Source organism: Streptomyces sp. NPDC058464, from assembly GCF_042721035.1.
Lineage (GTDB): Bacteria > Actinomycetota > Actinomycetes > Streptomycetales > Streptomycetaceae > Streptomyces.
This window is the reverse complement of sequence record NZ_JBHXMA010000060.1, coordinates 1-52810: the sequence shown is the minus strand read 5'-3', so window position 1 is coordinate 52810 and position 52810 is coordinate 1. Positions and strand designations below refer to the sequence as shown.

Annotated in this window: 43 protein-coding genes and 2 pseudogenes; 23 read left to right on the top strand and 22 right to left on the bottom strand. The window is 71.0% G+C overall.

Annotation, left to right across the window (positions count from 1 at the left end; translation table 11 throughout):
• The 3 genes and pseudogenes from ACFWPQ_RS46675 to ACFWPQ_RS46665 all read right to left on the bottom strand — a co-directional run.
• Positions 1-318, bottom strand: a pseudogene (locus ACFWPQ_RS46675) (Toxic cation resistance protein); the annotation flags it as partial.
• A gap of 266 nt (positions 319-584) precedes the next feature.
• Positions 585-2540, bottom strand: coding sequence for an FUSC family protein (locus ACFWPQ_RS46670; protein ID WP_384049772.1), 1956 nt, complete (start codon positions 2538-2540; stop codon positions 585-587).
• Between the two features lie 442 nt (positions 2541-2982).
• Positions 2983-3789 carry an alpha/beta fold hydrolase gene (locus tag ACFWPQ_RS46665; protein WP_384049770.1) on the bottom strand — a complete coding sequence of 269 codons (807 nt, stop codon included), beginning with the start codon at positions 3787-3789 and terminating at the stop codon, positions 2983-2985.
• A gap of 78 nt (positions 3790-3867) precedes the next feature.
• Here ACFWPQ_RS46665 and ACFWPQ_RS46660 point away from each other — a divergent pair, with 78 nt between their 5' ends.
• Entirely contained in the window at positions 3868-5232 is a 1365-nt protein-coding gene (locus ACFWPQ_RS46660) for a PLP-dependent aminotransferase family protein (protein WP_384049767.1), read from the top strand.
• On the opposite strand, the gene ACFWPQ_RS46655 is transcribed toward ACFWPQ_RS46660, so the two are convergent.
• The 3 genes from ACFWPQ_RS46655 to ACFWPQ_RS46645 form a co-directional block, all read right to left on the bottom strand.
• A complete protein-coding gene (locus ACFWPQ_RS46655) occupies positions 5211-5804 on the bottom strand; it encodes an HAD family acid phosphatase (protein WP_384049764.1) in 594 nt (197 codons plus the stop codon). The two genes, ACFWPQ_RS46660 and ACFWPQ_RS46655, sit on opposite strands and share 22 nt — an antisense overlap.
• 114 nt (positions 5805-5918) lie before the next feature.
• Positions 5919-6872: a hypothetical protein gene (locus tag ACFWPQ_RS46650; RefSeq protein WP_384049761.1), complete on the bottom strand. Its 954-nt coding sequence runs from the start codon at positions 6870-6872 to the stop codon at positions 5919-5921.
• Between the two features lie 195 nt (positions 6873-7067).
• A complete protein-coding gene (locus ACFWPQ_RS46645; RefSeq protein ID WP_384049758.1) occupies positions 7068-7508 on the bottom strand; it encodes a hypothetical protein in 441 nt (146 codons plus the stop codon).
• A gap of 142 nt (positions 7509-7650) precedes the next feature.
• On the opposite strand from ACFWPQ_RS46645, the gene ACFWPQ_RS46640 reads away from it, so the two are divergent.
• Both ACFWPQ_RS46640 and ACFWPQ_RS46635 read left to right on the top strand, forming a co-directional pair.
• On the top strand, positions 7651-8790 hold the full coding sequence (locus tag ACFWPQ_RS46640) for a PP2C family protein-serine/threonine phosphatase (RefSeq protein WP_384049755.1): 1140 nt from the start codon (positions 7651-7653) through the stop codon (positions 8788-8790).
• Between the two features lie 391 nt (positions 8791-9181).
• Positions 9182-10237: a hypothetical protein gene (locus tag ACFWPQ_RS46635; protein ID WP_384049753.1), complete on the top strand. Its 1056-nt coding sequence runs from the start codon at positions 9182-9184 to the stop codon at positions 10235-10237.
• Between the two features lie 15 nt (positions 10238-10252).
• Here the strand turns inward: ACFWPQ_RS46635 and ACFWPQ_RS46630 are convergent, their stop codons facing one another.
• The 3 genes from ACFWPQ_RS46630 to ACFWPQ_RS46620 all read right to left on the bottom strand — a co-directional run bounded on the left by ACFWPQ_RS46630 (position 10253) and on the right by ACFWPQ_RS46620 (position 13674).
• Entirely contained in the window at positions 10253-12223 is a 1971-nt protein-coding gene (locus ACFWPQ_RS46630) for an Ig-like domain repeat protein (RefSeq protein ID WP_384049751.1), read from the bottom strand.
• 174 nt (positions 12224-12397) lie between these two features.
• Positions 12398-13162 (bottom strand): NPP1 family protein, encoded by a 765-nt coding sequence (locus ACFWPQ_RS46625; protein ID WP_384049748.1) that lies wholly within the window; start codon positions 13160-13162, stop codon positions 12398-12400.
• 326 nt (positions 13163-13488) lie between these two features.
• The gene (locus ACFWPQ_RS46620; RefSeq protein WP_361285656.1) at positions 13489-13674 is read right to left on the bottom strand and encodes a hypothetical protein; all 186 of its coding nucleotides are present in this window, start codon (positions 13672-13674) and stop codon (positions 13489-13491) included.
• Positions 13675-13786: 112 nt separating this feature from the next.
• Here ACFWPQ_RS46620 and ACFWPQ_RS46615 point away from each other — a divergent pair, with 112 nt between their 5' ends.
• The 4 genes from ACFWPQ_RS46615 (at position 13787) to ACFWPQ_RS46600 (ending at position 18840) form a co-directional block, all read left to right on the top strand.
• On the top strand, positions 13787-15130 hold the full coding sequence (locus ACFWPQ_RS46615) for a tetratricopeptide repeat protein (RefSeq protein WP_384049745.1): 1344 nt from the start codon (positions 13787-13789) through the stop codon (positions 15128-15130).
• A gap of 184 nt (positions 15131-15314) precedes the next feature.
• Positions 15315-16922: an amidohydrolase gene (locus tag ACFWPQ_RS46610; RefSeq protein WP_384049742.1), complete on the top strand. Its 1608-nt coding sequence runs from the start codon at positions 15315-15317 to the stop codon at positions 16920-16922.
• Between the two features lie 140 nt (positions 16923-17062).
• On the top strand, positions 17063-18067 hold the full coding sequence (locus tag ACFWPQ_RS46605; RefSeq protein WP_384049740.1) for a permease: 1005 nt from the start codon (positions 17063-17065) through the stop codon (positions 18065-18067).
• Entirely contained in the window at positions 18064-18840 is a 777-nt protein-coding gene (locus ACFWPQ_RS46600; protein ID WP_384049779.1) for a TIGR03943 family putative permease subunit, read from the top strand. Before ACFWPQ_RS46605 ends, ACFWPQ_RS46600 begins: the two co-directional genes overlap by 4 nt.
• Here the strand turns inward: ACFWPQ_RS46600 and ACFWPQ_RS46595 are convergent.
• From ACFWPQ_RS46595 to ACFWPQ_RS46580, 4 genes are all read right to left on the bottom strand, one after another.
• Entirely contained in the window at positions 18837-19634 is a 798-nt protein-coding gene (locus ACFWPQ_RS46595; RefSeq protein ID WP_384049737.1) for a hypothetical protein, read from the bottom strand. The two genes, ACFWPQ_RS46600 and ACFWPQ_RS46595, sit on opposite strands and share 4 nt — an antisense overlap.
• Positions 19635-19764: 130 nt before the next feature.
• On the bottom strand, positions 19765-20304 hold the full coding sequence (locus tag ACFWPQ_RS46590) for a MarR family winged helix-turn-helix transcriptional regulator (RefSeq protein ID WP_384049734.1): 540 nt from the start codon (positions 20302-20304) through the stop codon (positions 19765-19767).
• A 148-nt stretch (positions 20305-20452) separates the two neighbouring features.
• The gene (locus ACFWPQ_RS46585) at positions 20453-21367 is read right to left on the bottom strand and encodes an SDR family oxidoreductase (RefSeq protein ID WP_384049731.1); all 915 of its coding nucleotides are present in this window, start codon (positions 21365-21367) and stop codon (positions 20453-20455) included.
• Complete coding sequence (locus ACFWPQ_RS46580; RefSeq protein WP_384049728.1) at positions 21364-22008, bottom strand: TetR/AcrR family transcriptional regulator; 645 nt, start codon at positions 22006-22008, stop codon at positions 21364-21366. Before ACFWPQ_RS46580 ends, ACFWPQ_RS46585 begins: the two co-directional genes overlap by 4 nt.
• Positions 22009-22313: 305 nt before the next feature.
• Between ACFWPQ_RS46580 and ACFWPQ_RS46575 the strand changes: the two genes are divergently transcribed.
• Positions 22314-23144, top strand: coding sequence for an alpha/beta fold hydrolase (locus ACFWPQ_RS46575; RefSeq protein ID WP_384049725.1), 831 nt, complete (start codon positions 22314-22316; stop codon positions 23142-23144).
• Between the two features lie 216 nt (positions 23145-23360).
• On the opposite strand, the gene ACFWPQ_RS46570 is transcribed toward ACFWPQ_RS46575, so the two are convergent.
• From ACFWPQ_RS46570 to ACFWPQ_RS46560, 3 genes are all read right to left on the bottom strand, one after another.
• A complete protein-coding gene (locus ACFWPQ_RS46570) occupies positions 23361-24062 on the bottom strand; it encodes a hypothetical protein (protein ID WP_384049723.1) in 702 nt (233 codons plus the stop codon).
• Between the two features lie 118 nt (positions 24063-24180).
• A complete protein-coding gene (locus ACFWPQ_RS46565) occupies positions 24181-25101 on the bottom strand; it encodes a radical SAM protein (RefSeq protein WP_384049720.1) in 921 nt (306 codons plus the stop codon).
• 356 nt (positions 25102-25457) lie between these two features.
• Entirely contained in the window at positions 25458-25700 is a 243-nt protein-coding gene (locus tag ACFWPQ_RS46560; RefSeq protein WP_384049776.1) for a hypothetical protein, read from the bottom strand.
• A 107-nt stretch (positions 25701-25807) separates the two neighbouring features.
• Here ACFWPQ_RS46560 and ACFWPQ_RS46555 point away from each other — a divergent pair, with 107 nt between their 5' ends.
• The 7 genes and pseudogenes from ACFWPQ_RS46555 (at position 25808) to thrS (ending at position 36500) form a co-directional block, all read left to right on the top strand.
• Positions 25808-26551 (top strand): XRE family transcriptional regulator, encoded by a 744-nt coding sequence (locus tag ACFWPQ_RS46555; RefSeq protein WP_384049717.1) that lies wholly within the window; start codon positions 25808-25810, stop codon positions 26549-26551.
• 2 nt (positions 26552-26553) lie between these two features.
• Positions 26554-27024, top strand: a complete 471-nt coding sequence (locus ACFWPQ_RS46550; protein WP_384049715.1) for an NUDIX domain-containing protein — start codon at positions 26554-26556, stop codon at positions 27022-27024.
• Positions 27025-27413: 389 nt separating this feature from the next.
• The gene (locus ACFWPQ_RS46545; protein ID WP_384049712.1) at positions 27414-30977 is read left to right on the top strand and encodes a DEAD/DEAH box helicase family protein; all 3564 of its coding nucleotides are present in this window, start codon (positions 27414-27416) and stop codon (positions 30975-30977) included.
• A 14-nt stretch (positions 30978-30991) separates the two neighbouring features.
• Positions 30992-32554, top strand: coding sequence for a restriction endonuclease subunit S (locus ACFWPQ_RS46540; RefSeq protein WP_384049710.1), 1563 nt, complete (start codon positions 30992-30994; stop codon positions 32552-32554).
• Positions 32551-34110: an N-6 DNA methylase gene (locus ACFWPQ_RS46535; RefSeq protein ID WP_384049707.1), complete on the top strand. Its 1560-nt coding sequence runs from the start codon at positions 32551-32553 to the stop codon at positions 34108-34110. Before ACFWPQ_RS46540 ends, ACFWPQ_RS46535 begins: the two co-directional genes overlap by 4 nt.
• Before the next feature lie 73 nt (positions 34111-34183).
• Positions 34184-34834, top strand: a complete 651-nt coding sequence (locus tag ACFWPQ_RS46530; protein WP_384049704.1) for a hypothetical protein — start codon at positions 34184-34186, stop codon at positions 34832-34834.
• A gap of 451 nt (positions 34835-35285) precedes the next feature.
• Positions 35286-36500, top strand: a pseudogene (gene thrS / locus ACFWPQ_RS46525) (threonine--tRNA ligase).
• Between the two features lie 9 nt (positions 36501-36509).
• Here the strand turns inward: thrS and ACFWPQ_RS46520 are convergent.
• Positions 36510-37082 carry a TetR/AcrR family transcriptional regulator gene (locus tag ACFWPQ_RS46520; RefSeq protein WP_384049702.1) on the bottom strand — a complete coding sequence of 191 codons (573 nt, stop codon included), beginning with the start codon at positions 37080-37082 and terminating at the stop codon, positions 36510-36512.
• Positions 37083-37180: 98 nt separating this feature from the next.
• Between ACFWPQ_RS46520 and ACFWPQ_RS46515 the strand changes: the two genes are divergently transcribed.
• The 3 genes from ACFWPQ_RS46515 (at position 37181) to ACFWPQ_RS46505 (ending at position 42819) form a co-directional block, all read left to right on the top strand.
• Positions 37181-38071 (top strand): SDR family oxidoreductase, encoded by an 891-nt coding sequence (locus ACFWPQ_RS46515; RefSeq protein WP_384049700.1) that lies wholly within the window; start codon positions 37181-37183, stop codon positions 38069-38071.
• A 194-nt stretch (positions 38072-38265) separates the two neighbouring features.
• Positions 38266-39243 carry a nucleoside hydrolase gene (locus tag ACFWPQ_RS46510; protein WP_384049698.1) on the top strand — a complete coding sequence of 326 codons (978 nt, stop codon included), beginning with the start codon at positions 38266-38268 and terminating at the stop codon, positions 39241-39243.
• Positions 39244-39459: 216 nt separating this feature from the next.
• Entirely contained in the window at positions 39460-42819 is a 3360-nt protein-coding gene (locus ACFWPQ_RS46505) for a S8 family serine peptidase (RefSeq protein WP_384049695.1), read from the top strand.
• A gap of 97 nt (positions 42820-42916) precedes the next feature.
• Here ACFWPQ_RS46505 and ACFWPQ_RS46500 read toward each other — a convergent pair whose 3' ends face one another.
• The gene (locus ACFWPQ_RS46500) at positions 42917-43858 is read right to left on the bottom strand and encodes an LAETG motif-containing sortase-dependent surface protein (protein WP_384049692.1); all 942 of its coding nucleotides are present in this window, start codon (positions 43856-43858) and stop codon (positions 42917-42919) included.
• A gap of 340 nt (positions 43859-44198) precedes the next feature.
• Between ACFWPQ_RS46500 and ACFWPQ_RS46495 the strand changes: the two genes are divergently transcribed.
• Positions 44199-45845, top strand: a complete 1647-nt coding sequence (locus ACFWPQ_RS46495) for an alpha-amylase family glycosyl hydrolase (protein WP_384049689.1) — start codon at positions 44199-44201, stop codon at positions 45843-45845.
• Between the two features lie 4 nt (positions 45846-45849).
• Here ACFWPQ_RS46495 and ACFWPQ_RS46490 read toward each other — a convergent pair whose 3' ends face one another.
• Positions 45850-46629, bottom strand: a complete 780-nt coding sequence (locus ACFWPQ_RS46490) for a DUF4142 domain-containing protein (protein ID WP_384049686.1) — start codon at positions 46627-46629, stop codon at positions 45850-45852.
• Between the two features lie 391 nt (positions 46630-47020).
• On the opposite strand from ACFWPQ_RS46490, the gene ACFWPQ_RS46485 reads away from it, so the two are divergent.
• Positions 47021-47665, top strand: a complete 645-nt coding sequence (locus tag ACFWPQ_RS46485) for a DUF6445 family protein (RefSeq protein WP_361285804.1) — start codon at positions 47021-47023, stop codon at positions 47663-47665.
• A gap of 153 nt (positions 47666-47818) precedes the next feature.
• Positions 47819-48547, top strand: a complete 729-nt coding sequence (locus tag ACFWPQ_RS46480; protein WP_384049683.1) for a DUF4232 domain-containing protein — start codon at positions 47819-47821, stop codon at positions 48545-48547.
• A 16-nt stretch (positions 48548-48563) separates the two neighbouring features.
• On the opposite strand, the gene ACFWPQ_RS46475 is transcribed toward ACFWPQ_RS46480, so the two are convergent.
• Positions 48564-49496 carry a formylglycine-generating enzyme family protein gene (locus tag ACFWPQ_RS46475; protein ID WP_384049680.1) on the bottom strand — a complete coding sequence of 311 codons (933 nt, stop codon included), beginning with the start codon at positions 49494-49496 and terminating at the stop codon, positions 48564-48566.
• Positions 49497-49563: 67 nt separating this feature from the next.
• The gene (locus tag ACFWPQ_RS46470) at positions 49564-49920 is read right to left on the bottom strand and encodes a hypothetical protein (RefSeq protein WP_384049676.1); all 357 of its coding nucleotides are present in this window, start codon (positions 49918-49920) and stop codon (positions 49564-49566) included.
• Between the two features lie 154 nt (positions 49921-50074).
• Here ACFWPQ_RS46470 and ACFWPQ_RS46465 point away from each other — a divergent pair, with 154 nt between their 5' ends.
• Positions 50075-50743 (top strand): hypothetical protein, encoded by a 669-nt coding sequence (locus tag ACFWPQ_RS46465; protein WP_384049673.1) that lies wholly within the window; start codon positions 50075-50077, stop codon positions 50741-50743.
• A gap of 12 nt (positions 50744-50755) precedes the next feature.
• Here the strand turns inward: ACFWPQ_RS46465 and ACFWPQ_RS46460 are convergent, their stop codons facing one another.
• Entirely contained in the window at positions 50756-51025 is a 270-nt protein-coding gene (locus ACFWPQ_RS46460) for a hypothetical protein (RefSeq protein ID WP_384049670.1), read from the bottom strand.
• Between the two features lie 118 nt (positions 51026-51143).
• Here ACFWPQ_RS46460 and ACFWPQ_RS46455 point away from each other — a divergent pair, with 118 nt between their 5' ends.
• Positions 51144-52676: a hypothetical protein gene (locus ACFWPQ_RS46455; protein WP_384049667.1), complete on the top strand. Its 1533-nt coding sequence runs from the start codon at positions 51144-51146 to the stop codon at positions 52674-52676.
• Positions 52677-52810: the final 134 nt, after the last annotated feature.

The following is a 52810-nucleotide window of genomic DNA, read 5'->3' as shown; positions in this document are numbered from 1 at the left end:
GGTCGCCTCGGCCGTCGGCTCCGGCTCCGGCTCCGGCGCGGTCTCCGTCGTGTCGACCGCCACCTCCGGCTCGATCAGGCGGGTCGCCTGCTTCGGAACCGTTACGTTGTCGAAAGCCGCTGAGACCAGATCGTGTTCGTCGGTCGTTGCCGGGCGGGGCTCCGGGACCGCGGCCGGGGTTTCCGGTTCCGGGGTCTTCTGCGGAGCCGCCGGGGCCGGCGTGGACTGCGAGGGGAGCTGGTCCGCACCCTCTGCCTCGGCAGGGCGCGGCTTTCGCGACCTGCCGAATGCGTTCCGCAGGAGAGTGAGAATGCCCATGTGCGCAACCCTTCGCGTGAGTTGATACCCGTCAATCGCTGGCCAGGACGGACACGTAAGGTTAGCGGCCCCAGGTTGCGATCTTGGGGAGGGTCGATGACTCCTGTCGGGCGTACGGCGGTCGAGTCCCAGACTGTCGTCAAGTAGCCCTCGGTTTGGTTCAGTTCACCTCTCGTTCATTCGGCGGCCGTTCGGGTGGGCCGTCCCGTCCCCGTCGTCACGCTTGCGTCAAGGGTTGGTAATGGGAGAGTAAAGTGCGGATGCGCTCAGTGCGGGGAGGCGATCGCTCTGGCCGCCGCCACCTCCTGGCGCAGGGGTTCCAGGACGCTGTCCGGGGGGCCCGTGAGGTCCGTGCGGACCGCGACGAGGGTCTCCGAGCGGCGGACGCCCTCCGCCAGCTCGCGCAGTTGCAGGGCCACCTGGTCGACCTCGGCCCGGTCCGGGGGAGGTGCTCCGTGCCGGACCCGGACCCGGGCCGCCGTCGTCGCGTCGACGATGCGTTCCACCGCGACGACCAGGGGCCACCAGGCGGCCGCCCGGCGGCCGGTGGGCGGCGGCTCGGTCAGGGCGCGCTGGAACTCGGTGCGGATGACGGACAGGTCGCGGTAGAGGCGGCGGCGCAGCCGGGCGCGGGCGGCGGGGTTGGCGCTCGGATTGAAAGCCAGCTCCACATAGGCCGCCGTGTCCGCCACCGCGTCGGCCAGGCGGTCGCCGACCCGGGTGCGCCAGCTCTCCGGCCAGAGCAGGTACCCGGCGATCAGGGCGATCGCGCAGCCCATCAGGGAGTCGAGGAGGCGGGGCAGGAGCAGCGCCGTGCCCTGGTGGTTCAGTACGTCGGAGAGGAGCAGGATGACCGGGGTGACGGCCGCCGTCTGGAAGCCGTAGCCGCGCGGGGTCAGGGCCGGGACCAGCGGGGCCAGGACCATCATCACCGGTACGTCCCACCAGCCGCGCGGCACCACGGTGAGGACCGTCGCCGCCACCACCAGGCCGGCCACCGTGCCGACCGCGCGCAGCAGCGCCCGGGAGAACACCGAGCCGAAGTCGGGCTTGAGGACGAAGGTGATGGTGAGGGCGACCCAGTAGGAGCGCGGGACCGGGACCAGGGAGACCAGGGCCTGCGCGATCCCGATGCACAGGGCGAGCCGGATGCCGTAGCGCCAGGAGTTGGCGGAGAGGACCACGTTGCGGGCGGCCCGGGCGGTGCGGATGCCGAGGGCGGCGGGGCGGCCCAGGCGGTCGTCGATGCCGCGCGGGTCGACGTCGGGGGTGGTGGCGACCTCGGCCACGTGCCGCAGGGCGTGGTCGACGGCGCGGCCGGTCTCGTTGACCGGCGTGGGCAGGTCGAGCCCTATCGGTCCGGTGTAGCCGGTCTCGATGGCGTCGGCGATGTGCAGGACCGCGGCCGGGACCTGGGGCGGCAGCGGCTTTCCGGCCTGCCGGGCGAGCCGGACGGCCGGGGCGGCCTCCACCACCGGGGTGATCGCGTTCAACTGGGCGAGCATGCGGGTGAGTTCGCTGCTGCGGCCGCGGTACCGGGCGCGCCGGGCCAGGATCAGGTCGTACGACTGGTTCAGCGACTGGGTGACGGTGTGCCGGGCGCGGTCGTACGCCTCGGCGTCGTCGGAGTCGCTGACGGACAGCAGGTCGGCGACCGTGCGGTAGGTGGCGGCGACCGCGGAGCGTTCCGGTACGCCCGAGCGCAGTGGCCAGGCCAGCAGGGCGAGGAGGAGGACCAGCAGGCCGCCGCCGGTCATCAGTACCGGGGTGAGCCACCAGGCGCCGGGCAGCGGGAGGCCCGCGCCGATCACGGAGTTGAGCAGGAGGAGCAGGCCGGATACGGAGGACACCGCGCCGATCGTCGAGATCATCCCGGAGAGCAGGGCGATGCCGGTGATGACGGCGACCGTCAGCCAGCCCTGGCCGTAGACCAGGGAGCCGGCGGTGACTCCGACGGCGCCGAAGAGCTGTGGGACCGCGATGTTGAGGATCCGCATCCGGTAGGCGTCGGCGGTGTCGCCGATGACGCCGGACAGGGCGCCCATCGAGGCGAGTGCGCCGTAGGCGGGCTGTCCTACCGCGAGCCCGACGGCGAGCGGGAGCGCCATGCCGAGGGCGGCGCGGGCGAGGGCGGCCCAGTTGAGGGGGGCTGCCTGCTGCGGCCGGAGGTTCCTTACCAGCCAGTCGGGAGGGGTGAGGCCGATGGGGAACTCGCGGGACATGCGCCCATTATCAGGGGCGGTGCCCGGTGGAGGGTGATGTCCACGAGGAGGGCGCGGGCCGCTTCGGGGGCTGCCGCCCCCGGACCCCCGCATCGGCCTGAACGGCCTCGTCCTCAAACGCCGGACGGGCTGGAAAGTGAGGGTGCGGGCCGGTTGTCGTCTTCAGGCATCGGGCGGGCTGGAGGGTGGTATCGGAGGGTCTTCGTCCTTCGCGCGGCGGACGGGCTGGAGGGTGGGGGTGCGGGCCGGTTGTCGTCTTCAGGCATCGGGCGGGCTGGAGGGTGGTGCCGGAGGGTCTTCGTCCTTCGCGCGGCGGATGGGCTGGAGGGTGGGGGTGCGGGCCGGTTGTCGTCCTTGGGCGCTGGGCTCGTTGGGAGGGGCTGATCGGCTTTCGTATGCGGGTGTGGATCGGTGTGTCCGGCGGTGTGTCCGTCGCGAGGGGTCACGATTCTTCGTCCACCCGGGTCAGGAACTCCTCCAGTGCCCGGTTGAACTCCTCCGGGCGTTCCAGGTTCGGCAGGTGGGATGCGCGGTCGATGATGCGGAGGGTGGCGTCGGGGAGGAGGGCGTGCATGGTCTCGGCGTCGGAGACGGGGGTGTATTCGTCGTGCGCGCCCACCACCACCAGGGCCGGGACCGTGACCTTCGTCAGCAGCGGGCGGTAGTCGGGGCGTTCGGCGCGGCCGCGCAGGGCCGCTGCCGCGCCCTCGGGGTCCGTGGCCGTCATCATGCGGTGGACGTGGGCCTTCACGTCGGGGTGGGCGTGCGGCGCGACCATCTTCTCCAGGACCTCGTCGGCGTAGCCGCGCATGCCCTCGCGGAGCAGCCGGTCGGCCATGGCGTTGCGGGTCCGTCTGCCCTCCAGGGTCTCCGGGTCCGGGAAGGTGTCCGCCAGGACCAGGCCCCGGACGCGCTCGGGGCCGAGGCGGTCGTAGCACTCCATCGCGATCTGGCCGCCCATGGAGAGGCCGACGAGGACGCAGGTGGGCACGTCCAGTGCGTCGAGGAGTTCTTCCAGGTCCGCCGCGAAGCGGGAGAGGGGGGTGACGCCGGGGGTGACCGGGGAGGCGCCGTAGCCGCGCAGGTCGGGGGCGACGACCCGGCGGGTGGGGGCGAAGGCCCTCTGCTGGGGGCGCCACATCGTGCGGTCGAACGGGTGGCCGTGGATGAGGAGGAGGGGGGTTCGTGTGGTGTGTGGATGATTGTCGTAGTGGTCGCCGGCGTCGTCGTGTGCGAGGAAGGGGGGCATGCGGCCGACCCTATGGATCTCCCATTCCTCGGTGCAATAAAATCTTTGCTCTCGGTGCAATAGGACATGGGGGGGACCGTGGACGACTTCCGGGGGATCGCGGACCGGATCGCGTTGGACATCGCGCGGGGGCGGTTGCGGACCGGGCAACGGCTGCCGCCGCAGCGGGCGTTCGCGCGGCGGCACGGGATCGCCGCCTCGACCGCCGGGCGGGTGTACGCCGAACTCGTGCGACGCGGGCTCGTGGTGGGCGAGGTCGGTCGGGGGACGTTCGTGCGGGCCGCGCAGGCGGCGCCGGAGGGGCAGGCGCTGGTCGAGGACGGCGCCGCCCGGGTGAACCTGGAGCTCAACTACCCCTCCGTGCCGGGGCAGTCGGAGCTGCTGGCGCCGGCCCTCGCTCCCCTGCTGCGGCCCGACGCACTCACCGACGCCCTCCGGCCGGGCGCCGCCGACGGCACCCCGCACGCCAGGGAGGCCGCCGCCGAACTGCTCGCCACCGGCGACTGGCGGCCCGACCCCGGCCGCGTCCTCTTCACCGGCAACGCCCGGCAGGCCATCGCCGCCACCCTGGGGTCCCTGGTGCGGCCGGGCGGCCGGATCGGGGTGGAACCGTTGACGTATCCGCTGGTCAAGGAGATCGCCGGGCGGCTCGGCGGCACGCTCGTCCCGGTACGGACGGACGAGGCGGGGCCCGTCGTCGAATCCGTGCTCGCCGCGCACCGGGCCGCGCCGCTCTCCGTGCTCTACCTCCAGCCGACCCTGCACAACCCGACCTCGGTGACCGTTCCGGCCGAGCGCCGCCTCCAGCTGGCGCGTGCGGTGAGCGACCTGGGAGTGCCCGTGGTGGAGGACCGGATCTGGTCGTTCCTGCACCGCGGCCCCGAGCCGCCGCTCGCCGCCCTCGCGCCCCGGCTCGTGCATCTCGTCGACGGGCTCTCCAAGCGGGTCGCGCCCGGTCTCACCGTGGGGTTCGCCGTCGTACCGGAGGACCGGGTGGCGGCGGTGGCGGCCGCCGTGCGGTCCGGGGGGTGGAGCGCGGGGGCGTTCGCGCTGGAGGCGGCCGTGCGGTGGATCGGGGACGGGACCGTGGCGCGGCTGGTGGCGGCCAAGCGGGAGCAGGCCGCGCGGCGCCAGGGGCTGGTGCGCGAGGTGCTCGACGGGTTCGCCGTACGGGGCGATCCGCACGGGTATTTCGCCTGGTGGGAGCTGCCCGAGCCGTGGCGGGCGGACGCCTTCACGGCGGCCGCGGCCGCCCACGGGATCGCGGTCACGCCCGGTACCGCCTTCCGCGTCGACCCGAAGCGGACACCGGACGCGGTACGGCTCGGGCTCGCGTCGGCGGCGGAGCCGGAGCTGGTGGGGGCGCTGCGGACGCTGGCCGCCCTCGCGGCGCGCGGTCCGCGGCAGCCCCCGTCGGACGGTCAGTCCAGCAGGCCGTCGTAGTCCGGCAGCTTGTAGGTGGTGTCGGCGTAACCGCCGGACAGGTCCGTCGTGTTGTTGCCGATGTTCGCGACGATGTCGTAGCCGTTCGCCTCGATCGCCTTGCGCTGCGAGGTCTTGAAGTCCGCGACGGACTCGGTCAGCAGCTGGGCGACCGTGCGCGCGTAGAGGCCGTCGACGGTGTAGCCGACCGACTTCAGGTTGGCCTTGGTCACCACGTTGTACAGGTCGCTGCGGGCGCTGACGAAGAAGACGCTGACACCCTTGGCGTGCGCGTCCTGGGCGAGGGCGAGCACCGGCGGGGTGGCGGGGATGGTGATGCCGCCCTCGAAGTACGTCTCCAGCGAGGTGTTGTCGATGTCGAGGACGATCGCCAGCTTGGCGCCGGAGGTGTTGGCGGCGGCGCGGTTGTCGATGTAGGTCTGCGCGGGGCCGGTGACGGCGGCGACGTCGGACAGCCACTGGGCCTCGGTGACGGTCGAGTCGGCGGCCTGCGCGGGCAGCGCGGCGGCGAACGACAGGGCGAGGCCGGCCGTGAGGACGACGGCGGCACGGCGCGCGGTGGGACGGTTCATCGGGTGCGAGCTCCTCAGGTCACGTCGGCCGCCGGCGTTCCGTACCGGTGGCCGTCGTTCCGCCACGGTGGTCGGCCGGGGCGCCCGCCGGGTGTCCCCTGGAGAAGCAGCCGGTTACGTGACTGGCATGTTCTGGTCAGAAGTCTGTGAATCGGCCCTGAGGGACGCGGAATCGGCTGTGCCGGCGGCCGGTTGCCGCGCCTCCTGGGACCTCGGCCGGCGCAGACGTCCGCCGGCCCAGGTCGCCGCGGCCACCGTCAGGCCGAGGGCCACGAGCAGCCAGGAGACCGTGCGGAGGGTGGACGTCAGGGCGTCGTAGACGGCGGCCGCGGCCGGGTGCGAGACGTCCGGCGGCAGGTCGGCCAGGGTGAGCCGGCGGCCGACCGAGAGGGCGAGGCCGAGCAGGGCACCGCCCAGGGCCGTGCCCAGCGCGGTCGCCGTGACGGCACGGCGCCGGCGGACGGCGACGGCGATGCCGCCGGCCGCGAAGACGACGGCCGCGACGGGAAGCCAGAAGCCGGCGACTTCGAGCACGTGGAACCCCTTCCGGAGCCGGTCCAGTTCGGCGGCCGGGAGTACGGCGACCGCCGTGTGCTGGACCGGGATACGGGCCGCGAGCGGCACATGGTCCTGGGTGAGCTGGTCCTTGACCTGCGCGGTGACCGGGGCGAGGTCGACGGTCACGGGCTCCTCGCGCTCGCCCTGGAGCGCCCGCAGCACGGCGTCGTGGGTGGCCCGGTTGCCGGCGTCCCAGGCCAGCCGGAACGCCCGGGTCTGGGTGAAGGATCGGACCGCCTCGCGCACGAACGGCGCCACCGTGCCCCGCATCGGCAGGCCGACGTCCACCTCGCGCATGATGCCGTCGCCGACGGTGTCCGCCACGGCGTCCCGGACGTCCGGGTCGTCGGCCAGCGGTGCCATCGTGCTGACGTACTGTCCGGTGTCCGCCAGCCCGTAGGCCGCCCACGCCGCGAGCGCGCCGAACGGCAGCAGCAGGCAGGCCAGCGCGATCAGCAGGGCCGACAGGGCGCCCCGAAGACGTGAGCGCGGCGCGGGCCGGGGAGGCACGGGGGGCACGCTTCCAGGCAAGCCCCTGGGGGCCGGTCAGGCGAGCGGTGTGACTGCATTCGGGGGCATCGCGGGGCGCAGGTCAAGCCGAACGGGCGCTACGACGGCCCCGGCCGTGAGGGCAGGGGCCCAGGGCCGGGGCCACGCGTACGCCGCGCCCACCGGGCGGCGGCGCCGCTACCGGATGCGGTTCCGCTACCGGATACGGTTCCCGGCCGCGTCCTCGTGCGTGTAGAACCGGTAGAACATCAGGATGAACGTCACCGCCGCGACCGCCAGCGACATGCCGACGGACCTGAGGACCGACTCCCCGGTCTGGCTGTACAGGAAGCCGAAGGCGATGCCCGCGAACGCCGTCCACACCACCGCGTGCAGCTCCCGGCTCAGCCGTGGGGCATAGGTCAGCAGGGCGAACAGCACCACCGCGAAGACGAGTGCGGACAGGAAGCCGAACAGCAGGTTCCCGCCGGTGATGGGCCCGCCGCTGCGCCGGTTCGCCGCGGCCCAGTCGCCGTAGATCAGCCCGGTCACCACGGGCACGGCCACCCGGGCCCTGGCGTGCGTCTGCGCGCTGAACACGTCGGGCGTACGGCCGCCCCGGGGCATACCGCCGGACGTGGGTGCCGCTTGAGCCATGAGCGTGCTCCTCTCTCCTCGCCCCCACCCTCCAGAGCACACCTGCGGGTACCCCCTGGCAAGTCGGTCGGCACGAGAACCCGTCCCCCGAGCCGTCCCGTACGACGTGCGGTGCGTCCCCGCCCGTGTTTCCCTGACTGACGTGACCGACCACCAGGCCCTGCGGCGGTGGAAGGAGCTGCTGCGGGCCAGGGGCCGGAGCATCGCCTGGGTGGCGCCGCTCCTGCTGCTCGCCGGGATCACGGCGGTCGACCTCAACACCACGGAGCGGTTCCGGATCATCTCCTGGATCGTCCTGGTCCCCGGTATCGCGGCGGCGGTCTGCGGGGTCTTCGCGACCGCGGTCTTCGCGGTGCTGTCGGTCCTCGACTACGTCGCCGTGGACAGCGCCTGGCCCCACCAGTACCAGGCCGGGCTGCCCGACTTCATCCTGGTCGCCTTCGCGGGGCTGCTGGCCATCCTCGCCTGCGCGGTCCGCAGGAACAGCGAACGGCGGATGCTGCACATGCGGGACATCGCCGAGACGACCCGGCGTACCGTGCTGCGGCCGCTGCCGCCGGGGTGGGCCGGGATGGACCACGCGGCGGTGTATCTCGCCGCCGACACCGAGGCCCGGGTGGGCGGCGACTTCTACGACATCCAGCCCGGGCTGTTCGGCACGCGGGTGCTGGTCGGGGACGTCCAGGGCAAGGGGCTGGGGGCGGTGGAGACGGCGGCGGCGCTGCTGGGGACGTTCCGTGAGGCGGGGTACCACGAACGGGACCTGGCGACGGTGGCCGACCGGCTGGAGACCCGGATGGTCCGGCACCGGCGGCACACGGTGGCGCTGGGCCGCGACGACGGGGACCGCTTCGCGACCGCGGTGCTGCTGGGGTTCCCGCCGGGGGCGCCGGATGTGGTGGAGATCGTCAACTTCGGCCACGAGCCGCCGTTGGCGGTCGGACCGACGGGGGTGCGGGCGCTGCCGCCGGGCGGCGGACTCCCCCTGGGGATGGCCGACCTGACTCCGGCGACCGGTCCGCCACCGACCCTCACGGTCACCCTCGCCGCCGACGAGACGCTTCTCATCACCACGGACGGCGTGACGGAGGCGAGGAACGCGGACGGCGTGTTCTACGTCCTGCCCGAGGCGGCCGCGCAGGCCCCCGCCCCCGACCCGGCCCACCTGGTCGCCCACATCCGCGACAGCGTCCTGCACCACACCCGCGGCCACCTCTCCGACGACACCACGATCTTCGCGGTGCGCCGAGCCGTTTCAGCGACTCCGACAGCAACCCCCTAGGGGCGCTGGGGGTACCCCCGGCCGAAGGCTGGGGGAGGAACTGCGCGACGAGCCACAACGGTGCTGCACTCCGCAACCGGCCGGCGTTCCAACGGCGGGTACCGGCAGCTTCGGCACCGCCGACTTCCACCGTCGTGACCGAGCACCGCCGCGGCGGAAAAAGAGGCAGGTGGGCATGGAAGGCAGGAGAGAAGAAGGAGCGGTGGAGAAGAGGGCGACGGGAAGGGGGAGGCGGGGCTGGGCTCGTGGTGGGGGATGGGAAGGGGGAGGCGGTGTCGGGGGGCGTAGCGGTTGTAACCCGGCCCAAACCTTCCCCGCGCACTCCGCTTTGCAAGCGCAGCGGTTACCGTGCTGACGTAAGTGAAGCCGGGGAACAAAGGGGGAGGGTCCGATGCCCGGAACCGTGCTGCTGATCGCCGCCTCGCCGACAGGCAAAGCGCGTCTGGTGGACGCGGCCTCCGTGCTCCCCGTGCTCGCGGCCGTGCCCCCGGCGATACTCTCCGGCACCGAGACCGCCAACGTCGTCGAACTCGCCGACCCCCTGGAGCCGCAGGCCGTGCTGACCCGGCTGCGGGCCGCGGCGGCCGCCCCCGGTCCGCTGACCGTGTTCGTCACGGGCCAGCTGCACCTGGACCGCAAACAGCGGCTCCCGCATCTCGCGCTCGCCCGGACCACGCCCGCCACCGTCCGCTACACCGGCCTGCCCTGGCACTGGATCCGCGAGGAGCTGCGGCTGCGCCCGCCCGGTGCCACCACCCTGGTCGTCGATCTGCACGCGGACCCCGAGACCTGGCAGTACCTGCTCACCACGCCCCTCGACTCGGGGCGCAACAACGCCGTGCACGGGCGGATCGCACCGCAGGCCGCGCGCCGGGCGGTCGCCGTACCGTCGTACATGAAGGCCGTGGCGACCGTGTTGCGGAGCGGGCACCGGCCGGCGATGGCGGAGCTGCACCGGCAGGTGCTCGCGCGGCTCGGGGCGGACCTCGCCTCCGACCTGCTGCTCAGCACGCACACCCCGGACAGCGGGGATCCCCACGACGCCATCAGCGCGGCCGTGCGGGACGGGCGGTACGCCGAGGCGGACGGGCTCGCCGCCCGCTGGGAGGAGGCGGCCGCCCGGGTGCACGGGCCGGCCTGCGAGGACGCCCTGCACTGGTCCGAGGTACGGGCGGACCTCGCGATGTTCGCCGGCGACGCGGCGCGCAGCTGCCGTACCTGGCTGACCGTGGCGCACTCCCGGCTGGCCGCCGGGCAGCCGGCCGACGCACCGGCCGTCGAGGCGGCCGCGGACCGCGCCCACCACCAGTGGGGCGCCATCAAGGACACGGCGCGGGCCCGTGAACTCGGGCCCGCGCTCGCGGAGTTGAGACTGCGGGTGCCGGGCCGCCGGGAGGGTGCGCTGGAGAACGTCCAGCAGCACCTGCGGCAGCTTCAGACCAGCTGAGGCACCGGCACGCGGTCAGCTCGTGAAGGTGAAGTACTTCCAGGCCCCGTACGTCGTGGAGTTGACCGTGTCGCCGGACGAGCCGTTGATGTAGTCGGAGCGGACCCGGAAACGCCAGCCGACGTCGTCCTTGTGGCTGCCGGTGAACTCGACCTGGGAGATCCCGCTGGTGGCCAGCGCGAAGTACTGCGAGGTGTCCGAGTACCACGTGCCCTGGTAGTAGACCTGGAAGTCGAACCGCTGGGCACGGCCGCTGTAGTACGGCATCTTGGTCGTGAACAGCGGGTTCTTGGTCTTGTGGAAGACGTAGTACTTCTGGCCCCACGCCGACTTCGTCTTGTACTGGCGGCTGACCGTCATGGAGACGCTGACCTTCGCGCCCACCGTGCTGGACACCGACCGCGGCTGCCAGCGGGCGTCGCCGGTGAACTTCGCGGTGACCTTGGTGTCCCGCTTGAGGTCGAGGACCACGGACAGGTTGCCGTGCGAGTCGACCTTGCCGGACTTCGCCAGCTTGTTGGGCTTGTCCGAGCCGAACGGGTCGGCCCAGATCTCCACCGTGCGGTTCTTGTACGTCGTGCCGAGATGGGCCGTGAACTTCACGTCCTTCCCGTACGCGTACACCTTGCCGTTGTTGTTCAGCGTCAGCGTCGGCTTGGCGCGGGAGACGTCGACGGTGTCCTTGCCGGAGGCGGCCGCGTGCTCGGTGTCGCCCGCGTAGGAGACCTTGTACGTCACCTTGCCGCCGGCCGGCGGGGTGTCGGTGAAGGAGTAGGTGCCGTCCGCCTTGAGGGTCGCCGAGGGCAGCGCCTTGCCGTTCGGGGACTCCAGGTCGGTGCGGACGACCGTGAGCTGCGCACCGGCCGGGATCGCGACCGTCGAGGAGACCTTGCCGGTGACCGTGAGCTTCTTGGCGCGCGTCGCCGTCGCCGGGGCGTTCACCGTGACGGTGGTGGCCGCCTTCGTCGGACCGTCGTACTCGCGCAGGGAGTAGACGCCGTTGTTGTTGTACGACACCGCGAACAGCCGGGACGCGTCGGGCGTCCAGGCGAGGGCGGAGGGGGCGAGTTCGTCGCCGCCGCTGCTGCTGCCGGTGGTCGGGAAGTCGTACTCCCGTACCGCGGTGGTACCGCCCGGCTTGTAGACGAAGATGTCCGGGTTGTACAAGCCGTCGACGCCCGCCGCGACCGTGCCGTCAGGGGCGACGGCCACCGCGTTCGGGTAGGTGTCGCTGGCGTAGCTGCCGTCGGCGCTGAGGTCGGCGGTCTTGAACACCGGGTGGGAGTACGGATAGCCGCTGGCCACGATGACGTCCTTGCCGTCCGGTGTGACCGCGATGTCCCGGGTGTACTCGCCGGCGCCGGCGGAGGCCAGCTTGCTCGGCGTGCCGGAGGTGACGTCGTACGAGACGACCTTGCCGGAGCTGTCGCCGATCTCCGCGCCCACCAGGATGTCCGAGCCGGGAGCCGCGTCCAGGATCGGCGCGTTGTACCAGCCGTTGTCCAGGTCGAGGGTGACCTCGTGCTGGTCGCTCGCCAGGTCGACGGAGCCGATGTTGCCGGCTGCCGGGTTGCCGTAGCCGAACCACAGCTTGCCGCCCGCGAGGGCGACGCTGCGCGGCATGTCGCCCACCTGGTAGCGGGTGGTCTCGGTGTCGGTGGCCGTGTCGATCACGGCGATCGCGCTCTCGCCCTGGACGGCCGCGTAGAGCGTGCCGGAGTCGGCGGACAGTTCGAGGCCGTCGACGCCGGACAGGTTGGTGGTGAGCTGCTTGAGCACGGTGCCCGAGTAGTCGGTGACGACGATCTTGCCGTTGCCCGGGTCGCTGATGAAGACCTGCTGGTGGGCGCCGTCGACGACGATGTCACCGAGCGACTTGACCGGCAGGAGCGCGCTGGTGTCGGCGTAGGCCGGAGTGGCGGCCAGGGCGGCGGAGCTGAAGAGGACGGCCAGAGTGGTGGCGGCCGTGACGGTGCGCATACGCACGCTGATTCGAACCCCCCGGATCGAATGTGAGTGGGCGCCACGGAACGCGGCCCATGAGTGTGCGAGTCCTCTTGTGTGAGTTCTCTGTGGGCCGCGTGTGGCGGATGCAACGAAGACTAGGTCATGCCACTGACAATCGGCATCCGGGATTCACCGGCGGGGGGCGGGAGTTGGTCAGGCGTACGGGTCGAACGTGATCGCGCTCGGCTTGGCCTTGTTGAGGTGGTCGTCGAACTTGGCGTCCTGGAGCGGGAAGTTGGCGTCGCCCCAGTCGGAGGCGTTCAGGATGTCGCGCAGGTTGGACGCCATGTTGTCCCAGGTGAGCAGGTTCTCCTGGTGCCAGGCGGCGTCGTCGTTCTCCGGGGTCTCGCCCCACTTGGCGAACCGGAAGTCATGGGTGCTCAGGCCGTCCTTGTGGTAGACGACCTGGACGCGCTGGCTGCTCATCGGGACGTCGGCGACCGCCTCGGTCTCGAAGTCGCCGTGCTGGGAGGCGGACAGGTACGACGGGTAGTCGGCGCCCTGCTTCACCCAGACGACGATGCACTCCCAGTCGTGGCGGTGCCCGATGCCCGGGGAGGCCTCGTCCTTCTCGAAGTAGCTGGCGTAGATGATCCCGCACCAGCCGTTGTTGCACTTGGCCCGCGAGTAGGTGTTGGCGTGGTCGAGATGGCCGGTGCGGCAGCTGCCGGTGACGGAACCGGTCGGCTTCAGGCCGCCGTTGAGGTTGCCGTCGGGGTCGATGGCGGCGGCGGGGTAGCAGCTGTCCGTGTCGTAGTCGTACAGCGGCTCGAAGAACTTCTGGAACGTGGTCGCGTTCTCCGGGAGGTTCTGGAGCACGCCGGCGGAGGCGCTGAAGGGGAGGGCGAGGGTGAGCGCGGCGGCGCTGCCCGCGACGGCGGCGGCTCGGCCGAGGCGGCGGGTCCTGCTTCGGGACATCGGGGGGCTCCAGTCGACGGTCCGGGGTGCGTGTGCGTGTGCGTGTGTGCGTGTGCCTGTGCGTGGGCGCGGTCCGTTGGTACGGTCCTTTTCGTCCCGGACATGACATCCGGGTGCGTGGACCAAGACTGGCAAGTTGAGAGTTCAATGGAAGGGCTTTCTGTCAAACAGGGAGCGGCAATTCGTGGAACTGATCAACGTGCGCGCACAGCAGGAAAGCCCCCGGCGGGACAGGGGGAGGGTCCCGCCGGGGGCGATCGTGGGGTGTGGGGGGATGTGAGGGTGATGGAGTGTGGGGCGGCGGCCTGGTGGCGGCGGGCGGGCTCCTAGTGGCCGGCGGTGTGCCGGGCGGTCGCCGAGGTCGGCGAACCGGGGGAGTTGTCCGTCGCTCTGGCCGGACCGGCGTTGGCGGCGGTGATGAGCGCGGCCACGGCGATCACGGCTGCCACGACGCCGCGGGCGTACCGTGCGGTGGGGCTTGCGGTGGGGCGTGCGGATGTGCGTCCGGGCACGGCGACCTCGCAACGACAGGGGCGGGTTAAGCACGTTTAATTCGCGGTTTAACCTAGGGGTAGGCAGAGTGCAACGGCAAGGGGTCCAGGGGGAGTTGGGGGTAATGACAAGATGCAGGAACGGGACGATCCGGAGACCGTCGGGCGGCGGGTGCAGCAACTGCGCACCGAGCGGGGCCTGACCCAGCGGCAGTTGGCCGAACCGGCCTACACGCCCGCCTACATCTCCACACTGGAGGCCGGGCGGGTGCGGGCCTCCGACGAGGCGCTGCGGCACATCGCGGGCCGGCTCGGCGTCGGCTTCGAGGAGCTGGCCAGCGGGCGCCCCGCGCGCCTCGCCACCGACCTGAGGCTGCGGCTCACCGAAGCGCAGCGCACCCTGGCCACCGGCGAGGCCGAGGCGGCCGCCGCCCAGTACGCCGCCCTCTTCGAGGAGGCGGAGGCGCACGGGCTCGCCGTCGAGCAGGCCACCGCGCTGCTCGGGATGGGCGAATGCGCCCTGGACACCGGTGAGCTGGGCCGGGCCAGGGAGTTCTTCGAGCGGGCCGAGCTGTGGACAGCCGACGAACCGCTGCCGGTGCGCGTCCCGGCGATCCGCGGCCGGGCGGTCAGCCACTACCTCGCGGGTGAACTCCGGTACGCCGTCTACCTGCTTGAGACCACCCTCGACGAACTGAACCGCAGCGGCCTGCACGACCCCGACGCCCTCCTGCTCCTCTACGCCTCTGCCATCGGTCCGTACATGGACATGGGCGCCCACGCCCGCGCCGCCCAGGCCGCCGAACTCGCCCTCGCCCTCGCCCCGCAGGCCGGCGACCCCGCGCTGATCGCCCGGATGCACCGCTCCGTCGCCCGCACCCTGCTCGCCGAGGGCCGGGTCGCCGAGGCCGACGCCTCCCTGGCCAAGGCTGCCGAGCTCTACCGCCAGCTCAAGCTCCGCACCGAACTCGCCAACTGCCACTGGATGCGCGGCTACGTCTACGCCCAGAACGGCGAACTGGAACGCGCGGAGAAGGAGTTGCGGGAGGCCCTCGCGATGCTCTCGGAGACCCGCGCCGCCCTGTACCGCAGCCAGGCGGCCGTCGAACTGGCCGACGTCCTGCACCGCCGGGGCAAGTCCGACGAGGCCGCCGAACTGCTGCACGACGTGCTCGGCGACTTCTCCTCCGAGCGCGGCGCGGTGCACTCCGCCGCCGCGCACCGGCTGCTCGGCATCATCGCCGAGGACGCCCGGGACACGGAGGCGGCGGAGGAGCACTACGTACGGGCGCTGAGCCTGCTGGAGCGGGCGGGCGCGGCGGGCGACCTGGCGGACCTGTGCCGCCTGCTCGGCGACCTGCTGCGCCGCACCGGCCGGGTGGAGGCGGCGCTGGACGCGTACCGCACCGGACTCGGCCACCGTACGGCCCCGGGCACGACGACCCTGGGACCGGCACCGGCCCAGCCGCCGTTGTAGCGGACTCCGAGTGGGCCCGGCATCTGTCTCATGATCTGCATGCCGGGCCGCTCGCATGGCGCACTTCCTGCGCGAGGACCCTGGTTATGGCGGCGAATCACCGATCGGCTTCTACAACAGTCTCGTCAGCGAAACGCGAAACCCTCGCAACCTTCGCAACGCTTTCGAGCTGAGGGAGAAGACGATGACCGACCACGGAGCCGACCTGCTGATCCGCGCCGGCGCGGTGCACACCCTGGTGCCCGGCCAGGCCCCGCAGCGGGCGCTCGCCGTGCGCGGCGACCGGATCACGGCCGTGTCCGCCGACCCGCACGGCCTCGACCACCTGGTGACCGAGCGGACCGAGGTCCGTGACCTGCCCGGCGCCACCGTGCTGCCCGCCTTCGACGACACCCACACCCACCTGATCTTCGCCGCGCTCGGCGCCCAGGACGTCCCCGTCCACCAGGCCCGCACCATCCCCGAGTTCCTGGACCTGATCCGGCAGCGGGCCGCGGTCACCCCCGAGGGCGAGTGGATCCGCACCACCACCAACTGGCAGGAACTGAACCTGGCCGAGCGCCGCATGCCCACCGCGGCCGAGCTCGACACGGCCACCGACCGGCACCCGGTCCTGGTCAAGCGCGGCGGCCACAACGACGTCGTCAACAGCTACGCGCTGCGCCTCGCGGGCATCACCGAGGACACCCCCGTGCCGCCCGGCGGCACCATCGGCCGCGGCGCCGACGGCAAGCTGGACGGCCGGCTGGTCGACAACGCCCTGCACCTGGTCGAGCGCCTGGTCCCGGCCCCGGACCGGGCCCAGCGCATCGAGGGCCTGCGGATCGCCACCCGCGACTACGCCGCCACCGGCATCGGCACCGTGCGCGACTGCGCGGTCGCCCCCGAGGACTACCGGGTGCTCCGGGCCGCCCGCGAGGCGGGCGCGCTGCACACCAGGGTGCGCGCGCTGATCTCGGCACTCGGCATGACCAGCGCCGCCCAGGTCGAGGAGCTGCTCGACGTCATGGAGGAGTGGCGCGACACCTCCGACCCGTGGCTGTCGGTGTGGGGCGTGAAGTTCGGCCTCGACGGCGGCCTGGAGGCCGGCGCCACCGAGGAGCCGTACGCCTGCGACCACTCCTTCTCCGGGATGCTGATCTGGGAGCCGGACGCGCTGGTCGAGGCCGTCGAGGCGGTGGTCAGGCGCGGCTGGCGGGTCGGCACGCACGCCTACGGCGACCGGGCCGTCCGTACCCTCCTCGACGTCTACGAGCGGGTCCTGGAGCGCAACCCCGGCCTGCCCGCCGGCACGCTGGTCATGGAGCACGGCGGCCTCGCCGGCCCGGAGCAGCGCGCCCGCGCCGTCGCCCTCGGCATCCCCGTCACCATCCAGCAGCCGCTGCTGCACGACACCGCCGAGGTCGAGGAGGTCTTCTGGGGCCCGGAACGGGTCGCCCGCCTCTTCCCGGCCCGCGGCTGGATCGACCTGGGCGCCCAGGTCAGCGCGGGCTCCGACTTCCCGGTCGGCCAGTTCGGCGCGATGCGCTCGGTGTGGGGCATGACGACCCGGCAGACGGTCATCGGCGTCAAGGGCCCCGAGCACGCGATCTCGTACGAGGAGGCGCTGACCCTGCACACCACCCAGGCCGCCCACCTCACGGGCGAGGACCGGGAACGCGGCACCCTGACCCCGGGCCGCTGGGCGGACTTCACGGTGTGGGACCGGGACCCGGCGAACGCCTCCGGCGAGGAACTGCGGGACCTGAGGCCGACGCACACGGTTGTGGGCGGTGCCCTGGTCGCTCCGTGAGCGGACGCGCCCCTTCAGGGGCGCGGGGCCGTATCGATATGCGGCTCCGCCGCGTGGGCGCGACCAGCCCCCACCGGCCCGCACTCGACACACAGCAATCTCTGTGCCGAGCAACAGCCCCATTCACTAGCGTCCCCCACGTGCAAGACCAACGGACAGTCGCCGACGGCCTGCGTCTCCTGACACGGGCCGTCGTCCACGTGGTCCTCGGCGGCACCGCCCTCCTCGCCATCGCGACCGTCGCCTCGGTCCTGGGCCCGACCCTCGCCCTCGACCTCTACACCCCACCGGTCGCCGCCTGGTGGACCGTGTTCACCGCGGTCGCCGTCCAGGGCGTCCCCTTCCTCCTCCTCGGCACCGTGGTCTCCGCGGCGATCGGCGCCTTCGTCCCGGAACGGGTCCTCACCCGCCTCCTCCCCCGCAACCAGGCCCTCGCCGTTCCCGTGGCGGGGGCCGCCGGCGTCGTCCTGCCGGGCTGCGAGTGCGCCTCCGTCCCCGTGGCCGGCAGCCTGATGCGCCGCGGGGTCGCCCCCGCCGCGGCCCTCGCCTTCCTCCTCTCCGCACCGGCGATCAACCCGGTCGTGCTGGTGGCGACCTCGATCGCGTTCCCCGGCCGGCCGGAGATGGTGCTGGCCCGGCTGCTCGCCTCCCTCGGCACGGCGGTGGTGATGGGCTGGCTGTGGGCCCGGTTCGGCCGCGACGACTGGCTGCGCCCGCCGCGCACCGCCCGGGACTCCCACGCCACCGGCCCCCGCGCCTTCGTCACCGGCCTCCAGCACGACTTCCTGCACGCCGGCGGCTTCCTGGTGCTCGGCGCGGCGGCCGCGGCGACCTTCAACATCGCCGTGCCCCGATCGGTCCTCGACGTCTTCACCGGCTCGGCGTGGACCGCCGTCCCCCTCCTCGCGGTGCTCGCCGTCCTGCTGTGCGTGTGCAGCGAGGCCGACGCCTTCGTGGCCGCCTCGCTCAGCGCCTTCCCGGCCACTGCCCGGCTGGCGTTCATGGTGGTGGGCCCGATGGTCGACCTGAAGCTGATCGCCCTTCAGGCGGGCACCTTCGGCAGGCGCTTCGCACTCCGCTTCTCCTCGGCGACCTGGCTGGTCGCGTTGTCCGCCAGCGTCCTGGTGGGGTGGTGGCTGCTGTGAGGCGGTACGGCGGACCGGTCCTGCTCTGCCTGGTCGGCGCGGCGGTCCTGCGGATCACGCTCCTCAGCGACCTGTACCTGCGGTACGTGCAGCACGCGCTGCGCCCGTACCTGATCGTCTCCGGGATCGCGCTGATCCTGCTGGGCGTGACGACGGCGGTACTGAGAAGCCGCACGGGGGGCGGCGAGGACGACGGCGAGGACGACGGCGAGTGCGACGGCGAGTGCGACGGCAGCGACGGCGAGACCCATGACGACGGTCACGGCCGGCACGGTGCCGCCGGTCCCCGGATCGCCTGGCTGCTCACCCTCCCGGCTCTCGCCCTGCTGCTCTTCCCTCCCCCGGCCCTCGGTTCGTACAGCGCGGGGCGCGAGGCGACGCAGCGGGCGGCACAGGGCGTCGGGGCCTTCCCGGCGCTGCCGGCCGGGAACCCGGTCGCGCTGACGCTCGCCGAGTTCAGCTCGCGGGCGATCTACGACAGCGGGCGCTCGCTGAGCGGTCGTACGGTCCGGATGACGGGCTTCGTGACGCACGGCTCCGGCGGCACCTGGTACCTGACCCGGCTCATGGTCACGTGCTGCGCCGCCGACGCGACCACCAGCAAGGTCGAGATCCGGGGCGAGGACGCGCCGCCCACCGACACCTGGGTCACCGTCACCGGCACCTGGCATCCCAAGGGCAGGCTGGGCTCGGACGCGGCGTGGCCGCCGGTGCTGGACGCGGGGTCGGCGAGGACGGTGAAGCAGCCGTCGGACCCGTACGAGACGCCCTAGGCCTGCGCCCGCCCCTGCTCCCGGACCTGGGCGAGCCGTTGGACGCCGATGTCGAGGGCCTGCCCGGTGGTGTCGTCGGGGAGGGTGCCGAGGGCGCCGGCGGTGAGGACGATCGCGTCGTCGCCCACCCGGACGACGGCGACGTCGAGGGTGAGGGTGGTGGGGGCGTCGGCGGCGGAGGGCTGCGCGGTGAGGGTGATCCGCAGTCCCTGGCGCGCGTCGCCGAAGTCCCGTAGCCCGGCGTCGGCGACCTGGACGGCCTCGGTCCCGGCCGCGGTCGTCTGCGCGGTGAACTGCGCGCAGGTGCTGGGCAGGGTCCGCAGCCAGGCCAGGGTGCGGTCGACGTCGGCGGAGCGGCTCGCGTCGACCTGGTAGCGGAGCTGGGCCGCGTCGTCGCCGTCGTCGAGGGCGGTGACGGCCTGCGGACCGGCCGGGGCGCCGAGCAGTTCGTCGGTGTACAGGGCCTCCAGGAGGCGCTGGCAGCCGGGTTGGCCGGTGGTCGCCTTGAGCAGTCCGTCGTGCCAGGTGGCGGTCCCGTCCGCGGCCGTCCACGGCACGCCCAGGTCGCTTTCGCCGATCAGCGCGGCCTGTGCCTGATCGGGGGTGAGCGCCGGGGTTCCGGTTCCGGTGCCGGTGCCGGTGCCGGGTGAGGCGGCGGGGCTGGCCGGGGCGGGCCGTTCGGCGGCGGTCGGCGCGGGGGCGGGGGCGTCGGCCTTCGGCGGCCCGGCGGCCGTACAGGCGCTGACGGCGGTGAGGAGGCCGGCCACGACCAGGCCGGAGGCGGTGACTCTCATGACGGGGCCTCCCCGGGAACCAGGAGCGGAGCGGAACGCGTGCTCTCACGGCATCACCCCTCGGGCCCGTCCACCACCGCTCCGGTCCGTCCGGGTGAGGCGTGCCCGGTGGGGCAACCGGGTCGGCCGGTCACCGGGGGGCGGCGCGGTCGCGGGGGCCGGGGGGCCGGCGGCCGCCCGAGCGGGGGGCGCGGGCGGCGGGGAGCTGCCGCAGGCGTTCGGTGTGCTCCTGCTGGATGTCGCGGGTCCGGGTCAGGTAGTCGGCGACGAGGGCGAGTTGCTCGGGTGTGTAGCGGGGCAGGAGGCGCTCGGCGGTGTCGGCGAGGAACGGGCCCAGCAGGCCGTAGGCGCGTTCGGTGAAGTCCGGGGTGGCGCGCACGACGGTCTTGCGGCGGTCGGTGGGGTGCGGGCTGCGGGTCAGGTAGCCGAGCTTCTCCAGGCGGTCGAGCATGGCGGTGACGCTGCCGGTGCTCAGGCCCAGCTTGGCGCTGAGCGTGCGGGGGGTCGTCTCCTCGACGTCGAGCAGGATCTCCAGGCAGCGCAGATCGGTCTCGTTGACGCCCAGCAGCCGGGCGACCTCGCGGTCGAAGTCGTCGACGGCCGCCTGGTAGCTCTGGACGACTCTGCCCAGGTCCGGGCCGGACGGACCGGGTTCCCTTTCGCCTGACATTCGAGGGGCCTCTCTGCTCTGCACGGTGATGACGGGATCCAGGTCCAAGGAATCATGGGAGCAGTCATGTCGTCCACGGCAGCCCGGGCCCGCTCGGCGCCTGGCCGAACGGGCCTTCGCGGATCCCACGGGGGCGAGGTCGGGTGGGTCACAACGGGTCGCCGAGCGGTCCGTAGTCCTTCTCCAGGTTCCTGGCCCAGTGGGCGGCGAAGTCCGGCCGGCTGCCGTCGGCGTCGGTGAACCCGTACTCCTGGTACAGGCCCCAGGTCGCCAGCGCCCGGCCGGACTTGGCCATGACGTCCGGGTCCGCGGCCAGCGCGGCCACGGCCCGCCCCAGGTAGCGGGGGCTTTCGGAGTGGGCGAAGTTCGGGTCCTTGGCCACCCCCTCGCGCCAGGTGTCCTCGGTGACGCCGAAGTGTTCCAGCACGGCCTCCGAACGCAGGAAGCCCGGCGTGAGGGCCACCGCCGCGACGCCGTGCGGCCGGAGCTCGGCCGCCTGCGCGACGGCGAGCCGGATGACCGTCGACTTCGCCAGGTCGTAGAAGAACGAGCCCCGGTAGCGTGCGGTGTTGCCGTCGGTGACCTCGACGACCAGTCCGCTGCCGCGGGCGACCAGCAGGGGCAGCGCGAACCGGCTGGTGATCACATGGGTCTCCACCGCCTGCCGCAGCAGCCGCAGGCCGGTGTCGAGGTCCTGCTCCCACAGCGGGTGCTCCCAGTCGGTGAGCGGGTCGCCGCCCCAGACCGAGTTGACCAGGATGTCGAGCCGCCCCTCCTGCTCGGCGGCGATCCGGCCGACCAGGGCCCGGACCTCGTCGGCGCTGCTGTGGTCGGTACGGACCGGGATCCCCAGGCCGCCCTCGGCGGTGACCTGCGCGGCGGTCTCCTCGATGGTCTCCGGCCGGTCCAGTTCGGAGCGGTCGCCGGTGCTGCTGCGGCCGGTGACGTAGACGGTGGCACCGGCGGCGCCGAGTCCGACGGCGATCCCCCGGCCGCCGCCGCGGGTACCACCGGCGACGAGGGCGACCTTCCCGGATAGCGGGCGTGTGTCGGTCGTCGTCATGATTCCTCGTTCCTGTGGTCCGACTGGTTCGTTGCGGGGCGGGAGGGGGTGCGCGAGGCGGGCAGGTGAGGGGAGAGCACGGCGTCGAGTTCCTGGCGCAGTCGCTCTCCGAGGGTGCCGTCGCGGTCGAGGGCCCAGGTCAGGCCCGCGCCCGCGGTGATCGCCTGAACGGTCCTGGCCAGCGCCGCGACATCGGTGCCGGTACGGAGTTCGCCCGCGCCGGCCGCCTCCGTCAGCAGGTCCTCGACCGCCCGGGTGCGGGCCCGGTGGACGGCCAGGGCGCGCTCGTAGAGCTCGGGGTCGGTGAGGTCCAGGCAGAGAAAGGCCAGATGGCGGGCGAAGCTCTCCGGTGTGGCCATCTCCGCCATCGTCTCCACGACCAGGGCCGACAGGGCCGCGAGCGCGGAGTCCCGGGTCCGGCGCACCCGCTCGATCAACTCGCCGGTGTCCGCCGTGGTCTGGTCGGCGAGCGCCAGGAGCAGGCCGTGCTTGGAGCCGAACCGCTGCACCAGGGTGCCGGGCACCAGTCCGACCTCGCGGGCCACGGCGGCCAGGGTGAGCCCGGCGGGACCCTCCCGGCCCATGACCCGGGCCGCGGCCCGCAGGATCACCACGTCGTCGACTCCCCGGGGACGTCCCACCAGCGCCGCCTCTCATGCTCCCGTTAATAAATGAACGTGCATTTATTAAAGCGCCCGGCCCGCCCGGGGGCAACTCGCTCCCTCGGGGAACCCGGTCGCCTACGATCGGACGGCCCGGTTCGGCAGGGGCGGCCCGGTCTCCGGTGGTGGTCCGCGTGTGCGGACCGGCCGCCGGAGAGGTTCAGCCGAGCGCCCACGCCCGTCCAGCCCCCGGCCGGCATCCGCCGCGCCGCGACGATCGCGACTGCCCGCCGGCGACCGACTCCACCCATCCGCAGTCCGGCCCAGAGTGTGCAGGAGAGATGATGGCTCACGAATTCGTGCGTGTGACGGGGCGGGAGATCGCCTACCGCCGCAGTTCCGGGCAGGGGCGCCCGGTCGTGCTGGTGCACGGCAACTCCTCGTCCTCCAGGACCTGGAGTCGTCTCCTGGACGGTGAGTTCGGGCGGCGCCACCGCTGCCTGGCCCTCGACCTGCCCGGACACGGGGCGTCCCCGGCGGCGGAGCCCGGGTCGGGCGTGTACTCGGTGCCCGGCTACGCCGCCGTGCTCTCCGGGTTCGTGGACGCGCTGGACGCGCGGGACGCCCTGATCGTCGGATGGAGCCTCGGCGGCCACATCGCCCTGGAGGCGTCCGGACTGCTCCCGGACGCGGCCGGCTACGCCGTGTTCGGCACCCCGCCCCTCGGCGGACCCGGCGACCTGGCCGAGGCGTTCCTCCCCAACCCGGCCCTGCAGATCGGCTTCACCGCGGACGTGGACGAGGACACCGCCCGCACCTACGCCGAGTCCTTCTACGCCCCCGGCTCCCCCCTCCCGACCGCGGACCTGGTCGCCGACATCCTGGCCACGGACGGCGCGGCGCGCAGCGACCTGGCCGCGAGCCTCGCGGGGGCGACCGCCGACGAGGTCGAGATCGTCGCGACCCTCGACAGGCCACTGGCCGTCCTGCACGGCGCGGGCGAACAGATCGTCAACCTGGCCTACCTCGACAAGCTGCACGCCCCCACCCTGTGGCGCGGCGCCGTCCAGATCATCCCGAACGCCGGCCACGCCCCCCAGGAGGAGACCCCGGCCGAACTCGCCGACCTCCTGGAGGAGTTCATCGCGGAGCTGCCGCAGAGTCCCGGCGCCTAACCCACCACCTACAGCGAAGCCCGTCGTGGCGGTAATGGCACCGTGATTTCACATCCCGCAGCCTCCGTGTAGCCAGAAGCGTTGCAGTTCAGAGGGCGTTCCGCTTGCTGAGGGGTGCTCCTTCTACGTGAAGCTGTCGTACCCCGCTACGCCTTGTCATTTCAGGCCTCCATGACCGGACCACCCGGAATGCTGTTCAGACTGAGGGTGGTCCGGTCATGTGCGCTTCTCCGTGGTGACCCCTCTGTGTTCGGCCCACGCCTGGCACGCGTCGACCATGGCCTTCAACCAGGCCACGTCGGACTTCCGGCCGACGGCGGCCCGGTACATCCGGAGGTTGGCGGCAGCGAAAGCATCGACCGCCTGAGGGGCTGCCTCACGCCATGCGGGCAACCGCTCTGCCCACTTCTCGGCATTGCCCGGGGTGTGCTCGGCTGCAACGAGCTGGAGTACCAGGAGGGCCGGATCGATGAACCCCGCGCCCCGGGTCGGCCATGCCCAGTCCACGGCCCACACTCGCCGCTTCACCACGATGAAGTTGCTCGGGTTGATGTCCGTGTAGAGAAGTGAGTCACCCCGGAACAGCTCGGCTTCAGAGCTGTCCGAGGCGAACCGGTCCCACCGCGTCTCGGTCCAGTCATGGGCGATCTGGGGGAGGGACAGCCGACCGATCTCGCCGATCGCGTCGACCACCAGGGCAAGGTCAGGCGAGTCCGGCGCGAAGTCGGAGGACCGGCCGTCGACTGCTTCGAAGCCCAGGACCAACCAGTCTTCGGCTTCCACATCCCACAGCAGGTGCGGGGAGATGTGCCCGAGGTAGGCGTTGATCCGTCTTTCCCTGATGAGGGACTTCCGTCGGCCGCCCGGCCGGTTGCGCATGGCCTTGACGAAGAAGGGACCCCTGGCGCAGTCGACCACGGCCGTCAGATCCGAGCTGAAGCCTCGCTCGGTCCGGTGGATCCCGGCCACGGGGCCCGTGTGTTCCTCGATCAAAGGGAGGATCGCGGATTCGGGAAGGTCGGTGTCCATGGTCCGTTCAGTTCCTCGGGGTGCACTCACTTCCAGGTGTCCCCGGAGAGCACTCGTCGTCGGTGTCGGGAGTACAGGACCGGGCGTCGTCGTTGTCCGGCCCGCAGGGGCTGTCGGGGCCGCAGCTGCGGGAGCCGCCGACGTTGCGCCCCGCTCGAATGGTCGCGTTGGCCCGCGACATCTCGGGGCCGCCGAGGATAGCGCCCAGCGGCGCATCCTGGACGTTTCCCACGCTCAGCCACGTGGAGAACACGCACGGGGAAACCGAGCCGTTCGGACCGATCGACGCGCGCCCGTCCCCGCATCGCCCACAGAGTCCGTCCGTGCACGGCTCCTGCCCGTTCGCCCCGCGCCCGAAGGGCCGGACGTAATCGACGCGGACGTTCCGCACGCCCAGGGCCGCGAGCTCCCGCTTCGTCTCCTCTCCGGCGTCGGCGGGATCGGAGACGATCACAGACACTCGGATCGGGATGTTCTCCGTCACCGCCTTCACGATGTTCGCTCGGGTGCGGGCGTGGCTGTTCCGTCCGGTGACCGCGTTGTGCGTGTCCTCCTGGCCGTAGTACGACGTGGCCAGGCTGACGTTGTCCCGCCGGAGGAGGCTCCACCAGTTCTCGTTCAGGTGGACCATGTTGCTGTACACCTCGACGGCCAGGCCGAGTTTCAGTGCGTGCGCGATCAGGGTCGGCGCGTCGGGGTGCAGGGTGACCTCACCCCCGGTGAACTGCACTCGGGGGACCCCGGCCGCGGCGGCTTCGTCGAGCACGCGCATCCAGTCCGCGATGGTCATCGAGCCGTGTGTTCCGTCCGGGCCGGACTCGTTGTGGCAGTGGCCGCAGGCGAGCTGACACTTCCGGGTGAGGTCCAGCCACACAAGACCGGGCGTGCCCGTGTCCGCGGTGATCGGCGCCTCTGCGACGACAGTCATGCGCTTCCCTCTCGTTCGTCGTTTCCGATTCGAGGTGTTGCGTATTGCGCCCCGCTCCGGGCGGAGCATGCGCGGTCTGGCCGCCAAGAGCGGGAGTTCAACTGGCGGGCTACTGACCCCAGTTATGAGAAAGGCCTGGTCCTCGTCCGTCCGCCACGGGGAAGCGACGGACGGACAGGGAGTTCTGGAGGCGTTTCGGAAAGCCAGCCCCGAACGGGGACGGGGGAGCCAAGGTATTGGCACCCCGTTCGGGGCGGCCGGTCTACTGGCTGATACCGAGGGCCGTGCCGCTCACCAGGCCACGCGACCCGCTGATAGCGACGATGAACAACCTCTGTGCCGGCCGATAACGCGCATCACAGGCCATCCCTGCTGTTGGCGTTCTTGATGGCAAGGCGGGCGCTCAGTTCCTCTCGCGCAGTTGGCGCCACCACGTTGTCCGGCCGGGCGTCCCACTCGACGCCGCCCCTGATGGGCCTTATCTGCAGCCGGTCGCCGACCTCACCCATGACGACGCCGATACGCCCATTGGCCGTGTCCTTCGCCAGTTCACCGATGCCTGGTCTGGTCTGCTGGTTGCTCGCCATGCGTACGAGCATTCCGCCGCTCACCAGGACGTCGGAACCTCCGACAAACCCCACTTCGGGACGTCCCGCATGGGGTAGAACGTCCCTAGTGTCGTCCCCAAGTGTTGGGAGAGATTGGGATGCCGAACGAGAGGTTACGTGCTGCCATGGCGGCCGGCGGCTGGACGTACAGCGCCCTCGCGGACAAGGTCGAAGTAGACCCAAAGTCCGTCGAACGATGGGTCAATTTGGGGCGTACGCCGCGCCGTGCCACGGCCATGTTGGCAGCGGAAACGCTAGGAGAAGACGTGCACGCACTATGGCCCGCGCTCCGGCAGGCACGCCCTGTCCGCGCTGTCAGTCCGGAACTTGTAGCTCTCTACGACCAGCGGGCGGACATCCCCGTGTCTACTTTCGTGGACATGCTGGCCCAGGCCCACGAGCACATCGACGTGTTGGTGTATGCCGCTGTCTTCCTGCACGAGGCGTACCCGCGGCTCAACGACCTGTTGCGAGAGCGAGCTGCCGATGGGTGTGCGGTCCGTATCGCGATCGGTGATCCGGACAGCGTGAATGTTCAACAGCGCGGCACGGAAGAGAAGTTCGGACACGGGATCGAGTCCCGGTGCCGACTTGCCCTCATGCACTACCGCCCCCTCGCCGGGGTACCTGGCATCGAGGTGCGGACCCACGCCACCACGCTCTACAACTCGATCTATCGTGCCGATGACCAGGTACTGGTCAATGCCCACGTCTGGGGCGTGAACGCCTACGGTGCTCCCGTGTGGCATCTTCGGCGCAGCGGAGAGGGCGGCATGTTCGATACCTACGCCAGCAGCTTCGACGCAGTGTGGGAGACCGCGACGCCGGTAACAGAAGGGTGACCATGGCACGGACCGAGTACTTCGACGACCCAGCAGCACCAGAGCCGAACAGCTTGGTGGTCGCCGCGTCCGCCGTGGTTACCGACGACGAAGGGCGCGTGCTCCTTCAGCGCCGCCGGGACAACGATCTCTGGGCGCTACCTGGTGGCGGCATGGAGATGACCGACTCACTCCCGGGAACGGCCGTCCGTGAGGTGAAAGAGGAAACGGGTCTGGACGTAGAGATCACCGGGCTCGTGGGCACGTACACCGACCCTCGCCACATCATCGCCTACACCGACGGTGAGGTGCGCAGACAGTTCAACGTCTGCTTCACCGCCCGCATGGTCGGCGGCCTACTCGCGATCTCGGACGAGTCTACAGAGCTTCGGTTCGTCCAGCCGGAAGAGATCGATCAACTGCCGATGCACCACACGCAGCGTCTCCGGATCCGTCATTTTTTGGAGCACCGTGAGCGGCCATATCTCGGCTGACCTCGTAGGTGTAGATCTGACGCTCGCCGTGCCTTCCGCTCCATACCCGGGGTCTGCTGGCGCCTGGGCCTCGTCGCGTCAGCCTGACGAGATGGGCCTTCGCGGCTAGGGTCAGTGCACTGCTGTCGGCTGACCGACACCTGCCTTCGAGCCTGTGTACAGCGATGATGAAGAGGTGCAAGATCTTGCAGACATCGAGGGCCGGGACTTCGGCCAGGTCCCTTGAGGCGTGCGTCAGCCGACGATGAGGCAGTTGACCGGCAAGTTTGCCCCCCTCGTCACCAGTACGAGTTTGCCGCTGAGTCGACGATATTCCAGACCTCCCCATGCGCCCCTGCCTAAACTGGACCCCCAATTGGTAAGGCGGAAGTAACCGGGGGAAGGGCAGCATGGACGACCGGCTTCGCGACTTCGCGAAGGGTTCACCCAACTTCGGGGTGCTGTATCAGCACCAGCCGCTGCTCTCCCTGTACGGGGCTTCCGCCGAAGCGACCGTGTTCACGAACCCCAATTCCTCCCTGGTCCAGGCGGGCCAGTTCGGCGAGGTCCTCGCCGAGGAGCTGGTCGCCCGTATCGGGATGCGGATCGAAGGCGACCGGCAGATTGACCGGCTGACCGCTCTGACCAGGGCCGGAGTCCTCGTTCCGGAGATCCGCGACGACTTTGACCGGCTGCGCCGCGACCGGAACAGGGCCGCCCACAGCCACCTGTTCGACACGGCGCGGGCCCTGGCCGCCGTGCGGATCTGCTATCGGCTCGGCCTATGGTTCCACGACGCTATCGACGGTCGGCGGACTGTCGCCGAGTTTGTGCCGCCCACGGACCCCGGTGACAGCGCTCAGATCACGGACCCGGCAGAGCTGGCAGAGCTGCGCGAGGCACTCGACGGCCACCGCCAGGCGCTCACGCAGGCCCGCATGCGGCTCGCCGAGGCCGGCGACGCGCTTGAAGCCGAGCGCAGGGCGCGGGCCGAGGCCGAGAACCTGATCGCCAGCGCCGACGCCAACAAGACCGAACTGCTCGCACAGGTCGAGCAGTTGAGCACCCAAATCGAAGAGCTGCGCACCGCCCAGCAGGCGAAGTACGAGGCCGCTCGCAGGCAGCCGCGCACGGTCGACGCCAAGCGGCGCGAAGCGATCATCCACCGTGCCCAACGGCCCGCCGCACTCAACGAGGTGCAGGCCCGCGAAGCCATCGACGAGATGCTGCACGCGGCGGGATGGGTCGTCCAGGACCGCGACCAGGTCAACCCGGGAGAGAACCAGGGCGTGGCCGTACGTGAGTTCACGCTGGCCACCGGCCGCGCGGACTACGTCCTGTATGTCGACGGCAGGATCGTCGGTGTGATCGAGGCTAAGCGGGAGGGCGACCACCTCTCCAGCGCCGTGGAGCAGAACGACCGGTACGCGGCCGGTGTTCTCAAGGAGCACCGGCTCGCCGTCTGGCGGGAGACGGAGCCGTTCGCGATCCGCTATGCGACGACCGGCACCGAGACCTATTTCATCAACCGCCTTGACCCCGACGCCCGCTCCCGCGAGGTGTTCCACTTCCACCGCCCCGAGACGGTGGCCGCCTGGATGCGTCGCGCCGACGAGACACCGGCCGCCCCTACGTTCCGGGCCGCCCTGCGCCGACTGCCCGCGCTGGAGCCGAACGGGCTGCGTCTCGCCCAGATCGATGCCATCAGCGGCCTGGAGAAGTCCCTGGGAGAGGATCGGTCGCGGGCACTGATCCAGATGGCGACGGGCGCGGGTAAGACCTTTACCGCCGTGGCACAGACCTACCGACTGCTCAAGCACGCTAAGGCGCACCGGGTCCTGTTCCTCGTCGACCGCAACAACCTGGGCAGGCAGGCGTACGACGAGTTCCGCAAGTTCACGACACCGGACGACGGCCGCAAGCTGTCCGACATCTACAACGTCGACCGGCTCGGGGCGGCGGGCCTCCAGGACACCTCGTCGGTGGTCATCTGCACGATCCAGAAGATGTACTCGCTGCTGCGCGGGGAGACCCTCGTCGATGACGAGCAGGCGGACGAGGCATCGGACAGCACGGCGTACGAGGACACGTACGCGACGGACCTGCCTATCGAGGTCTCCTACAACCCGAAGGTGCCGATCGAGTCCTTCGATCTGATCATCGTGGACGAGTGTCACCGCTCGATCTACGGCCTGTGGCGGGGCGTGCTGGAGTACTTCGACGCACACCTGGTCGGTCTGACCGCCACCCCCACACTCCAGACCCTCGGCTTCTTCGGCCGCAACCTGGTCTCCGAGTACACCTATCCGCAGGCCGTCGCGGACGGCGTGAACGTCGACTTCGACGTCGTGCGGATGCGGACCGACCTGCGCGAGAAGGGCGCCGCGACCATCGAGTCGGGCACGACGGTGCGGGTCAAGGACCGAAAGACGCGACGACAGCGCTACCAGGAGTTGGACGACGACTTCACCTATACGACCGGGCAGATCGGCCGCTCGGTGGTGACGGTGGACGAGATCCGGGCGGTGCTCACCGCGTACCGGGACAACTGGCGGCGCTGGTTCCCCGGCCGGACTGAGCTTCCGAAGACTCTGATCTTCGCGGTCGGCGAGGACCATGCGGAAGACGTCCTCGCCCAGGTCAAGGAGGTCTTCGGGCGCGGCGACGACTTCGCGAAGAAGATCACGTACAAGAGCCGCCAGGCCGGCGAGGATCCGGACGAGCTGATCCGCGCTCTGCGGACCTCACCCCGGATGCGGGTCGCCGTCACCGTCGACATGATCGCGACCGGTACGGACGTGAAGGCCCTGGAGTGTGTGATCTTCCTGCGCGAGGTGCGCAGCGCCGTCCTCTTCGAACAGATGAAGGGCCGCGGCGCCCGTACCATCGACGCGACCGAGCTCCAGGAGGTCACTCCGGACGCGGACGCCTCGGTCCGCAAGGACCGGTTCGTACTCGTTGACGCGGTCGGAGTTACCGACTCCCCACTGGTGGACGCCAAGCCGCTGGTACCCGCGGGCGAGCGGCAGGTCTCGCTGGCGAAGCTGCTGGACAAGGCCGGTACGAAGTCGATCAGCGCGAGTGAGGCCGAGATCCTGGCGGGGCGGTTGGCGCGGCTCAATCAGCAGTTGACGGAGGAGGAGCGCGAGCAGCTGACGCGCGCCTCGGGCGGCCGAACCCTGTCGGAGATCGCGGGCGCCATCGTGAAGGCGGTGGACCCGGACCGGCAGGAGCGGGCGCTGGAGCAGGGCGGCCAGGCGGCGGCCAGGCGGCTCGTGGAGGACGCGATCGCTCCGTTGACGGAGTATCCCGATCTTCGGCGGCACATCATCGAGATCCGGCGGGACAAGGACTACCTCTTCGACGAGTTCACGGCCGTCAAGGTGACGGACCTCGACGAGATCGCGCGGGAGGAGCGGGCCCGGGAGCAGGTCGGTCGCTGGAGCCGGCTACTGAAGGACGAGCGCGACCGCATCGCGGCCGTCAGCATCGCCCTGACAAGCCCGCGATCCGTTTCCCCTGCGGAGACGTACGCCGCGCTGAAGGAACTGGCCCTGGAGATCCGCCGCCCGCAGTACGCGTGGACGCCGCAGGCCCTGTGGACGTACTACGAGGACCTGGGCGCGGCGGTCCACTCCGACGGCGGCCGGGAGGCAGGAGTCCCTGATCTGATCTCGCTCATACGGTACGAGCTCGGGGTGGACGAGGAGCTGCGGCCCTACCGTGAGACGGTGGAGGAGCGCTTCGAGGGGTGGCTGCTCAAGCAGCAGCAGGCCGGGGCGGACTTCTCGGAGGAGCAGCTGTGGTGGCTGCGGTCCATACGGGACGTGGTGGCGAGCGACGTCGGGATCAGCACGGCGGAGTTCAACGCCGAGCCCTTCAAGGGAAAGGGTGGCGGGCGGGGGTTCGCGCACGCGTTTCCGGGGCGGGATGTTCGAACGTTGTTGAGTGAGCTGAATCGAGAGTTGGCTTGAGCGGGTTGAATGACGTGGAGCTTCCGGCGGGGTGGGTAGTAGCCCCGCTGTCGGACTTGGTGCCCCCGGATGGCATCTTTACCGACGGCGACTGGGTCGAGAGCAAGGACCAGGATCCAAATGGAGATGTCCGCCTGACTCAGCTTGCGGACGTCGGCGATGGATTCTTTCGGAATCGCAGCAAGCGATTCATGACCCAGGAGAAGGCCGCTGAACTTCGCTGCACGTTTCTTCAAGAGGGCGATATCCTCGTAGCCCGAATGCCTGATCCGCTAGGGCGCGCCTGCTTGTACCCTGGGTCAAATCAGCCAGCTGTCACTGTTGTTGACGTTTGCGTAATTCGCGCTGGTCAACATGGAGTTAATAATCGATGGCTAATGTGGGCTATCAACTCCCCTCAAGTGCGGCAGCAGATTAATGCCTATCAGACTGGGACCACCCGGAAGCGTATCTCTAGAAAGAACCTGGAGAAGGTGAAGCTGGCGGTTCCCCCGCTCGCGGAGCAGCAGCGCATCGTCGAGGCGATCGAAGGCCACGTCTCCCGCCTCGATGCAGCTGAACGGGATCTCAAAACTGCACACGTCCGCTCTAATTCCCTTCAGAAGTCCGCTCTGGAGAGAGCAATGAACGGGGAATTTTCCGTTCAGAGCGATACTGATGAACCAGTTACCGTCCTCCTCGCGCGGGTCGAGAGTGAACTCTCTCAGGCAGCAAAGGGAAAGCGTCGAAATTCTCCGGAACTTGCTAAACTCAGCCCGCATGCGAGCCTACCCTCACACTGGGCCGTCCAGCCGCTCGGATCTCTGACCCGAAAGATCGAGTATGGGACCTCTGCCAAGGCCCATACTCATCCCGCCGACACGGATGTACCCGTTTTGCGCATGGGGAATATTCAGGATGGTCGCCTGGATATGCAGAATCTGAAATACCTGTCTGTCGAGCACCCCGACACGTCGAAACTAGCGCTTAGCGACGGCGACCTTCTTTTTAACCGCACTAATAGTGCGGAGTTGGTCGGCAAGGCGGCTGTCTATCGTTCCACGATGGGTCCTGCAACTTTCGCCTCATACCTGATTCGCTGCCAGCTCGCCCAAGGCATTGAGCCGGAATGGGTGAGTCTATGCATCAACAGTCCTGAGGGGCGACGATACATCAATTCTGTCGCCGCTCAACAGGTAGGGCAAGCAAACGTTAATGGGACCAAACTGGCGGCTTTCCCAATCCCTGTGCCACCACACGGCGAACAGCTCAGGTTGCTCGCAGAAATGCGTGAATGGCACGAAACCGTCGGACGGACAGCAAACATCGCCCAGCGCGCGCTGAGGCGTTCCGCACACCTCCGACGGTCCTTGCTGCGCCATGCATACTCCGGGCGGCTCGTCCTTCAGGACCCAGCCGACGAGCCAGCCAACGTCTTCCTCAACCGCATTCGCGCCGAGCGTGAGGCCCATCGTGGCAAGCCCAAGAGGGCTGCACGGCGCCCCCGTAAGTCGGCCACCGCAGACACACCGCCTCCGCCGTCCGCCTCCTCAGCCCTCACCTCCACCACCGCCGTTCAGCAGGAGCTTCCGCTGTGACCCCCGTATCCCCAGCCCTGGCGCACGCGCAGACCAGCAGCCTTGTCGCCAAGCTCTGGAACTACTGCAATGTCCTCCGGGACAACGGCCTGTCGACTATCGAGTACGTCGAGCAGCTCTCGTACCTGCTCTTCCTCAAGATGGCCGACGAGATCGCCTCTGATCCCTTCACCGAGCAGGAGGCCAAGGCCGTCGTACCCGCCGAGTACGATTGGCAGTCTCTCGCCCGCCTCAAGGGCATCGATCTCGAAGTCCATTACCGCAAGACGCTCGAAGAGCTTGCAAAGAACCCTGGGACCACCCTCGGCACGATCTTCGCCAAGTCCCAGAACCGGATCACCGAGCCTGCCCTTCTCGAAAAGCTGGTCATCGACCTGATCGGCAAGGAGGACTGGACGATCCAGGGGACAGACCTCAAGGGCGATGCGTACGAGGGTCTGCTCGCCAAGGGCGCCGAGGACACCAAGACGGGTGCCGGCCAGTACTTCACGCCTCGCGCGCTCATCGACGCCATGGTCGACGTGATGCAGCCGAGGCCCGAGGACACGATCACCGACCCGGCGTGCGGTACTGGTGGCTTCCTGATCGCCGCGCACAGCTACATCCGCCAGCACCACATGCAGCATCTGTCACGGGAACAGCGTCTCGAACTCGGGTCCGGCAAGATCTGGGGGAATGAGCTGGTCACCGGCACCGCCCGTCTGGCCGCCATGAACATGCTGTTGCACGGTATCGGTGACGCCGACGGCAAGTCCCTCATCACCGTGGGCGACGCTCTCGCCGACAAGCCCGACCGCCATGCGTCACTCGTACTTGCCAACCCGCCCTTCGGCAAGAAGTCCGCGATCACGATCGTCGGCACGGACGGCAAGGCTGAGAAGGAAGACATCTCGTACGAGCGGGACGACTTTCGGGCCACCACCACCAACAAGCAGCTCAACTTCCTCCAGCACATCATGTCGCAGTTGGAGATGAACGGCCGAGCGGCCGTGGTCCTCCCGGACAACGTGCTTTTCGAAGGCGGCGCGGGCGAGAAGGTACGCCGACGCCTGCTCGACGAGTTCGACCTGCACACGATTCTGCGTCTGCCCACCGGCATCTTCTACGCTGGCGGCGTCAAGGCCAATGTCCTGTTCTTTGAGAAGAAGCCGCCCCGCAGCGAGGGCGCCCACAACACCTCGAGGCTGTGGGTCTACGACTTCCGTACCGCCAAGCACTTCACCCTCAAGCAACACCCGCTGACCCGCGCGGCTCTGGATGAGTTCGTTGAGGCGTACCTGCCCGGCAAGCCGCGCAGCGAGCGGGCGGAGTCCGAGCGTTTCAAGTCCTTCGACTACGACGAGCTCATCGCCCGCGACAAGGTGAATCTCGACATCACTTGGATGAAAGACCCTGCGCTCGACGACGCCGACAGCCTTCTGCCGCCCGAGGTGATCGCCCAGGAGATCGTCGAGGACTTGCAGGCCGCGCTGAGCGAGTTCGCGGCAGTCGCGGAGGCCCTCGGTGGTGAGGTCTCGGCCGACACCGACGTGATTGAGCCAACTGAGAGTGATTGATCCACAACTGGGTTGTCCCTACCCCGTCCCGCCGGAATCCTGAGTTCCTAGACCAGCGAGACGGGGGAGTTCTATGTCGGCCGCACAACCGCAGACACGCGAGTTCCGGGCGTTCCTGACCAATCTCGAGTACGCCCGGAAGATGATCCTGGCGGGTCAGAGCCTGGCTGCCTTCCAGTCCCCGGTCATCGATATCGGCGACTTTTACCGGGCCGCCTGGGTACAGGCCGTCAGTGCCATCGACCACTGGTTCCACGAGGAGCTGTACCGGCGCGTGGCCGAGCTGGCTGGCGAGGACAGCCCGGAGATGCCCTACCAACTGACGAAGTTCGAGCTTCCTCTGGTAAAGGTGGAGGAAGTCCGGCGCGGTACCACCACGCTCGCCGACGCTGTCTCTGAGCATGTCAAGGCAAAGTGGGGCAATGCGGCACTGCAGAACCCTCGCAAGATCAGCGAGGCGCTGAAGCTGGTGACGGAAGAGGACATCTGGGCCAAGGCCGCCGTCCAGCTCAACGAGTGGAACCACGGCCGTACGTCCATGAACGCGCAGACACTGAAGCAGAAGCACAACTCGATCACCGATCGCCGCAACAGGATCGCCCACGACGCGGACCTGCTGGACGGCGACCTCAAGCGTCGCCGCCCCATCTCCGACGCCGACGTTACCGACGCGATCGACTGGATCGAGCGAATCGCCCTCGCCATCGCTACTGTGCTGGGATAAGTCGACTCCTTTGGAAGCCGTCACTTACGTCCACGGACTGGCGGAGTTGACGGCATCTCTTATGGCAACGACGGCACACCGACGCGCATGATCGCCCTCCTGAGCGATGGCAACGGGAAGCCGCGGACCCTCCTCGTCAGGTGCTGCCCAGTCCTACAGATCAGAAGCTCGCAGGTCTGCCGGTGTTCCATAACCGCTCCGCCCCAGGTGGACACTGCAAGAGGTGGGGTCCGGGCGGCCCAAGGGAACGCCCTTGAAAACCTGTCGTGCGCTGTCCCGGCCGTTGCTACGGTCGTGGGCATGAAGCGTGCCCAGTCGTGTCCGTTGCGTACGACGACGTCGGAGACCGTCCCGGCGCGCTGACAGCTGACCAGTCCTGAGCCCCGGGGTGAATGCCCCGGGGCTTCGTCGTGTCGCGGGTCGTTCGCCTCATCGAGGGAGGAGATCCGCCATGCACGACCATCGCAGGCTCGGCCGTGAACTCGGCCTGTTCGACACCGATCCGCTGATGGGCGCCGGGCTGCCGTACCGGCTGCCCGACGGGGCGGTCGTACGGCACATCCTGGAGGGGTACGTCCGGGACGCGGAACGCCGGGCCGGGTACCGGCACGTGTACTCGCCCGTCCTCGGCAAGCGGGAGCTGTACGAGATCTCCGGACACTGGACGCACTATCGCGAGGACATGTATCCCGTCATGCGGGTGGGGGCGGAGGAGGTCGTGCTGCGGCCCAGTCTCTGTCAGCGTCACGCGCTGATCTACCGGTCGCGTGCGCGCAGCTATCGCGAACTGCCGTTGCGGATCGCCGAGGTGGGGGCCATGTACCGCGCCGAGCTGTCCGGGGTATTGGGTGGGCTCACCCGGGTCGGGGCCATCCAGCTCAACGACGCCCACATCTTCTGCACCCTGGACCAAGCCGTCGAGGAGGCCCGCGCGGCTCTGGCGCTGATCGCCCGCGCCTATGCCGACCTTGGCATCAGCGCCGTACGGCACCGGTTGTCGCTGCCCGGTGAGAGCGGGAAGTACGTGGCCGACCCGGAGTTGTGGCGGCGGGCCCACCGTGCTGTTGCGGGAGGTGCTGGACGGGGCCGGGGTGGCGTACGAGGAGGCCGCGGGGAAGGCCGCGTTCTACGGTCCGAAGATCGACGTACAGATCGCGGGCGCCGCCGGGCGGGAGTCGACTCTCTCCACCGTGCAGATCGACTTCCACCAGCCGGAGCGGTTCGATCTGCGGTACGTCGGGGCGGACGGCGGCCGGCATCGGCCGGTGATGGTGCACCGGAGCGTGATCGGGAGTGTCGAGCGGGGCGTCGCGCATCTCGTCGAGGTGTACGGCGGGGCTTTCCGGCCTGGCTGGCGCCGGTTCAGCTGGTGGTGCTGCCGGTCGGAGAGGAGCAGGTGGGGCGGGCGGAGGCGCTGGTCGCGGCGGCGGTCGAGGGCGGGCTGCGGGCCGGGGCCGCCAGGCCGGAGGAGGGGAGTCTCGGGGCCCGGGTGCGGGCGGCCGGGCTGGTGCCGTACCTGGCGGTGATCGGTGCGCGGGAGGCCGCGGCGGGGGTCGTGGCCGTAAGGCTGCGGGACGGACGGCGGGTGGGGGAGCTGCCGGTGGCGGAGCTGGTGGAGCGGATCCGGGAGCGGGTGGCGGGGCGCGGGACCGTGCTGTGGGAGTGACCGGGGCCGCTACGTCAGGGCCGCCGTCGCCTCGCGCAGTTCGTTCAGGGACTGGTGGGTCAGGTCGGGGAGGGTGCGGTCGTTCGCCGGGGTGATCCAGCGGGCGAAGGCGGCCGAGAAGGCCTGGGCGCCCAGGTGGGCGGCGAGGGACGCGGTGGGGTCGGGCACGCCGCGGTCGCGGAGGGCCGTGGCCAGCGTCGTGGCGAGGTTGAGGCTCTTGAACGCGGCGCGTTCCCGCAGCTCGCTGTGGCTGCCGATGACCTGCATCAGCCGGGGGCCGAACGCGCGCTGCTCCGGGGTGAAGGAGGCGGCCAGGGCGTCCAGGGCGGCGGCCACCGTCTCCAGCGGGGTCGCGGTGCCGGGCGCGGCCGCGGCTCCCTCGGCCAGGAGCCGGCCGTGCTCCTCCTGGCCCGCGAACAGCACCTCGCGCTTGTCCGGGAAGTGTCGGAAGAACGTCGTCTTGGTCAGCCCGGCCCGCTCGGCGATCTGGGCGACGGTGGTGCTGTCGTATCCCTGCTCGCCGAACAGGTCGAGTGCGGCGTGCACGAGGCGCAGTCGCGCGTTCGGTTCCCATCGAGCCATGGGGACAGCCTAAGTGATGTGACTCGGTACCGTCACGGGGGTATGGTGACGGTACCGAGTCACATCACCATTCCTTCCGTCCTGGGGAGAGTGCTGTCATGCGTGTTTTCGTCACCGGTGCGAGCGGTCACATCGGCTCCGCCGTCATTCCCGAACTGCTGCGAGCCGGGCACGAGGTCGTCGGCCTCGCCCGGTCCGAGAGTTCCGCGGCGGCCGTGAAGGCCCTGGGCGCCGAGGTCCGCCGCGGCGACCTGGCGGATCCGGACGGCCTGCGGGCGGCCGCGGTCGACGCCGACGCCGTCGTTCATCTCGCCTTCGACCACGCGGCGATGGCCGCCGGGGACATGGCCGGTGCGGCGGCGGCCGACCGGACCGTGGTGCAGGTGTTCGGCGAGGCGCTCGCCGGGACCGGCAAGGCCTTCCTGGGAGTCGGCATGGGCCACGGCGACGGCAACGAGCACCTCGGCGCGGCGTACAGCGCCAATCCGAGGATCGCCACGGTGCGGCTGTTCGGCGAGTTCACCGGACAGGGGGTGCGTACGGTGCTCGTCGGGATTCCGCCGGTCGTGCACAGTGCTCGGGACCGGGGCGGGTTCCTGCCGACGCTGATCCGGATCGCGCGGGCCACGGGCGTCTCCGGCTACCCCGGGGACGGTTCCAACCGGTGGTCCGCCGTGCACACACTGGACCTCGCCCGGCTCTACCGGCTGGCGCTGGAGAAGGCGCCGGCGGGCGCCGAGCTGCACGCGGCGGCCGACGAAGGGGTCGCGGTGCGGGACATCGCCGACGTCATCGGGCGGCGGCTGGGGATTCCGGTGCAGAGCGTTCCGGAGGACCGGCGCGCCGAGCACTTCGGGTTCTTCGGGGCGTTCGTGTCGCGGGACATGCTGGTGCGCAGTGGGCGGACCCGGGAGTTGCTGGGGTGGGAGCCGAAGGAGGCGGGGCTGATCGCCGACCTTGAGGAGGGGCACTACTTCGCGGGGGAGTGAAGCGGGCGGGGTGAGCGTCGGCGGACCGGTGCGCAGCCGTTGCGGCCGGTCGCTCCCACCCGGCGGAGCCGCACATCGGCACGGCCCGCGCCCCGTGGCCCGTGGGCCGGTGGCCGTGGCTTCGGTCGAAGGACTCCGCCCGCTGAAAAGTTCCCTCGGGCGCCTAGAGTCTGAGCCGACGGAAGGAGCCCCCCGTGACCGGTCAGCCCATCCCCGTGATCATCGACTGTGACACCGGTGTCGACGACGCCCTCGCCCTGCTGTTCGCCGTCCGGCATCCGGGGCTGGAGTTGCGGGCGGTGACCTGTGTCGCCGGGAACACCGACGTGGACGGGGTGGTCCGCAACACCCTGACCGTGCTGGAGCAGGCCGGGGCCGGGGACGTTCCCGTCGCCCGGGGCGCCGAGCGGCCGTTGATCGAGGCGGCGCGGTCGGCACGGCATGTGCACGGGGCGGACGGGATGGGGGATCTCGGGCTGCCCGCACCGAGCCGGCGCCCCGCCGACGTCGACGCCGTCACCCTGCTGCGCCGCGAGATCCTCGGCTCGCCCCGCCCGGTCACCCTCATCCCCACCGCACCCCTCACCAACATCGCCCTGCTGCTGCGCACCCACCCGGAGGTGACCCGGAACATCGAGCGGATCGTGTTCATGGGCGGCGCGGTCGCCACCGGGAACGCCACCCCGGTCGCCGAGTTCAACGTCTGGCACGACCCCGAGGCCGCCGCCGTCCTGCTCACCGCCGGTGTGCCGATCACCATGTACGGGCTGGACGTCTTCCAGCGGGTGGTGGTGCCGGGCGCGGAGGTACGACGGCTGCGCGCGAGCGCGGAACCGGGGGCCCGGCTCGCCGGGGAACTGCTCGCGCACCGGCCCGCCGCCCCGGACCCGGACGGCGACGTACCGGACGGCGACGACCCGGACGGCGGCCTCGGTGACGCGGGCGCGGTCTGTGCCGTGGCCGATCCGGCCGGCCTGACCACCCGGCTCCTCCCGGTCGAGGTCTCCCTCGCTCCGGGGCCCACCCGGGGCCAGACCATCGTCGACCGCCGCCCCCGCCCCGGCGAGGCCGAGATCCACGGCGGCGCCCGCGAACAGGCCCTGGTGGACGTGGCGTTGGACGTGGATGTGGAGCGGTACGTCAGCCTGTACCTGGAGACCGTCGGCCGTTAGAAGCGGCCCGGCAGCACCACCCCCCGGAGCCGGCGTGGCCAGGTCCATGCCGTGAGGCGGGCGAACGGCGAAGCTGTGGGCCGCCTTTGTTCCGGTGTTCCGGGCCGATCCCGATCGTCAACGGTTCGTAACCGAGCAGGAGTTGGGGAACCCGCGCGCCGCGGCACACCTCATGGTGGGCGAGAGACGGACCGGCACGACGCTCCGGGGGGAACCATGTCGAGCAAGCCCAGCAAGCCCAGCAAGCCGAGCAAGCCGAGAAGACCGAGAAAGAGGAATCCGTTACGCGCCTGCCTGGCGCTGACGACCGCGACGGCCATGGCGAGCCTGGCGCTCACCCAGACCGCCACCGCGCAGACCGCGCACCCCGCGCACCCCGCACACCCCGCGTCCTTCACGGCCGGGACCCACACCCACACCCTCACCCTCATCACCGGCGACCGGGTCACCGTCGACGCCGAGGGCGGGGTCCTCGGCGTGCAGCTCGCCGAGGGGCGGGAGCACGTGCCCGTGCGGACCCGTACCGTCGGCGGCCACACCCTGGTCGTGCCCACCGACGCCGCCGCCCTGATCGCCGCCGGGAGACTGGACCGACGGCTGTTCGACGTCACCGAGTTGAACAAGGACAGGGAGCGGGCGGACCAGCGGGACGGTCTCAAGGTCATCGTCGGCTACCGGGGCACGGCCGCGACCGCCCGCGCCGACGTCGGGGACGCGGCCACCGTGCGCCGCACCCTCAGGTCCCTGGACGCGCAGGCGGTCCGGGCCCCGAAGCAGGACCCGGGCAGGCTCTGGGACGCGGTGACGAACGGCGACGAGGCCGCGCCGGGGGTGGCGCACGTCTGGCTGGACGCGGTCCGCGAGGTCAGCGACGACAGGTCGGGGCCGCAGATCGGTGCGCCCACGGCCTGGAAGGCCGGCTACACCGGCAAGGGTGTGAAGATCGCCGTCCTGGACACCGGGGTCGACGCCGACCACCCGGACCTCAAGGGCCAGGTGATCGCGGCGAAGAACTTCTCCGTCTCCGCCGACGCCGACGACCACCAGGGGCACGGCACCCACGTCGCGTCCATCGCGGCCGGCACCGGCGCCGGGTCAGGGGGCAGGTACACCGGGGTCGCGCCGGGCGCGAAGCTGCTCAACGGCAAGGTGATGGACGACGACGGCAGCGGCGACGACTCCGCCATCATCGCCGGCATGGAGTGGGCCGCCGACCAGGGCGCCGACATCGTCAACATGAGCCTGGGCGGCACCGACACCCCCGGCACCGACCCGCTGGAGGCCGAGGTGAACAAGCTCTCCGAGGAGAAGGGCATCCTGTTCGCCGTCGCCGCCGGCAACGAGGGGGAGCTCGGCGCGGGCACCGTCGACTCGCCGTCCAGCGCGGCCGACGCGCTCTCCGTCGGAGCCGTCGACGGCAAGGACAGGCTCGCCGACTTCTCCTCCACCGGCCCGGTCTCCGACGGCTCCGTGAAGCCGGACGTCACCGCGCCCGGCGTGGACATCACCGCCGCCGCGGCCCCGGGCAGCGTCATCGACAAGGAGGAAGGGGAGAACCCGCCCGGTTACCTGACCATCTCGGGTACGTCGATGGCGACCCCGCACGTCGCGGGCGCCGCCGCCATCCTCAAGCAGGAGCACCCGGACTGGGGGTACGCGCAGCTCAAGGCGGTGCTGATGGGTTCGGCGAAGGCGGGCGCCCACACGCCGTACCAGCAGGGCACCGGGCGGATCCAGGTCGACCGGGCCATCACGCAGACCGTGTTCGCCGAGCAGCCGTCGCTGTCGTACGGCATCCAGCGGTGGCCGCACACCGACGACACCCCGGTCACCAGGCAGCTGACCTACCGCAACACCGGTACCGCCGCGGTCACTCTGAAGCTGACCTCGACGGCCCTGGACCCCGACGGCGGCAAGGCCCCGGCCGGATTCCTGACCCTCGGCGCCACCTCGGTGACCGTCCCGGCGGGCGGTACGGCCTCGGTCGGCGTGACCGTGAACACCAAGGTGGGCACGGTCGACGGCGCCTGCTCCGGGTACGTGGTCGCGACCGGCGGCGGCCGGACCGTCCGGACCACCGTGGGCGTGCAGCGCGAGGTGCAGTCGTACGACGTGACGCTGAAGTTCGTGAACCGGGCCGGACCGTCCCCGGTGCACCTCACCACCCTGACCGGCTACTCCGGCGTCGGCGAGGGGCTGGACTACACCTCGCAGAGCACGGACGACACGGTGACCATGCGGGTGCCCAAGGGCAAGTACGTCCTCGACTCCGTCAGCATGAAGAGCCTCACCTCGGACGAGGGCGGCATCGACTGGCTCTCGCAGCCCGTCCTGAACGTCACCAAGGACGTCGGCGTCACCGTGGACCTGAACCGGACCAGGGCTTCGGACATCACGGTTCCGGACGGCGCCGCCAAGCCGTCGTACGCCGGTGTCGGCTACCAGTACGCCGACGCGGTCGCCGACTTCTCCGTCCACACCACCTCCTTCGCCGGCCTGCGCGTCGCCCACCTCGGCCCGGCCGTCCAGGGCCTCACCGAGCGCTGGACCGGGCAGTGGACGCGGGGTGCGGGCAGTGAGTACGACATCTTCACCACCGCCGGACCGACCACGTTCAAGGCGCTCACCAAGCACTACCCGGCGAGCGCGCTGGCCACGGTCAGGGCCCGCCTCGGCAGCTCGGTGCCGGGCCGCACCGGCGCGGTCACCCTGCTCGCGGAGACCCCGGCCGGCACCAGCGTCACCCAGCCGGTCGCGCAACGGCTGCCGGGCACCCGCACCCTGCACCTGTCCGCCGGGAGCGGCATCGCGTGGTCGGCGAGCTTCGACCAGTACGCGGCCGAGCCCGACGCGTACGGCTACCCGGTCAGCGCGGCCCACTACGTCTCCGGCACCGGCCGGACCTACCAGGGCGGCCGGACCTACACCTCCACCTTCAACACCGCCGTCATCGCCCCGCTGCTCACCGCCGACTACGGCCTGGACCGCGACGGCAACGAGATCTCCGGCGACATCCCGCTGTTCTCCGACGGCGCCGGGCACGCCGGCTCCTCCGACTTCTCCTCGGTGCGCACCACCCTCTTCCGGGGCGGCACCAAGGTCGGCAGCAACAGCGACCCGCTGTTCGGGTTCGAGGTGTTCAAGGTGCCGGCCGGGAAGGCGGCCTACCGGCTCTCCACCTCCGTGAAGCGCTCGGCGGGCGTGGCGAGGACCTCCTCGCGCATCGACGCCACCTGGACCTTCACCTCGAAGAAGACCTCCGGGCCGACCGCCCTGCCGGCCTCCGCCCTGCGGATCGCCGCGCGGACCGACCTGAGCGGCCACGCCCCGGCCGGCCGCAGGGTCACCGTCCCGGTGACCGTCCAGGGCTCGGCGGCGGGCAGGAACCTCCGGTCCCTCGCCGTGTGGGCCTCCTACGACGGCGGCGGGCACTGGACGAAGCTCACCGTCACCCACGGCCACATCACCTACACGAACCCCGCCCAGGGCAGGGCGGTGTCCTTCAAGTACCGGATCACCGACCGGAAGGGCAACGCGTCGGCGGTCACGGTGTACGACGCGTACGCCGGCAAGTGAGCCGGGTGCTCCGCCCGGAACGCTGCGCACACGTACGCCCCGGCCGTCAGCGACGGCCGGGGCGTACGGACGTACCCGGATGGGAACCCGGAAGGGATCAGGCGCGGGTCGCCTTGCGGCGGCGGGTCGCGATGACGAGGGCGCCGCCGCCGGCCAGCAGCACGGCCGCGCCGCCCGCGATGTAACCGGTGCTGGAGCTGGCGCCGGTGTGGGCCAGGTCGCCGCCACCGCCGGAGTTGGTGCTCGGGGCCGACGCCGGGGAGGTCGTCGACTCGGACGGGGAGGGAGACGCGGAGGCCGTGGCGGTCGCCGAGCTCTCCGAGGCCGTCGGGGTCGGGGTCTCCGCGGACGGCGGGGTGGCCGGGGTGGACTCCGACTCGGAGGCCGAGGGCGACGGGGACGGCGAGGACGACTCGCTGGTCGAGCAGTCCTTCGTGCCGCCGTTCCAGGACGCGATCAGCTTGTCCTTGATGACCGGGTGGTCCGGGCCGGCCGGCAGGTCACCGTGCTCGAAGCCGTCGTTCGCGTCCTTGTTGCCGTCGAACTTCGTCGCGCCCCGGTAGAGGTCGATCTGCGCGAAGCAGCCGGCGTCCGGGACCGCGATGTCGAGGGAGTCGGTCTGGCCCTGCTTGACCGTCACCGAGTCGAAGTCGACGAAGATCTGCTGGCCCGAGGTGGCGAAGGAGGAGCCGTGGGCGATGTAGGAGGCGAGCGACGCGGTGCAGGAGGCGGCGTCGGCGGCGGCGCGGACCTTGACGTGGACCTTGCCGTCGTCGGTGACCTTCAGGTTCTGGTCGTCGACCTTGACCGAGTCGAAGAAGTTCGAGCCGTCGATCGAGAACTGGCACTTGTCGGTGCCGGTCTCCGTACCGGCGCCGGTGCCGGGGCTGTAGTGGCCGCCGGACTTCCAGCCGTCACCGCCGGGGGTGCTGTTCGCCCAGGCGCCGGACGCGCCGGCGACGGAGGCGGCACACAGGGCGAACGAAGCGACGCCCGTCCCCAGCAGGCGACGCGCGGTGACATGTCTGGCTATGGACATGGAAATCCCATCCGTGGGGTGCTCATCTCTCGCCGGCCCGTCGACGCTCGTCGCGAGGAGCGGACGAGCAGCGTGCGGGCGGCGGAAGGGCAGCGGAAAGCGAAGAGACACGGGGCCCATTGGTCACATGCGCCACTGTGTGCGGCCCATGGTGGTTGGCCCTGCCGAACCCTGTCAACCTGCCTTGAATCAAGGGCCGTTCGGGCACCATCACAACTCCCTCACACGGGGAACGATCCACTCCGGCCGGTGTGAAGTTTCGCTTTCTCGGCAATATGGACAGACTTCTTCTCGGTGTCTCTCCGCCCGATCGGTGTCTCTCCGCCCGAAAGGAACGCGCGTGGTCGACCTCTCCTCCAGGAATCCCGACTGGTGGCGTCAGGCCGTGATCTACCAGGTGTATCCGCGCAGCTTCGCCGACGCGGACGGCGACGGGCTCGGTGACCTCAAGGGCATCACCGAGCGGCTGTCCCATCTGGGCGCGCTCGGCGTGGACGCCCTCTGGCTCAGCCCGTTCTACCCGTCCGAGCTCGCCGACGGCGGCTACGACGTCGCCGACTACCGGGGCGTCGACCCGCGCCTGGGCACCCTGGACGACTTCGACGCGATGACCGCCGAGGCGCACCGGCTGGGCCTGAAGGTGATCGTCGACATCGTCCCCAACCACACCTCGCACCTGCACCCCTGGTTCCGGGAGGCCCTGCTCTCCGGCCCCGGCTCCGCGGCCCGGGAGCGCTACGTCTTCCGGCCCGGCCGCGGCGCGCACGGCGAACTCCCGCCCTCCGACTGGCAGTCGGTGTTCGGCGGCAGCGCCTGGCGCCGGGTCCCGGACGGCGACTGGTACCTGCACCTCTTCGCCCCCGAGCAGCCCGACCTGAACTGGGAGCACGAGGAGGTCCGCGCCGACTTCCGCACCACCCTGCGCTTCTGGTCCGACCGGGGCGTGGACGGCTTCCGCGTCGACGTGGCCCACGCCCTGGTGAAGGATCTCGCCGAACCCCTGCGGGACGTCGCGGAGTTCGGCCCGACCGGGGAGGAGGCGCTGGAGCGCGTCGCGCCCGGCACCCATCCCTACTGGGACCGCGACGAGGTGCACGAGATCTACCGCGACTGGCGCAAGATCTTCGACACCTACAGCCCGCCCCGCACCGCCGTCGCCGAGGCCTGGGTGCCCGACGCCCGCCGCGCCCTGTACGCCCGCCCGGACGAACTCGGCCAGGCCTTCAACTTCGAGTACCTGCAGACCCCCTGGGACGCCGAGGCGCTCCGCGAGGTCATCACCGGCTCCCTCGCCACCGCCCGCGCGGCCGGCGCCTCCGCCACCTGGGTGCTCTCCAACCACGACGTCGTACGGCACGCCTCCCGGCTGATGCTGCCGCCGGGCACGGACGAGAACGCCTGGCTGCTGTCCGGCGGTCACGCGCCGGGCGTCGATGTCTCCCATGGCCTGAGGCGCGCCCGCGCCGCCACCCTCCTCATGCTCGCGCTGCCCGGGTCGTCGTACGTGTACCAGGGCGAGGAACTCGGTCTGCCCGAGGCCGCCGACCTGCCCGTCAGCGTCCTCCAGGACCCCATCTGGGAACAGACGGGCCACGCCCGCAAGGGCCGCGACGGCTGCCGGGTGCCGCTGCCGTGGACGACGGACGGTCCGTCGTACGGCTTCGGGTCCGGCGGGGCCTGGTTGCCGCAGCCGGAGTGGTTCGCGTCGTACGCCGTCGCGGCGCAGGCCGGCAGTGCGGGCTCCACCCTGGAGCTCTACCGCACCGCCCTGCGGCTGCGCCGCAAGCTCCTCGACGGCGAGACGCTGACCTGGATGGAGGCGCCGACTGGTGTGCTGCACTTCGCCCGGACGGAGGGCTGGCGGTGCGTCACGAACGTGTCGGACGCGCCGGTGGCGCTGCCGCCGGGCGAAGTGCTGTTGGCGAGCGTGCCGTTGCCGCATGACGGCACGCTGCCGCCCGACACCACGGTGTGGCTGGGCGCCTGACGTGTCAGCCGGCGGTGGGGGTGGCGCCCGGCGTCACGTTCACCGCGTTGGTCTGGGTGTTCGTCCCGGTCCCGGTCCCGGTCCCGGTTCCTGTGCCGGTTCCTGTCCCGGTCCCGGTACCCGTCCCGGTGCTCGCCCCGGTGAGGCCGTCGAGGTCCACCGGGGTCGAGGTGGCGTTCGGCGGCGGAGTGAGGACCACCTGCTGCTCACCGGCCACCGGGGGCGGCGGGGTCAGGTCCGAGGCGGGCAGCTTCGGCGGGGTCGTCTCCTGGAAGAGCACCGACGGGAAGTCGACCAGACCGGTCTTCTCCATCACCGTGATGTGGTCGAGGACCGTGTCGTTGGCCTGGTCGGCGAGGGCCCGCACCAGCGTGTTCTCGGTGGTGGACCGGATCTTCGCCACCGTGTTGAAGATCGAACCGTGCGTCACGCGCAGGATGTTGGCGAAGTCGGTGTCGAACTTCTTGCCGGTGTCCGCGGTCAGCGTGCTCACGAACCCCTGCTGCTGCGGGCTCGCCAGGTTCGGGATGGTGATGTTGAGCATCTGGGCGACCTTGCGGTCGGTGGTGTCCAGGGCCGAGTGCCCGTCGATCAGGTGCTGGCTGGCCGTGATCACGGCCTGGGACTGGCCCTTTTTCACGCCGAGCTGGCCCACCGGGTACTCCCAGAGGCCGGCCGCCCGCACCTTCACCACGAAGTCCCGGTCGCCCTCGGTGAGGGGCCCCCACTGGGTGTTGGCGATCACGCGTGTCGGGTCGCTGGACACGGTGTTCAGACCCAGCATGCTCGGGTAGGCGAGTGCCGCGAGGGTGAAGCTCAGGGCTCCGCCAACAAACAGCGTTCCCGTCGCATTCCGCGAAAAGCGCACCGGTGCCTCCTGCCCGGTCGAGGGTCCCGCGCAGGGCGGGGTCGGTTCGCAGAGGAGTACGGACGCGAAAGCGCCGGGAACCTTTTGATTTGGCAAAGAACTTGTGAGGCCTGGCCCTGCCCGGAGCGCCGACTTCCCATGTCTTGGCCAGGAGAAGGTGATGGTTTTCCCTGCTAGGAGTGGTCATGACAAAGCCGGGGGCAGGCTTCGCCGCATGCCCCCACACTCATCCCCCCGAGTCCCCCGCGTCCCCCGGCTGCCCAACGGAGCGGCCCCGCGGGGAACCGCCGCGCCCGCCGCCCTGCCCGTGCTGCCCTACCGCAAGCCCACCAAGGGCCGCGACTACTGGGTGTTCGACGACGTCCTGCCGGACGTGGACGCCGTACGGGAGCGGTGCCTGGCCAAGGACGACTGGGTCCAGGGATACCCGTACACCTCGGAGACCTGGCCCGGACTGCGCACCATGCCCGGTCTGGAACCCGCCGAACTCGCCGTCGTGGAAGAGCTGGTGAAGAAGGCGACCGGCGCCGGGAAGCTGTGGGTGCAGCAGGCGCCCGGCGGCGGCACCCTCAACCACAACTGCGTCCAGGTGGTCGGCGAGGGCGAGAGCGAGCCGCGCCCGCACACCGACTCACGGGCGCTGTGCCGGTACGCGGCGGTGCTGTACCTCAACCCCGGGGTGGCCAAGGACTGCGGCACCGCGTTCTACCGCCAGTCGCTGCCCGGCGGCCGGCTCGGCGGCAACATCGTGCAGGCCCCGCACAACAACCTCGTCGACGCCCTCGGGACCCGGTTCGTGCCGGGCGACCACTTCGAGGAGGACGTCCGCGTCCCGCACAAGTACAACCGGCTGCTCCTCTACAACGCCAACCTCGTGCACAGCGCGACCGGTTACACCGGGAAGACGCTGGAGGAGAAGCGGATGACGGCGGTCTTCTTCTGGATGGCGTGAGCGGCCGCCTCCGTCGACCGCCTTTGTAACAGCGGGAGTGACACGACCACGACGGGCCCGTGACGGCGATCTCCGAACTTCCCTTCCCGGGCCCGCATCGAAAGGGGTGTCCGGCAGAGAGCCGGGAGGACACCGCCGCTGGGGGAGAAACCCATGTCGAAGCTTCGCAACCGCCGCACGAACGTCCGCAGGACCGCTGTCGCCGTGACCGGCGCCGCCGCGCTGCTGGCCCTGCTGACCGCCTGCAACGGCACCGCGAGCGGCTCCGTCAGCGCCGACGGCGGTACGGCGGCCCCGGCCGCCGGCGACTCCACGACGGCGAACGGCTCGACCGGCGGCTCCGGCAGCGGCAGCGGTTCCGGCACCGGCAGCAGCGGGAGCACCTCGGGCTCGTCGACGTCCGGCGGCTCGTCCGCCTCCGGGGGCAGCTCCTCCGGCGGTTCCTCCTCCGGCGGCTCCTCCGCCACCGGTTCGGTGCCCGCCTGCCAGGCCGCCCAGCTCGGCTACTCGTGGGCCGACTCCGGCAGCGGCACCGGGCAGCAGAAGCACGCGGTCGTGGCGCTCACCAACAAGAGCGGCCACTCCTGCACGATGTACGGCTTCCCGGGCGTCGACCTGGTCAACAGCGGTCAGAAGTGGTCGCTCCCGCGGACGAACGCCACCCCGAAGCGGGTCACCCTGGCGAACGGCGCCTCCACCAGCTTCCCGATCACCTTCCTGGTGCCGGCACAGGGCGACTCCGCCGACTTCACGCCGACCACCGTCGTCATCACCGCGCCGAACCAGCGCACCTCCTACGACCTGCCCTGGCACGGCGGTGCCGTGGTGCTCCAGGACGGCGCCACCCACCCGGGCAGCTTCATCGGTCCCGTCGGCCAGTGACCACGGGCCCGCAGGCTCACTCCGCGTCGCGCACGCAGCGGAAGCCGGTGTGACCGGTGGAGCTGTCGGGGGTGTTGGCGGTGCGCGCGGCGACCCGGTAGCGGTTGCAGTAGGAGGCGTGGCAGAGGTGGGAGCCGCCGCGGATGACGCGGGCGCCGCCGGTCTCCGCGGTGCGGCCGTGCTCGGTGGTCCACCAGTCGGCGCACCACTCCCACACGTTGCCGGAGGTGTTGTACAGGCCGTACCCGTTGGGCGCGAAGGCGTCGACGGGCGCGGTCCCGCGGTACCCGTCGGCGGCGGTGTTCCGGGTCGGGAAGGTCCCGCGCCAGATGTTGCACCGGTACTCCCCGTCCGGGTCCAGCTCGTCCCCCCACGGGAAGCGGGCCTGCTCCAGACCGCCCCGGGCCGCGTACTCCCACTCGGCCTCGGTGGGCAGCCGCTTGCCGGCCCAGGAGGCGTAGGCGGCGGCGTCGTACCAGGAGACGTGCACGACGGGATGCCGGCCGAGCCCCTCCAGCCCGCTGCCCGGTCCGGCCGGCTCGTGCCAGGCGGCCCCCGCGACCGCACACCACCAGGGCGTCTCCGGCGGCCGGGGCGCACCCCGGCGCAGCGCGGCGGGCAGGAACCCGGCGAAGACGTACGACCAGCCCAGCCGTTCGGCGTCGGTGACGTAGCCGGTGTCGGCGACGAACGCGGCGTACTCGTCGTTGCTCACGGCACAGGCGTCGATCCGGAACGGCGCCACGCGCACGGTCCGCACCGGCCCCTCCCCGTCCGCGGGAAAGCCGTCGGCGTCCTCGGCGCCCATCAGGAACTCACCGCCGGGCAGCGCGACCATGCCGGTGCGCTCGGGCGCGGTGTCACCGGGGGCGGGGAGAGGCCGTACCGGCAACTGCGCGGGGGCGGAGGGCGCACAGCAGGCGGACGGCGACGGCCGGGTGGACTCCATGAACGGAGTGTGCCGCAGGCACCTGTGACGGTGTCGGCGGGGGCGTCGGCGGCGAGGCCGCCGCGGATCAGCGGAGGAGTTCGCGGATCGCGGCGGCGGTGTTGAACACGGCCGGCAGGAGGAAGATCCCGCCGAAGACCATCCACGCACACCCGAGGCCTCGCCGTGCGCGGCTGGGCGGTTCCGGCTCGCGCGCGAAGTCGCCGATGCGCATCGGCTCGGTGGAGGCGCCGTGGGCCCGTCCGGTGCGTCGCTGCGTGAGCCCCATCCGCACGAAGATGTCGTCGGTCAGGGTGCGTCCGGTACGACGCTGTCTGAGCCCCGTCCACAGCGCGCCGGCGGCGACCGCCGCGGTGAAGGCCGCCAGTTGTAGATGCTCGCCGGGCGTATCGGCGCCGGCGAGGGCAACGGCCAGGTACGACACGGATTCTCTCCCCCCAAGGTCATGACGCGCACATCTCTTCATACCGGTTCCGGCACGTCAACAGAATTGATCGCCACCGGGGCGCGGAGTCGTCGCACCGTGCGCCCCCGGCCAGCGATAATCGCCCCATGGCTCCTTCCTCGGCCGCCGCCGCGTGAACGTCACCCACCTGCACCGCCGTCTGCTGCCCGACCTGCTGTCGGTCGGCGCCGCGTACCCGCTCGCGCTGACCGGTGACTACGCGGCCCAGGCCCACGGCCTGTTCGACCGCCCCGGCCGGACCGTGGAGGTGGCCACGCAGCACCCGGATCCCCTGCCGGCGATCGCCGAAACGGTCGCGGCCGGCCTCCGGGAGCGTGGCTGGAGGGTCGCCGCCCGTGAGACGGATCCCCTCTCCGCCCAGCTCATCGTGACGGACGCGGTCGCGGAGGAGGACGGCGAGGTCGACCTCCTCAAGGAGGCCCTCTGGCACCCACCGGTCCGGACGGAGCTCGGCCCGACCCTCGCGCTCGAAGACGTGGTCGGCATGCGGGTCTGGGCCCTGACCGACCGCGGCCTGCCCCGCGACCTCCTCGTCGTGCACGCCGCCGCGGACCGCTGGACCCTCCCCGACCTGGAGGACCTGGGCCGCCGCCATGCCCGCGACACCTTCGACCTCACCGACCTCCAGTCCCGCCTGACCGGCACGGACTGGATCGACGACCGGGAGTTCTCGGTACTCGGCCTCGACGACCACGCGATCGCCGACCTCCGCCACTGGGCCCAGACCTGGGCGGACGACATCGCGGAACGGCTGATCGAGGGGCGGCCGCCGGAGGACTGAGCTTCGGCCGGGTCAGCCGCTCGTCTTCTGCCGCTGCTCCGCGGTCCGGGCCCGCCAGAGGGACAGGACCTCGATGCCGAGGCCGGTCACGACCAGCAGGGCGCCCAGCCAGAAGAGCGGCGGGAGGTGCTGCTCGACGCCGCCGAACAGCACCAGGTTTCCGCCGAGAACCGGCAGGAAGACCTCGGCGGCCTTCGCCCACCGGCCCTTCCGGGCGTGCCCGACGGCGGAGACCGACCCGAGCACGAGCATCAGCACCATCAACGCCATCGCGATCCGCATGCCCTCAGTGTGCCGCGCCCCGCTGTCACGTGGTGAACATGACAGGGGGCGGTGCCGGGACGGGTGTTGCCGGTGGGCTAAGGTGACTCGCTTTTGTCGCGTACCTATGGGGGGTCTGATGCGGCGAATCACAGCGGCCGCGGGTGTCGTCACCGTCCTCGTGCCGCTCTTCCTGGCAGGCGCTTCGACCGCGTCGGCCGCGACCGGATCGCTCACCGTCAAGACGCTGGACCGCAGCGGCAAGCCGGTCTACGCACAGGTGGCGGTGTACAACACCAGGACGAACGACTTCCGTTACATCGAGGGCAACAAGAAGACGTCGCTGCCCAACGGCAGTTACGAGCTCGCCACGTCCTTCGTCGGCGGCGACAACGAGGACGCCGTCGTCGGCGGCCACAGCGTGCGGGTCTCCGGGGCCACGACGACCACGTTCGACGGCCGGAAGGGGCGTGCGGTCAGCGTCTCGCTCAGTCCCGGCCCGGGCAGCGGATACGACCACACGGTCAGCGCGGCCGTCTGCACCACCGACGACAGCCCCGCCGAGATGAGCATCTCGGCACCGGCGGGCGACCTCTACGCCATCCCGAACACCAGCACCGCGTACGAGCTGTCCTACGGCACCGTCTACCAGCCGCGGTCGACGAGCGGCGGCGACTTCTGGCTGGCCTCCGGCACGCACAGCCGCGGTGTGCCGTCCGGGGTGTCCGCGAAACTCACGAGGTCCGGGCTGACCACCCTCAAGGTGTCCGCGCATTCCGGCCCCGACAGCGGAGACGCGGACTTCTCGTTCCACGGCGAGCCGAAGGGCGCCGGCAGCTGCTCCTGGTCCACGAACATCCTGGACTTCCAGCGTGAGCTGCCCGACTCCTTCGGCGTCCACGTCCCGGCCGGCCAGTGGTACGTGAGCCAGCAGAGCCACGACTACATCTACAGCGGGTCCCGCACGTACGCGGCCGGGAAGACGACCTCGCTGTCCCTGGGCCACGCGGTCTGGGGCCCCGGCGGGCGGCTGCCGTACACCTGGTACCACCAGCTGTACTTCGGCGACGACAACCTGTTCATGGACCCCAAGCTCACGGGCGGCGGCGTCCTCGCCTCCGGCACCCTGAAGCTGACCCACGCGGGCAAGACGCTCTACTCGCACACGTACAGCCCCTCGACGCAGCTCGACCCGCATCCGCGGATCCCCGGGTCGGGCTGGTACACGCTCACGGAGACCGGCCACCGCGGCGGCCTGCCGGCCGGCTCGCTGTCGACCTCCGCCAGCCTCTCCCTGCACTTCTACGCGGACGCGGGCAAGAACCAGCAGATCCGGAACTACCTCACCCGGTTCTGGCCCGAGGCGCTGAACGGCAGGAACCAGGCGGCCGCCGGGTCGACCACGACCGTCGACCTGGGCATGCAGCGCCTCGGCACGGGTGACGGCACGATCCGTCAGCTGTCGGACGGTGTGAAGTCCGTCCGGGCCTGGTACACCACCGACAACGGCGCCCACTGGAACGCGACCGCCGCGAAGCTGTCCGGCGGCAAGTGGACCGTCGCCGTCCACAACCCGGGCTCCGGCGGCCGGGTCGGCCTGCGCTCGACGGTCACCGACACCCACGGCGACACCTCGACGACCACGGTGTACAACGCGTACGCCGTGCGCTGAGGAACCACCGACGGGGAGGGGGGGGGCGGGGCCCCCGGGGCCCCCCCCCCCCCACCCCAACAGAAGCACCCCGGGCGCCCCCCCCCCCGAGGGCCCCCCCGAGAAGATCGGCCCCGGTGTGGGTGGGGGGGTGA

Bases quoted from the DNA above. Each gene is read 5' to 3' on its own strand.
- ACFWPQ_RS46670 (WP_384049772.1), bottom strand. From the start codon at position 2,540: ATGTCCCGCGAGTTCCCCATCGGCCTCACCCCTCCCGACTGGCTGGTA.
- ACFWPQ_RS46665 (WP_384049770.1), bottom strand. From the start codon at position 3,789: ATGCCCCCCTTCCTCGCACACGACGACGCCGGCGACCACTACGACAAT.
- ACFWPQ_RS46655 (WP_384049764.1), bottom strand. From the start codon at position 5,804: ATGAACCGTCCCACCGCGCGCCGTGCCGCCGTCGTCCTCACGGCCGGC.
- ACFWPQ_RS46645 (WP_384049758.1), bottom strand. From the start codon at position 7,508: ATGGCTCAAGCGGCACCCACGTCCGGCGGTATGCCCCGGGGCGGCCGT.
- ACFWPQ_RS46635 (WP_384049753.1), top strand. From the start codon at position 9,182: ATGCCCGGAACCGTGCTGCTGATCGCCGCCTCGCCGACAGGCAAAGCG.
- ACFWPQ_RS46625 (WP_384049748.1), bottom strand. From the start codon at position 13,162: ATGTCCCGAAGCAGGACCCGCCGCCTCGGCCGAGCCGCCGCCGTCGCG.
- ACFWPQ_RS46615 (WP_384049745.1), top strand. From the start codon at position 13,787: ATGCAGGAACGGGACGATCCGGAGACCGTCGGGCGGCGGGTGCAGCAA.
- ACFWPQ_RS46610 (WP_384049742.1), top strand. From the start codon at position 15,315: ATGACCGACCACGGAGCCGACCTGCTGATCCGCGCCGGCGCGGTGCAC.
- ACFWPQ_RS46595 (WP_384049737.1), bottom strand. From the start codon at position 19,634: ATGAGAGTCACCGCCTCCGGCCTGGTCGTGGCCGGCCTCCTCACCGCC.
- ACFWPQ_RS46590 (WP_384049734.1), bottom strand. From the start codon at position 20,304: ATGTCAGGCGAAAGGGAACCCGGTCCGTCCGGCCCGGACCTGGGCAGA.
- ACFWPQ_RS46585 (WP_384049731.1), bottom strand. From the start codon at position 21,367: ATGACGACGACCGACACACGCCCGCTATCCGGGAAGGTCGCCCTCGTC.
- ACFWPQ_RS46575 (WP_384049725.1), top strand. From the start codon at position 22,314: ATGGCTCACGAATTCGTGCGTGTGACGGGGCGGGAGATCGCCTACCGC.
- ACFWPQ_RS46565 (WP_384049720.1), bottom strand. From the start codon at position 25,101: ATGACTGTCGTCGCAGAGGCGCCGATCACCGCGGACACGGGCACGCCC.
- ACFWPQ_RS46560 (WP_384049776.1), bottom strand. From the start codon at position 25,700: ATGCTCGTACGCATGGCGAGCAACCAGCAGACCAGACCAGGCATCGGT.
- ACFWPQ_RS46555 (WP_384049717.1), top strand. From the start codon at position 25,808: ATGCCGAACGAGAGGTTACGTGCTGCCATGGCGGCCGGCGGCTGGACG.
- ACFWPQ_RS46550 (WP_384049715.1), top strand. From the start codon at position 26,554: ATGGCACGGACCGAGTACTTCGACGACCCAGCAGCACCAGAGCCGAAC.
- ACFWPQ_RS46545 (WP_384049712.1), top strand. From the start codon at position 27,414: ATGGACGACCGGCTTCGCGACTTCGCGAAGGGTTCACCCAACTTCGGG.
- ACFWPQ_RS46530 (WP_384049704.1), top strand. From the start codon at position 34,184: ATGTCGGCCGCACAACCGCAGACACGCGAGTTCCGGGCGTTCCTGACC.
- ACFWPQ_RS46520 (WP_384049702.1), bottom strand. From the start codon at position 37,082: ATGGCTCGATGGGAACCGAACGCGCGACTGCGCCTCGTGCACGCCGCA.
- ACFWPQ_RS46515 (WP_384049700.1), top strand. From the start codon at position 37,181: ATGCGTGTTTTCGTCACCGGTGCGAGCGGTCACATCGGCTCCGCCGTC.
- ACFWPQ_RS46505 (WP_384049695.1), top strand. From the start codon at position 39,460: ATGTCGAGCAAGCCCAGCAAGCCCAGCAAGCCGAGCAAGCCGAGAAGA.
- ACFWPQ_RS46500 (WP_384049692.1), bottom strand. From the start codon at position 43,858: ATGTCCATAGCCAGACATGTCACCGCGCGTCGCCTGCTGGGGACGGGC.
- ACFWPQ_RS46490 (WP_384049686.1), bottom strand. From the start codon at position 46,629: ATGCTGGGTCTGAACACCGTGTCCAGCGACCCGACACGCGTGATCGCC.
- ACFWPQ_RS46480 (WP_384049683.1), top strand. From the start codon at position 47,819: ATGTCGAAGCTTCGCAACCGCCGCACGAACGTCCGCAGGACCGCTGTC.
- ACFWPQ_RS46475 (WP_384049680.1), bottom strand. From the start codon at position 49,496: ATGGAGTCCACCCGGCCGTCGCCGTCCGCCTGCTGTGCGCCCTCCGCC.
- ACFWPQ_RS46460 (WP_384049670.1), bottom strand. From the start codon at position 51,025: ATGCGGATCGCGATGGCGTTGATGGTGCTGATGCTCGTGCTCGGGTCG.
- ACFWPQ_RS46455 (WP_384049667.1), top strand. From the start codon at position 51,144: ATGCGGCGAATCACAGCGGCCGCGGGTGTCGTCACCGTCCTCGTGCCG.